This is a genomic window from Streptomyces sp. NPDC021356 (genome assembly GCF_040641015.1).
Taxonomy (GTDB): domain Bacteria; phylum Actinomycetota; class Actinomycetes; order Streptomycetales; family Streptomycetaceae; genus Streptomyces.
Window position 1 is genome coordinate 1 of sequence record NZ_JBFACU010000051.1, and the last position, 41,215, is coordinate 41,215.

At 72.0% G+C, this 41,215-nt stretch carries 35 protein-coding genes and 2 pseudogenes; 12 read left to right on the plus strand and 25 right to left on the minus strand.

Annotated elements, in window-relative coordinates:
• Positions 1-156 precede the first annotated feature (156 nt).
• Together AB0G56_RS38370 and AB0G56_RS38375 are read right to left on the minus strand one after the other, a co-directional pair.
• A complete protein-coding gene (locus tag AB0G56_RS38370) occupies positions 157-903 on the minus strand; it encodes a glucose 1-dehydrogenase (RefSeq protein WP_360979737.1) in 747 nt (248 codons plus the stop codon).
• The gene (locus AB0G56_RS38375; protein ID WP_360979740.1) at positions 900-2,033 is read right to left on the minus strand and encodes an LLM class flavin-dependent oxidoreductase; all 1,134 of its coding nucleotides are present in this window, start codon (positions 2,031-2,033) and stop codon (positions 900-902) included. Before AB0G56_RS38375 ends, AB0G56_RS38370 begins: the two co-directional genes overlap by 4 nt.
• A 193-nt stretch (positions 2,034-2,226) precedes the next feature.
• Between AB0G56_RS38375 and AB0G56_RS38380 the strand changes: the two genes are divergently transcribed.
• From AB0G56_RS38380 to AB0G56_RS38390, 3 genes are all read left to right on the plus strand, one after another.
• Positions 2,227-2,997 (plus strand): glucose 1-dehydrogenase, encoded by a 771-nt coding sequence (locus AB0G56_RS38380; protein ID WP_360979743.1) that lies wholly within the window; start codon positions 2,227-2,229, stop codon positions 2,995-2,997.
• Positions 2,998-3,287: 290 nt separating this feature from the next.
• Positions 3,288-3,824, plus strand: a complete 537-nt coding sequence (locus AB0G56_RS38385) for an isochorismatase family cysteine hydrolase (RefSeq protein WP_360979746.1) — start codon at positions 3,288-3,290, stop codon at positions 3,822-3,824.
• A gap of 155 nt (positions 3,825-3,979) precedes the next feature.
• A complete protein-coding gene (locus tag AB0G56_RS38390) occupies positions 3,980-4,390 on the plus strand; it encodes an SRPBCC family protein (protein ID WP_360979749.1) in 411 nt (136 codons plus the stop codon).
• A gap of 217 nt (positions 4,391-4,607) precedes the next feature.
• Here AB0G56_RS38390 and AB0G56_RS38395 read toward each other — a convergent pair whose 3' ends face one another.
• The gene (locus AB0G56_RS38395) at positions 4,608-4,982 is read right to left on the minus strand and encodes a helix-turn-helix domain-containing protein (protein ID WP_360979752.1); all 375 of its coding nucleotides are present in this window, start codon (positions 4,980-4,982) and stop codon (positions 4,608-4,610) included.
• Between the two features lie 96 nt (positions 4,983-5,078).
• Here AB0G56_RS38395 and AB0G56_RS38400 point away from each other — a divergent pair, with 96 nt between their 5' ends.
• The gene (locus tag AB0G56_RS38400; RefSeq protein ID WP_360979755.1) at positions 5,079-6,062 is read left to right on the plus strand and encodes an NAD(P)-binding domain-containing protein; all 984 of its coding nucleotides are present in this window, start codon (positions 5,079-5,081) and stop codon (positions 6,060-6,062) included.
• Between the two features lie 189 nt (positions 6,063-6,251).
• Positions 6,252-6,596: a helix-turn-helix domain-containing protein gene (locus AB0G56_RS38405; protein WP_360979835.1), complete on the plus strand. Its 345-nt coding sequence runs from the start codon at positions 6,252-6,254 to the stop codon at positions 6,594-6,596.
• Between the two features lie 177 nt (positions 6,597-6,773).
• Here AB0G56_RS38405 and AB0G56_RS38410 read toward each other — a convergent pair whose 3' ends face one another.
• From AB0G56_RS38410 to AB0G56_RS38455, 10 genes are all read right to left on the minus strand, one after another.
• A complete protein-coding gene (locus tag AB0G56_RS38410; protein ID WP_360979758.1) occupies positions 6,774-7,811 on the minus strand; it encodes a DMT family transporter in 1,038 nt (345 codons plus the stop codon).
• Between the two features lie 384 nt (positions 7,812-8,195).
• A complete protein-coding gene (locus AB0G56_RS38415) occupies positions 8,196-9,680 on the minus strand; it encodes a pyridoxal-dependent decarboxylase (protein ID WP_360979761.1) in 1,485 nt (494 codons plus the stop codon).
• Positions 9,681-9,713: 33 nt separating this feature from the next.
• Positions 9,714-11,519, minus strand: coding sequence for an FAD-dependent oxidoreductase (locus AB0G56_RS38420; RefSeq protein WP_360979764.1), 1,806 nt, complete (start codon positions 11,517-11,519; stop codon positions 9,714-9,716).
• A 163-nt stretch (positions 11,520-11,682) separates the two neighbouring features.
• Complete coding sequence (locus tag AB0G56_RS38425; RefSeq protein ID WP_360979767.1) at positions 11,683-12,405, minus strand: GNAT family N-acetyltransferase; 723 nt, start codon at positions 12,403-12,405, stop codon at positions 11,683-11,685.
• Entirely contained in the window at positions 12,402-13,127 is a 726-nt protein-coding gene (locus AB0G56_RS38430) for a gamma-glutamyl-gamma-aminobutyrate hydrolase family protein (protein ID WP_360979770.1), read from the minus strand. The genes AB0G56_RS38425 and AB0G56_RS38430 overlap by 4 nt, the downstream gene beginning before the upstream one ends.
• A 682-nt stretch (positions 13,128-13,809) precedes the next feature.
• On the minus strand, positions 13,810-14,388 hold the full coding sequence (locus AB0G56_RS38435) for a rhodanese-like domain-containing protein (RefSeq protein WP_360979773.1): 579 nt from the start codon (positions 14,386-14,388) through the stop codon (positions 13,810-13,812).
• A 228-nt stretch (positions 14,389-14,616) separates the two neighbouring features.
• The gene (locus tag AB0G56_RS38440; protein WP_360979776.1) at positions 14,617-15,360 is read right to left on the minus strand and encodes a sulfite exporter TauE/SafE family protein; all 744 of its coding nucleotides are present in this window, start codon (positions 15,358-15,360) and stop codon (positions 14,617-14,619) included.
• Positions 15,357-15,725: a rhodanese-like domain-containing protein gene (locus tag AB0G56_RS38445; protein WP_360979779.1), complete on the minus strand. Its 369-nt coding sequence runs from the start codon at positions 15,723-15,725 to the stop codon at positions 15,357-15,359. The genes AB0G56_RS38440 and AB0G56_RS38445 overlap by 4 nt, the downstream gene beginning before the upstream one ends.
• Before the next feature lie 37 nt (positions 15,726-15,762).
• Positions 15,763-17,121: an MBL fold metallo-hydrolase gene (locus tag AB0G56_RS38450; RefSeq protein ID WP_360979781.1), complete on the minus strand. Its 1,359-nt coding sequence runs from the start codon at positions 17,119-17,121 to the stop codon at positions 15,763-15,765.
• A gap of 1,026 nt (positions 17,122-18,147) precedes the next feature.
• Positions 18,148-18,435, minus strand: a complete 288-nt coding sequence (locus AB0G56_RS38455; RefSeq protein ID WP_360979784.1) for a metal-sensitive transcriptional regulator — start codon at positions 18,433-18,435, stop codon at positions 18,148-18,150.
• Positions 18,436-18,929: 494 nt separating this feature from the next.
• Between AB0G56_RS38455 and AB0G56_RS38460 the strand changes: the two genes are divergently transcribed.
• Both AB0G56_RS38460 and AB0G56_RS38465 read left to right on the plus strand, forming a co-directional pair.
• Positions 18,930-19,070 carry a hypothetical protein gene (locus AB0G56_RS38460; protein ID WP_360979787.1) on the plus strand — a complete coding sequence of 47 codons (141 nt, stop codon included), beginning with the start codon at positions 18,930-18,932 and terminating at the stop codon, positions 19,068-19,070.
• Positions 19,071-19,337: 267 nt separating this feature from the next.
• Positions 19,338-19,931: pseudogene (locus AB0G56_RS38465) on the plus strand (phosphoketolase); the annotation flags it as partial.
• Positions 19,932-19,993: 62 nt separating this feature from the next.
• Here the strand turns inward: AB0G56_RS38465 and AB0G56_RS38470 are convergent.
• Genes AB0G56_RS38470 through AB0G56_RS38495 form a run of 6 tightly spaced genes read right to left on the minus strand, consistent with a single transcriptional unit; the run spans position 19,994 to position 25,846 of the window.
• Positions 19,994-20,941, minus strand: coding sequence for an alpha/beta hydrolase (locus AB0G56_RS38470; protein ID WP_360979790.1), 948 nt, complete (start codon positions 20,939-20,941; stop codon positions 19,994-19,996).
• Complete coding sequence (locus AB0G56_RS38475; RefSeq protein WP_360979793.1) at positions 20,938-22,062, minus strand: branched-chain amino acid ABC transporter permease; 1,125 nt, start codon at positions 22,060-22,062, stop codon at positions 20,938-20,940. Before AB0G56_RS38475 ends, AB0G56_RS38470 begins: the two co-directional genes overlap by 4 nt.
• A complete protein-coding gene (locus AB0G56_RS38480) occupies positions 22,059-22,946 on the minus strand; it encodes a branched-chain amino acid ABC transporter permease (RefSeq protein ID WP_360979796.1) in 888 nt (295 codons plus the stop codon). Before AB0G56_RS38480 ends, AB0G56_RS38475 begins: the two co-directional genes overlap by 4 nt.
• A complete protein-coding gene (locus AB0G56_RS38485) occupies positions 22,946-23,743 on the minus strand; it encodes an ABC transporter ATP-binding protein (RefSeq protein WP_360979838.1) in 798 nt (265 codons plus the stop codon). The genes AB0G56_RS38480 and AB0G56_RS38485 overlap by 1 nt, the downstream gene beginning before the upstream one ends.
• 47 nt (positions 23,744-23,790) lie before the next feature.
• Complete coding sequence (locus tag AB0G56_RS38490; protein ID WP_360979799.1) at positions 23,791-24,609, minus strand: ABC transporter ATP-binding protein; 819 nt, start codon at positions 24,607-24,609, stop codon at positions 23,791-23,793.
• 4 nt (positions 24,610-24,613) lie between these two features.
• Entirely contained in the window at positions 24,614-25,846 is a 1,233-nt protein-coding gene (locus AB0G56_RS38495; protein WP_360979802.1) for a substrate-binding domain-containing protein, read from the minus strand.
• 299 nt (positions 25,847-26,145) lie between these two features.
• Between AB0G56_RS38495 and AB0G56_RS38500 the strand changes: the two genes are divergently transcribed.
• Positions 26,146-26,964, plus strand: coding sequence for a CoA transferase subunit A (locus tag AB0G56_RS38500; protein ID WP_360979805.1), 819 nt, complete (start codon positions 26,146-26,148; stop codon positions 26,962-26,964).
• Positions 26,965-26,966: 2 nt separating this feature from the next.
• On the plus strand, positions 26,967-27,632 hold the full coding sequence (locus AB0G56_RS38505) for a CoA transferase subunit B (protein WP_360979808.1): 666 nt from the start codon (positions 26,967-26,969) through the stop codon (positions 27,630-27,632).
• A 301-nt stretch (positions 27,633-27,933) separates the two neighbouring features.
• Here the strand turns inward: AB0G56_RS38505 and AB0G56_RS38510 are convergent, their stop codons facing one another.
• The 3 genes from AB0G56_RS38510 to AB0G56_RS38520 form a co-directional block, all read right to left on the minus strand.
• Positions 27,934-29,886, minus strand: a complete 1,953-nt coding sequence (locus AB0G56_RS38510) for a GAF domain-containing protein (RefSeq protein ID WP_360979811.1) — start codon at positions 29,884-29,886, stop codon at positions 27,934-27,936.
• A 112-nt stretch (positions 29,887-29,998) separates the two neighbouring features.
• Positions 29,999-31,399, minus strand: coding sequence for an MFS transporter (locus AB0G56_RS38515; RefSeq protein WP_360979814.1), 1,401 nt, complete (start codon positions 31,397-31,399; stop codon positions 29,999-30,001).
• Positions 31,400-31,593: 194 nt separating this feature from the next.
• Positions 31,594-32,421 (minus strand): 3-hydroxybutyrate dehydrogenase, encoded by an 828-nt coding sequence (locus tag AB0G56_RS38520; RefSeq protein WP_360979817.1) that lies wholly within the window; start codon positions 32,419-32,421, stop codon positions 31,594-31,596.
• Between the two features lie 475 nt (positions 32,422-32,896).
• Here AB0G56_RS38520 and AB0G56_RS38525 point away from each other — a divergent pair, with 475 nt between their 5' ends.
• The gene (locus AB0G56_RS38525) at positions 32,897-34,372 is read left to right on the plus strand and encodes a PHB depolymerase family esterase (RefSeq protein WP_360979820.1); all 1,476 of its coding nucleotides are present in this window, start codon (positions 32,897-32,899) and stop codon (positions 34,370-34,372) included.
• 398 nt (positions 34,373-34,770) lie between these two features.
• Here the strand turns inward: AB0G56_RS38525 and AB0G56_RS38530 are convergent, their stop codons facing one another.
• Complete coding sequence (locus tag AB0G56_RS38530) at positions 34,771-35,973, minus strand: hypothetical protein (RefSeq protein WP_360979823.1); 1,203 nt, start codon at positions 35,971-35,973, stop codon at positions 34,771-34,773.
• Between the two features lie 338 nt (positions 35,974-36,311).
• Between AB0G56_RS38530 and AB0G56_RS38535 the strand changes: the two genes are divergently transcribed.
• Positions 36,312-36,710: a hypothetical protein gene (locus tag AB0G56_RS38535; protein WP_360979826.1), complete on the plus strand. Its 399-nt coding sequence runs from the start codon at positions 36,312-36,314 to the stop codon at positions 36,708-36,710.
• A gap of 108 nt (positions 36,711-36,818) precedes the next feature.
• Positions 36,819-38,957, plus strand: a complete 2,139-nt coding sequence (locus AB0G56_RS38540) for a hypothetical protein (RefSeq protein WP_360979829.1) — start codon at positions 36,819-36,821, stop codon at positions 38,955-38,957.
• Between the two features lie 224 nt (positions 38,958-39,181).
• Here AB0G56_RS38540 and AB0G56_RS38545 read toward each other — a convergent pair.
• Positions 39,182-39,628: pseudogene (locus AB0G56_RS38545) on the minus strand (DUF5825 family protein).
• A complete protein-coding gene (locus AB0G56_RS38550) occupies positions 39,616-40,962 on the minus strand; it encodes an alpha/beta fold hydrolase (RefSeq protein ID WP_360979832.1) in 1,347 nt (448 codons plus the stop codon). Before AB0G56_RS38550 ends, AB0G56_RS38545 begins: the two are co-directional and overlap by 13 nt.
• Between the last annotated feature and the right edge of the window lie 253 nt (positions 40,963-41,215).

Genomic DNA, 41,215 nt, shown 5'->3' on the forward strand with positions numbered 1-41,215 from the left:
CCGTCGATCCGGCGGCGGTCCGGGAGGCCTCCCGGACCGCCGCCGGATCGACGGGACCCAGGGCCGGATCGGGGAACCCCGCCGACATGGCGTCGGCGAGTTCCCGGGCACGGGGGGTGAGCGGATCGGTCGCGGCACGGGGGCCGTGGGCATCGCTCATTTCGCCGTCAGCCCGCCGTCGACGGCGAACTCGGCGCCGGTGACGTACGACGAGGCGTCCGAGACCAGGTAGAGCACCAGCTCCGCGACCTCCTCGGGGCGGCCCGCCCGGCCCAGCGGCATGTTCGGCCACGCGCGCTGCCCGACGTCCGCACCGAGAGCGCCCGCGATCATGGGGGTGTCGACCATGCCGGGATGGACTGAATTGACCCGGATGCGGTGCGGGGCCAGGTCCAGCGCGGCGGACTTGGTCAGCCCGCGCAGAGCGAACTTCGTGGCCCCGTAGGAGGCGTGGCCCTCGATGCCGACCAGGCCGGCGGTGGAGGAGATGTTCACGATCGATCCGCCGTCGCCGGTCTCACGCATCGCCGGGACGACGGCCCGGATGCCCAGGAACGGCCCGACGAGGTTCACGTCCAGCAGGCGCCGCAGGTTGTCCTCGGTGTCCTCCTCGACCGGGGCGGTGCGCCACAGTGCCGCGTTGTTGACCAGGGCGTCGATCCGCCCGAAGGCGTCGAGAGCCGCCCCGGTGAGACGGCGCCAGCCGGCCGCGTCGGTCACGTCGTGGGCGACGAACAGTGCCTGGTCGCCCAGCTCCTCCGCGACCGAACGGCCCTCCTCCTCCCGTACGTCCGTGACCACGACCCGCGCGCCTTCCCGCGCGAACAGCCGTGCCTCCGCGGCTCCCTGACCACGCCCCGCGCCCGTGACGAGGACGGTCCTGCCCTCCAGCCGCCCCGTCATGCCGCCGTACCCTTCTCCAGGGCACGGAAGTGCGGGATGACCTTCTCACCCCACTGGCGGACGGTCTCCAGGCACGCCTCCTGGGGCACGGTGCCCATCTGGACCAGGCACATGACCTCGTCCACGCCGATCTGGCGCAGCTGGTCGACGTAGGCGATGGCGGTCTCCGCGGTGCCGTACGCGTGCTTGGCGTTGAACTGGCCCGTGTCGGCCGGGCGGACGGGGACGTTCGCCTCGTGCAGCTTGGCGACCAGGACCTCGCGGTCCCGCTCCATGGCGGCCACGTGGTCCTCGCCCTCGTCGTACCCGGTGGGCGCGGGGCCGTTGCCGTACCAGTGGGCGATGGACTCGGCGAAGAACCGCTGCCCGCGGGTGCCGATCCGGTACGCCCGCTCTGCGTCGTCCAGCACGATGGTCGGGCACAGTGCGGAGAAGTGGTTGTTGACCTCGGTGGAGACCAGCCGGTCCCCGCCGCGGGTGGCGACGGCCTCGTCGTAGATCTTGCGCATCTCGCGGATGTCGTCGGCCCCGGCGAAGCCCAGCACCAGCGCGCCGATGCCCAGTTCGGCGGCGAGCTTGAGGGTGTCGTGCTTGCTGCAGGCCATGAACAGCGGCGGGTGCGGGGCCTGCACGGGGCGGGGCAGGATCGCCCCCGGGCCGATGTCGATCGACCCGTGCCACTCGAACCGCTCCTCGCGCCAGGCGCTGCTGAAGATCCGCAGCGCCTCCTCCATCTGCGGGTAGGTGTCCTCGGGCCGCACCCCGTACATGGACATCTCCTGCTTCGTGGCACCGCGGCCGGCGCCGATGTCGACCCGCCCGCCCGACAGGACGTCCAGCATCGCGGCGCGTTCGGCGACCCGCACCGGGTGCTGGTAACCGAAGGGCATGGTGACCACGCCGTGGCCGATGCGGATGCGGGACGTCTTCGCCGCGACCCAGGTGAGGAACACCTCGGACGCGCTCATGTGCGCGTACTGCGTCAGCGCGTGGTGCTCGACCGCCCAGATCCGGTCGAAGCCCATCTCCTCGGCCAGGACGGCCTGTTCGACGCAGTCGTGAAGGACCTGGCGCTCCCGCTCGGGGGTCGGGTCCGCGATCTGCGCCTCGAAGATCATCGAGAACTTCACGGCGACTCCTCCCTGCTATTTCTGTTCGGCATATGCCTAGCAGTAATACAAGGGGAGGGGGAGGGGTGCACAGCGTCCGCTCCCGCTCAGCGGGAGGACCGGGTTCCCTCGCCTGGCAGGGGGACGTACGGTCGGTCCTTGCGCCATGGACGTGGGCACAGGCCGGGCAGCGGCCGGACAGGGGAGCGGCGTGATGACGGACCTCCGGGGCAGAACGGTGATCATCACCGGCGGAGCGCGCGGACTGGGTGCCGAGGCCGCCCGCGCGGCCGTCCGGGCCGGTGCCCGCGTCGTGCTCACCGACGTGCTGGGGGACGAGGGCCGCGACACCGCCGCCGGACTCGGCGACGCCGCCCGGTTCGTCCCGCACGACGTCACCTCCGAGGCGGACTGGCGGCAGGTGGCGCAGTACACGGTCGCCGAGTTCGGCACGGTCGACGGGCTCGTCAACAACGCGGGGATCTCCGGCGGTTCGCAACTGCTCGAAGAGCAGTCGGTCGACGACTTCCGCCGGGTCCTGGACATCGATCTCACCGGCGTCTTCATCGGCATGCGTACGGTGATCCCGCTGATGAAGGAACAGGGCGCGGGCGGCTCGATCGTGAACATCTCCTCGGCGGCGGGCCTGATGGGCCTGGCCATGACCGCCGGCTACGGAGCCGCCAAATGGGGGGTGCGCGGCCTGACCAAGGTCGCCGCCGTCGAACTGGCCGCTGCGCGGATCCGCGTCAATTCCGTCCACCCCGGGATGACCTACACGCCGATGACCGCCCACGTCGGCATCGAGCAGGGTGAAGGGAAGTACCCGCACACCCCCATGGGCCGGGTCGGCGAACCCCCGGAGATCGCGGCGGCCGTCACCTTCCTGCTCTCGGACGCCGCCTCGTACGTCACCGGCGCCGAACTGGCCGTCGACGGGGGATGGACCACAGGGCCGACGCCGCGGCCGCCTGCCGGAGGGTGAGGGGAAACGGGCGGCCGTGCGTTGATCGTCCGGAGCTCCGGACGGTCGGCGACGAGGACACGGGCCGGCTGTCCCTGCCCCGTCGGCATCCGGGGTGGCGGGCGTGGGAGGAGGCCGCGTTGCTCAGCCGAAAAGGGCGCTGGCCGGCACGACGGCGGTGGCGATGGCGTACAGGCGCCTCCCGGCGTAGCGGTGGGCCCTCCGCCCGCCGGGCGAATGCATCGGCGATGTCACGGTCGATCCACCGCGTCGCGCGACCACCCGCCGCACACCGGTGCGAACCTGAAGGCATGAGCAAGTCCGCACTGATCGTCATCGACATGATCAACACATACGACCACAAGGACGCCGACCTCCTGCTCCCCTCCGCGCGTTCCGTGGTGCCGGCCGTGGCCGGCCTGCTGCACCGGGCGCGCCGCGCGGACGCGCCCGTGATCTACGTCAACGACAACTTCGGCGAATGGCGCTCGCACCACGGCGAACTCCTCGACCACGCCCTCGCCGGACCCCACGCCGACCTCGTCGAACCGCTGCGGCCCGACGCATCGTCCCTGTTCGTCCTCAAGGCCCGCCACTCGGTCTTCTACGACACCCCGCTGGCCTATCTGCTGCGCCAGCAGGGGGTCGACCGGCTGGTCCTGTGCGGGCAGGTGACGGAGCAGTGCGTGCTGTACTCGGCCCTGGACGCTCACATCCGCCATTTCGACGTGGTCGTCCCGCGCGACGCGGTCGCCCACATCCACACCGACCTCGCGGACGCGGCCCTGCGCATGATGGAACGCAACATGAGCGCCCATGTGTGCGACAGCGCCGAACTGTGGCCGTAGGGGTGCGGCGGCGAAACACGACCCGAACCCCTGCTCGCCTCTGCCTCGTGGAGCCGCAGACACCCACCACAGCGGTCACGAAGGGCTCGTCCGGTGATCACGCACGTCTGATTCGTTCAAGAAGAGGGTGGTGGCGGGCCGCTACCCTCGCTGCCATGAACAGCACCGGCAGGGAATCACGCCATCTCAGTGTCCACATCGACCGCCCCGTCGAGGACGTCTACGCCTATGCGTCGAACCCGGCCAACCTGCCTGCGTGGGCACACGGCCTGGGAGGGTCCATCGAGGAGATCGACGGCCGATGGGTCGCGGAGTCCTCTCCGATGGGCCGGGTGGAGGTCGTCTTCACGCCACGCAACGAGTTGGGTGTGCTCGATCACGACGTCACGTTGCCCTCCGGCAAGACCGTCCACAACCCGGTCCGTGTGATCGCCGACGGCAGGGGGAGCGAGGTGGTGTTCACCCTCCGGCGACAGCCGGAGATGAGCGGCGCCGACTTCGAGCGTGACGCCGGCATGGTCGCCGCCGACCTGGGCCGGCTCAAGCAGGTGATGGAGTCCGCTTGATTTCCTGTTCGGCGGATCACGGGAGAACCCGGAAACGGATCGTTGCCGCGGTGGCTGCGTCGGTGACCGTGCCGTGGAAGAAGGAGGTCCGCCTGCCGTAACCGGTTGCGACAGTGCGGGAGTGGTCGGGCCGGGGCCGCTCGATACGACGAACTCACCGTCCGCCATGAAACGACAGCTGGTCGCGGTCCTCGACGTGGGGGTGCGACCGGAACGTTCACACCGGACCCTGGCCTGCCTTCTCCCCCCGGTCTCGAGCGGCCGGCCGCTCGCGGCCCCAGGCGGCCAGCGGCTGGAGGGCGTCGTTGAGGCGCATGCCGTCCTCGGTCAGTGAGTACTCGACGCGGGGTGGCACCTCGCCGTAGGAGACGCGGTGCACGACGCCGTCCGCTTCCAGCTCACGCAGATGAGAGGCCAGCACCTTCTCGGTGACCCCCGGGAGCAGCCGACGCAGTTCGCCGAAGCGGCGGCAGGGGTGCTCGTGGAGCGCCCAGAGGATCAGCACCTTCCACTTGCCGCCGATCACCTCCATCGCGGTGTCGATCCCGCAGACGTGTCCGTCCGGTGTGCCCGGCCGGTTCAGCGTCGTCATGCCCCACCCCTTCGACCTGCTCGCTCACCCCGGGGTAACCACCCACTCCCGAGTACGTACTTGATCGCCTCCGGGCTTGGGGACAGCCTAACCGCCATGACACAGAACACTGTTGAGAAGACCCCCGTCACGATTCTGGGCCTCGGCGCCATGGGCACCGCGCTGGCCCGCACCTGGCTTGCCGCCGGTCACCCTCTCACCGTCTGGAACCGGACCCCGGCCCGAGCAGCGGGACTCGCAGCCGAGGGGGCGAGGGTCGCGGACACCGCCGCCGAGGCGGTCGCAGCGAACACCCTGATCGTCGTCTGTCTCCTGGACGACACCTCGGTCGAGGAGGTACTGACCGGCACCGGCCTGGCCGACCGGGACCTGGTCAACCTGACCACCAGCACGCCCGCCCAGGCCCGCGCCCGCGCCGAGTGGGCCCGCGAGCGCGGCGCCCGCTACCTGGACGGCGGGATCATGGCCGTCCCCCCGATGATCGGCGCCCCCGAAACCGGCGGCTACGTCTTCTACAGCGGCTCACGGGAACTGCTCCAACAGCACCAGGAGACCCTGAGCGTCCCGGCCGGCACCACCTACGTCGGCGAGGACGCCGGCTTCGCGGCCCTGCACGACGTGGCCCTGCTCAGCGCCATGTACGGGATGTTCGCCGGCGCCGCGCACGCCTTCGCCCTGATCCGCAAGGAGGACATCGACCCCACGGCGCTCGCACCGCTGCTCGCCGACTGGCTGGTCGCGATGGCCCCGGCAGTTCACCGGACCGCCGACCAGCTGCGCAGCGGCGACTACACCAGGGGCGTCGTCTCCAACCTCGCCATGCAGGTGGCCGGCACGCCGGCCTTCCTGAGCACCGCCGAGCAGCAGGGCGTCAGTCCGGAACTGCTCAGCCCCTACTTCCAGCTGATGCGCCGCCGCCTGGCCGAGGGCAGGGGCGAGGAGGACCTGACGGGCGTGATCGACCTGCTGTGCACTGACCAGCCGCTTGCCGCCCCAGAAGCGGCCGCGCCGGTCGCGGTCCTCAACGCTCCGCCGCGACCGGCACCTTTCACGTCGCCGGGGGTCACTGGAAGGCGGTGATGTTGCGTGTCACCCACTGGGCGAAGGCACGGGGCGGGCGGCCCCGTTCAGCGTCTCTGATACACGGCGAAGCTACTGTCGGCAGGCCAGTAGGTACCTAGAGGAAAGTAACGGGTGAAAGGGGTCGATGGGACGGAGACCACAGCTCAGGAGGCCCGGGTCGAGGTCTCGCCCAGCAACGCCTGCCCGATCGCTCCCGTCGTCGACATCGTCTTCAGTCGCTGGACCACCCCGATCCTGTGGGCGCTCAACGAGTACGGACAGCAGCGATTCGTGGAGCTGGAACGCCGGATCGCCACCATCACTCCCAAGGTGCTGACCCAGCGGCTGCGGCAGTTGGAGCGCGATGGACTCGTCCTGCGCACTTACCACCCCGAAGTCCCACCGAGGGTGGAGTACGAGATCAGCGAACTCGGCCGCAGTCTGGCACCGTTGTTCGCGGCGCTGGCCGAGTGGTCGCCCAACCTCGACCACGTCGAACAAGCCCGCCGGGCCTACGACGCCAAGGAACGGACCGGTGGCCGCTCCGCCTGACGACGCTGGAGCGCTGCTCAACCGCATCCGTCGGATCAGTGGATCTCTTCCGGCTCGGCCGCAGGCGTCAGCCGGCGTTCTCGCGACCGACGGGAGGACGAGGCGCCGAAACCGTGCGGCAGGCGAGAGGCGTCCCGTCCACCGCGCAGCGCACCGTGCGGCCCTGACGCCTTCGGCTCACGGCTGCCGCGGATCCCGCCGCGGGCCGCCGGTTCCCTGCCGGGTGGTGAGTGCATCCGGCCGCCGGGCAGCCGGCCTGTCGGGCTGCGGCCGTCCCGGACCGGCCCGGTGGAAGAGTGCGGAGCCCAGCAGGACGCCGGCAACCACCAGCAGGCCGCCCCACAGTTCGTGGGAGGTGGGGGAACGGTGCTGCCACAGGAGGTTGAAGGCCGCGCCGAAGACGGCCTCCATGGCGATGACCGGTCCCATGACGGTGGCCGGCAGGCGCCGGGAGGCGATGTTCCAGAACCAGGTGGCGCACCAGGAGCCCAGAATGGCGATCGCCACGCACCACAACAGGAACGGCACGAGCGTGGCGGTGCCCGAGAACGGTGAGACACCGCGGACGGAGCGTGCCACGGGCACCAGGAGCAGCGAACCGGCGAACGCCCCGAGGCCGATGCAGGCCGTCCACAGGCTGTTGCCGACCGGGCGCGGACTTCGCCGCAGCAGGCGGTGGTTGACGACGACGAAGTACGACCACGCCGCGCTGGCGAGGAAACCGAGGAGCACTCCGGCGGCCAGCCCGTGCCCCGTCGCGGTCCGGCCCGGGGCGCCACCGCTGTTGACCAGCAGCAGTCCCGCGGAGGTCAGGGTGATGGGCAGGACGAGCCTGCGCCAGGGCAGCACCTTCTCCATGGCGTTGGACACCACCGCCACCAGCAGCGGGATCAGGCCGGTCAGTGTGGCGGCCAGAACACTGCCCGCGCTCTTGGAGGACAGCGACAACAGCAGGTAGAAGCCGATGTAGCCGACGATCCCCAGGTGCAGCGCGGCAAGCACCTGCCGTGTACCCAGGGCCCGCAGCCTGCGGCGGTGCACCAGGAGCACGGTCAGCGACACCATGCCGAAGACCGTGTAGCGTCCCACCACGAGGGCGTAGACGTTCACCGGAGCCACCGCGGCCGGTCCCAGGAAAGTGAAACCCCACAGGGCCGTTGCCGCCAGCGCGGCCGCCAGTCCGGTGGTCAGCGTGCGTGCCGGCGTACTCGTCATCCGTGCACTCTTCCCCACGTCCTTCCGCGAACACCGTATTGACCAGGACACACGTCACCGAGCAGGGCACCCTCGCGCCGCAGTGGTCACCGTGGCACGGACGGCACGCCCAGTGTGGTGAGCGGCGCCCGGCCCCGTCCACCCGCCACCGCGGAGCCGGACGCCCCCGGACCTGGACACGATGCACACGGGACGGGACCGGCCCGAGCCGCTGCCTCGGTCAGGAGCGGGCCCACTCGCCCGGCCGGTCCTCGGCCTCCCCGAGCGGCAGGAGCGCGGGGCGCAGACGGCACCACCCCCAGACCTGGCCGTTGCGCCCTACGGTCAGTCCGGACAGACGGGGGCTCGGCCCCGAAGACGGCGTAGGTCTCCCCGAAGACCACGTCAGCGGCCCCGGTGCAGCGCGGGGCCGCCGACCTGGTCGCGCACCGTGCGGTCGCCCAGGCGGAGCACCTGGGCGACCAGGAAGTCGAAGTCGGCGGCGTGCGTCCGGTGGTTGTTGTTGGCCACGCGCAGCACGAACGCCCCGTCGAGCACCGTGTGCGAGGGCATCGCCAGGCCCTGGGTCTGAAGCAGCTCCAGGACGGTCCGGTTGACCTGGTCGAGCGCTTCGGGGGTGGCCTCCGGCCACACGTAGCGGAAGCAGACCACGTTGAGGTCGCTACGTGCGACCAGCTCCAGGTGCTCGTTCGACTCGATCAGCCGCACCAGGTGCGCGACCTGGGCGATGTTGCCGGCGATCGCCTCGGTGAAGGCGTCCACCCCGTGCGTCTTGAGCGCGAACCACACCTTCAGCGCCCGGAACCGCCGCGACTGCTCGACACCGCGGTCGGAGAAGGCCAGGGTGTAGGACGCCGGCCCGTGGGCGGTCCGGCTGATGTAGTCGGCGCTGGAGCTGAACGCCGCCTCCAGCGCGCGTGGCTCCCGGGTCAGCACACAGCTGACGTCGAACGGGAGGTACAGCCACTTGTGCAGGTCGAAGACGAGCGAGTCGGCGCCGGTCAGACCGGTGAGCAGCGGGCGGTGAGAGGGAACCAGCTGCGCGAACGCGCCGAAGGCGCCGTCCACGTGGAACCACAGGTCCTCCTGCCGGGCGAGCGTGAGCAGCTCGTGGAGCGGGTCGATCGCGCCGGTGTTGACCGTACCGGCGTTGCCCACCACGCACAGCGGGCGCAACCCGGCCTCCCGGTCGGCGCGGATCGCGCGACGCAGGGCGCCGACGTCGACGCGGTGGTGCCGGTCCACCGGGACGCGCCGGAAGAACCGCCGCCCGATGCCGAGCAGTTCCACCGCCTTCTCCAGGGAGTGGTGGGTCTCGGTGGAGCCGTACACGGTGTACTGGACCCCGCTGCTCACCGCCCCGTCGGCGCGGAAGTCGACGGCAGCGCCGTCGGCCTCGCGCGCGGCGGCCAGCGCGGTGACCTGTCCCATGGAGGCGCCGCTGGTGAGCAGTCCGGAGCCCTTGGCGGGCCACTCCATGGCCTGTTTCAGCCACTCCACGACCTGCTGCTCGACCATCATGGCGGCGTTCTCACCCGAGCCGAGCGTGCAGTTGATCAGCGAGGCCAGCAGATCACCCAGGGCGGCCACGGGCAGCCCCGAGCCGTTGGCCCAGCCCCAGAACCGGGGATGGATGTTGCCTCGGGGGAAGGGCAGGACCGTCTCCCGGAACTCCTGGTACGCCTCGGCCATCGGCTTGCCCGCGGTGGGCAGGGGGGTGTCGAAGGAGGCACGGACCGCTTCGGGTACCGGCTGCCACACGGGGTGTTCCCGGATCCCGGAGAGGTGATCCGCCATGTCGTCGATGATGCGCTTGCCCAGGGCGCGGAACTCGTCCCAGTCCGGGTCAAGAGCGGGGTCGGGATGCATGTCGTCCTCGTCTCGCGCGCGCCGCGTCGGCTGTCAGTGGTGGGTGGCCAGAGGGAGAGCGGCACTCGCCTCGGACGCCTGCGCCCGGGGTGCGAAGGCGGAGAAGCGCTCGGGGTGGTAGAGCCGGTGCATTGGGTGCGGCTCGTGGTGCAGTGACGCCAGCACCGCGCGGGCGACGGCAGGGGACTGGGCGAACCCTCCGGTGTTGTGACCGCCGGTGATGATGAACAGTCCGCCGCCGAGGATCGGTTCCGTGTGGTAGAGCCCGAGGGAGGTCGCTGTCCATGGGCGTACGCAGTACTTGAACGTGTAGTCGTCGTGGGACCGGGAGGAGGGGCCCGGCTCGTCGCACCCGGGGAAGATCCGCTCGACGGTGTCGAGGATGCCGTGCCGCATGGCGCGCAGTTGCCGCTCGTCGGGCCGGCCGCCGGCCCCGGTGTAGCCGTAGCCGGAGCCGACGATCAGGATCTGCCGCCCGTCGCCGTCGACGGCCACCGTCACGTTGGCGTCCTCGGTGATGTGCCCGCGCCGGGCCACCTTGAGCGAGTGGCGCAGCCGCGTGGCGTGGTTGCCGACCCTGATCCAGCCGCCCAGGACACCGTGGATCATTCCCGCGCACGGCGTGCCGGCCAGCAGCGCGTCGCCGGGCACGCCCGGTGAGACGACGACGTGTGCGTCGGGCGGTGCCTGCACCGCGCAGTCGAGCCCGGTCACCGTGCCGAAGGCGTCCCGCCGGACGCCCGTCACGGGAGTGTTCCAGTGGAACCGCGCACCGCGATCGGCCAGCCAGGCGACGGTCCGCCGGACGAACTTGTGCACGTTCAGGGTGAATCCCGGCACCAGGAAGCCGCCCGCGAGCGTGCCGTCGCCCAGCGGACCGGCCAGCCCGGGGAAGTCGTGGGCCAGCCGGCCTGCTGAGGGCTCGCTCAGCACGGCCCCGACGGCCCGGTGCCGGGCGAGGGAGGCCTCGCGGTGGTCCGGGTCGGCGTAGAGCCGCAGGATCCCGTCGGCCAGGACGACCCCGTCGAACAGCTCGGGCACTTGGCCGCGCAGCCGGGCCCACTCCCCGGCGGCCTCGGCGCTCAGGGCGAAGACGTCGTCGTTGTAGGTGCGCGCCAGCCAGGACGGCACCCGTTCGAACTCCTCGATCCAGGCGTGTTCGTGGGCGGACAGGGACCAGAACTCCCGGGCCAGCCAGCCGTGCTCCTCGACGGTGCGCCGGAAGACACCGGGCGCGCTCCCGTGGAAGTCCTGGTTGTTGTAGCTGTCCATCTCCGTGAAGGTGAACATCCGCGCGTCGTCCCCGGCATGGGTGCAGCCGTAGGCCTGCCAGCCGGTGCTGCCGGGAGCCGGGGACCGGTCCAGGACGGTCACCCGGTGGCCCTCCAGGACCAGGCTCACCGCTGTGACCAGGTTGACGATCCCGGCACCGATGAGGACCACCTCCCTCAAGCGCGGGCTGCCGCCTCCGCCGCCCGGGTCCGGCAGGGGGCGGTCGAGCGTGAAGCGGCGTTCGCAGCGGGCCAGGGCGCTGGCGAGCGCCTCCACACCGGCGAGGTCACAGCGGTGCTCGGTGATCCCACCCGGCCGCGACGACGACGGCGAACCGGTCTCGTACGCCAGGAACTTGACGTCCGGCACATGGCTCTCCCAGCGGCCGAGAAGCCGCTCGTCGGGCCGGCGCGAGGTGATCAGGCCGGTGGCGCCGTGCCGCAGCAGGGCGTCGAGGAGCCGCTCGCCGGGAGCGGCGTCCAGCCCGGGTGCGTGGACGATGTTGCCGGCGCGCATGAAGTCCGTCGTCTCAGCGTCGGTGTGCGGGCAGGTGAGCAGAATCTTCATCGTGCTGCGGTTCCTGTTCTGACGGTCGGGATGCGGGGGAGCAGGCCGGGTCCTCCGGTGGACGGCGTGCGGGCGCGGGAGAGGAGCAGCCCGGCGGGCCGGAAGGGGGGGGCGGAGCGGTGCGCCGTCCTGACCGCGCCGGGGCCAGGACGGGCCGGCGGGGTCAGCGCCGGACGGGGGCGAACGGCAGTGGCCGGTGCCGCATGAGCAGCCGGGCGTGTCCACCGCGTGGATCCACGAGCATGCCGGAATCGGTCCACCCCTCGGCGAAGGCGGCCTCCAGTTCCGCGGTGGCCGTGAGGTCGACGGCCTTCTCCGGCCCTTCACCCGCTGGGCCGACCGGGTCCAGGGGGTCGTCGATCCGGGTGGGGGTACCGGGCTGCACGGTCCGGTGAAGCAGGAACCGCAGCTTGCCGCCGAACTTGCGGACCAGGCAGATCGGCCGGAACCCGGCCTCCATGAGCGTACGCACCCCGTGGGGGTTGGCCGGTGAGCTGGTGGCGAAGAGATGGCGTACGTCCGTGTCCGCCAGGTCGGCCAGGGCCCGGGCGTTCATCAGCCGGGCCAGGGCGTGCCCGCGCCATCCGGGCAGCACGGCGACGGTGTCCCAGTGGGCGACGCGGTGGTACTCGGCGGGATCCAGCGTGGTGTCCTTGGCCAGGTTGAAGTCACGGTCACGGGGGAAGTAGACGATGCGGTAGGCGACCGTCTCCCGCTCGTGCAGCACGCCGTAGCAACGCCCGCCCCCGGCAAGGCAGTAGGCGATGAAGTCGGGCGTACTGGTCTGGAAGACCGAGGTGTCGTCCAGGGCGGACCGGATCCGCTGCTGGAGATCGAGCAGCAGGGGCAGGTCGCCGGGGCCGAGCCGGCGGACGCCGAAGGTCACCCCGCTGCCGCTGCCGCTGCCGACGCTGCCACGAACGACGCGATCAGCGGGTCGGTCCCCGGACGGCTCTCCTCGGCTGGAAGCTCCGGATGCCACAGCACCCCTACCGTCCATCGGTCCCCCTCCGCTTCGACGGCCTCGGGGAGCAGGTCGTCGGCCGTGGCGGTCACCCGCCAGCGCACGTCTCCCGGCGTCTGCTCACCCAGGCCCTGATGGTGGTACGAGGTCACTTTCACCGTGCTCTGCCCGTACGCCGCGAGAACTCTGCTTTCCCCGGCGAGGGTGACGGAATGCGGTACCGGCTCCGTGACGGAGGCGCGGTGCGCGACCAGACCGCCATTGACGTCGGGAATATGTGGAATCAGTGAATTCCCGGTGGCGGCATAGAGAACCTGAGTTCCTCTGCAGATCCCGAGGACCGGGATTCCCCGGTCGAGCGCACGGCGGGTGAGTCGCATCTCGAACGCGTCGCGCCGTGGGTGGTAGGTGTAATCCGGCTGCCTCGCCGTGCCGGTGCAGTAGAGTGGATCAATGTCCTCGCCGCCTGTGAGCAACAGGCCATCACAAGTGGACAGATAAGCGTCGCTGAGTTCCGGGTCGATGCAGGGAATCATCAGTGGCAGCCCGCCCGCGCACGCCACATGATCCGCGTATCCCTGGTGCAGGCTGTGGCTCATGATTTTCCGGCGGAAACGCGAGGTGATTCCGATGCGAGGGATCATGAAGGGTTCCCGGGCCGGTCGCGGGCGGCCGTCGGCTCGGTGGAATCGGCGCAATGACCTTTTCTTGCGGTGTCCATGCGTATGCCTCCCCCTGAAGGCGCGGTGCGTGGTGCCCCGGTGTCCCGACGGGTGGTCCTGCCCGTCACGGAAACGGATTCTGCTCCAGCGACCGGCACGCTAACCGACTTCAACGGCCGTGCGCAAGCGGACTGTTCACGGCGCCGGGATCATTCACCTCGGCCCATGTGCGGCCGATTGTCCACTCACTTGGGAGATCTCTCTCCGCCGTGCCGCGATCAATGGATGGCTGCTCAAGGCTTCCTCTTCCGCGCCTGTTGACGAAACGCGGAAGTCACCGCCACATGACCCGGGGTCGTATAAGGGAGGTTCAACGCGTCCGAGTGTGGCCGGAACACGACCGCCGCCTCCCGCCAAACGCCGTCCTGAGTCCTCGGGGCCGGTGATCCTCCCGACGAGGACGCCCTGCCGGACACCGGCGGGTTCTCGCCACCGCGCACGGGAACAATTTCGCCCTCGCCGCCGCCGGCGGCGTGGCCGGGCGGACGGCCTCGCCGCCTCCGGGCCGGGGGCGGGGAGGAGGGGAGAACCGCGGCATTCGGCCTGGGCGGAGGCAGAGGCCCCGCGCGCCTCAGGGGCACACGGGGCGTTCGGTGAACCGTGCTCAGCTGCTACGCAGGCGGGCCAGTGCCACGTTCAGGTCTGCCTGGCGGGGTCGGTTGTGGGGGAGCCTGGCCAGCATGGCCGCCATACCGCAGGTGTCGGTGACGGCGGAGAAGAGAAGGCCGCCGGCGATGCCCGCGGACAGCAGCCGGAAGGCGGGGTGGGCGAACTCGCCGAGGGCGAGGCCGAGCAGGATGACCGAGCCGGCGGTGAGCCGGACCTGGCGTTCCATGCCCCAGACCGGCTTCGTGCTCTCCTGGGGGCGTTCCAGGTCGTAGCCCCGCGCCGCCCAGGCGCCGGTGCCGCCCGTGAGGGTGGCGGCGTCGACACCGCCGGCGGCGAGTGTCCGGCAGGCGTTCTCGGAGCGGGCGCCGGAGGCGCAGACGACGAGGACCCCGCCGCGCCCGGCGGCGCTTCGGATGTCCGGCAGGGCGCGCTCGATCTGGTCGAGGGGGATGTTGAGGGCGCCGGGGACGTGGCCGCCGGCGTACTCACCGGGGGTGCGCACGTCGATGACGGTCAGCTCGTGCAGGCAGGAGCGGGCCTGGTCGGGGGTGAGTGCCGTGGGGGCGGTGTTCATGGTGAGTGTGATCCTTGCGTGTCGACGGCGGGCCGCCGGGGAACGTGCGTCCCCCGCGGAGTGCCGGTGGGGAATGCTCGTGGGTCTTGTTCTGTCGGTGCGCGGACCGTGTTGAACCGCCGCGGGCCCCACGGCGGCTCGCCGAGGGTGGCGCTCGGCCGCTGACCCGGTGCACGGCCGATCGGGCACCGGTGCGCGGCCGTGCGGACGTTCGGCTTGCCGGAGTGGTCACAGGAGTGCGTCGGCCAGCATGAAGACGGTGACCGCGAGCAGCACGCAGGCGAAGACGCGCTGGAGTGTTGCGCCTTTGAGCTTGTACGACAGACGTTTGCCGTCCCAGGCGCCCAGGACCGCCGCCGCGGTGAACGGCGCGATGACGGCCCAGTCCAGATGTGTCCCGCTGCCGGCCCGGGCGCCGAGTGCGGCCACCGAGTTGGCCGTGATCACCAGCAGGCTGGTGCCGACGGCCCGGCGCATGGGCAGCCCCAGGACACCGACCAGCGTCGGCACGGCGAGGAAACCGCCGCCCACGCCGAGGAACCCGGTCACCGCGCCGAGGCCGGCCCCGGCGTCGCCGGCCTTGCCGGGGTGCGCCGTGCCGGTGGTCCTGGCGGGTGAGGGCCGCAGCATGCGCAGGGCCGCCAGTCCCGCGACGAGGGCGAAAGCGATGGTCAGCGCCGCCTGGGGCAGGTGGCCCGCGGCGGCCCCCGTGAGCATCGCGGGCACGATGCCTGCGGCTGCGAACAGCAGTCCCGTACGCCAGGCCACGTGGCCGTCCCGGGCGTGCCCGACGAGCACCGGGATCGACGTCAGGGTGACGATGATCAAACTGGCGGTGGCCGCTTGCGCAGGGGTGAAACCGAGCAGGTAGATCAGGATGGGTACGGCCAGGACGCTGCCGCCGCCGCCGAGGCCGCCCAGGGCCAGGCCGACGACGGCACCGGCGACGAGCGCGAGAATCAGAGCGGTCATGCTATGAAGCCGTGGTTCCCGTGTCCGTCGGTGACCGGGCGACCTGCGGCGGCCCACGCGTCCACGCCGTCCTTGACATCCACCGCCTCGGCGCCGCGTTCGGCCGGCGGCCCGGCGGCCCGCCGGGAGCGGTGTCCGCCGCGGCGGCCCACCGTCGGCGGCCGGCCCTGGGCCGCGGCGCCTGCCAGGGCGGCGCGCCGCTTCGGGCCGGACAGCGGTGCGCGGGCGGCGCCGGGCGCGTGTCCGGCGCTCCACTCGTCCTGTCCGCGCACGCCTAGGAGGATCGCCGGGGCATCGGCGTCCTGGGCGCGCCGGTCGGCTTCGCCGGTGGTGACGCGGCTCTCGCCGCGACGGTAGGAGAACATCGCACGACCTCGTGACAGTGGTAGGGGGCGGGGCCGTTCAGCCGGTGATGACGGTCAGGCCGGCGTCGTTGGCCGCGTCGAACCCGTCGTCGACGGCGACCACATCGCGGCCGGAGGCGTCGAGCAGGGAGGCGGCGATGGCGGCCCGCATGCCGCCGGCGCAGTGCACCCACACCGTGCCCGCCGGGACCTCGCCGAGCCGCTTGTGCAGCTCGTGGATCGGAATGTGCACGGACCCGGCGATGTGTCCGCCCACCCGCTCGGAGTCACGGCGCACGTCCAGGACCACGATGCCGTCCGTGCCCCGATCGGCCAGGCCGGCGAAGGTGGAGCGGGAGAAGGAGGCGAGCGGGGCGCCTTGGGCCACCCACTCCTCGGGCGTTCCGGTCGCGGCTGCCACGGGCCGGTCGATGCCGACCCGCACGAGTTCGCGCTGGGCCGCGGCCAGTTGCCCGGGCGACTCGGCGAGCAGCGTCACGGGCCTGCCCCACGGGATCATCCACGCCAGGTAGGTGGCGATCTTGCCGTCGGCCTCGAAGTTGAACGATCCGGCGACGTGGCCCTCGGCGAACGCGACCCTGTTGCGCAGGTCCACGACCCATTCACCGGCCGCGAGGCGGGCGGCGATACCGGCGGCGTCCGCCACCGCGGGGGGAGTCAGATCCACCGGGGCGGGGCCGCCGGCGTTGACCGGGCCCATGTGCGCGTAGTAGGCGGGGGTGTCGTCGAGGCCGGCCAGCAGCCGGGCCACGAAGGCGTCGACGTCGGTGGTGAGCGCCGCGTTGACGGCCTTCTCCTTGCCTATCGTGGTGGCACCGCCCTCGGCCTGCGCCGAGGAGCAGAAGCTGCCGAAACCGTGGGTGGGCAGCACGGACGTCTCGTCCGGAAGCTCGGCCGCCAGGCGGTGCGCGGAGGCGTGCTGGGCGCGGGCCAGCTGCTCGGTCAGCCGGGGCTCGACCAGGTCCGGGCGGCCCACCGTGCCGATCAGCAGCGAACCGCCGGTGAACGCGGCCACCGGCCTGCCCCGCTCCCGCAGCACGTAGGAGGTGTGATGCGGGGTGTGCCCCGGAGTGGCCACCGCCCGCAGTTCCAGCCCGTCGTCCACGGCGGCGGTGTCGCCGTCGGCCACCGGCACCCGTGCGAACGATACGTCGGCCCCGGCCGGCACCAGGTAGGCGGCGCCCGTCACCCGCGCCAGCTCCAGACCGCCGGTGACGTAGTCGTTGTGGATGTGTGTCTCCACCACATGCGTGATGCGCACACCGCGCCGGCCCGCTGCCGCCAGAACCTGGTCGAAGTCGCGCGGTGGGTCCACCGCCACGGCCGCCCGTGGGCCGCCGGCCAGGTAGTGGCGGTTGCCGAGGCCTTCCAGCTCGATGGTGTCGATGAAGAACACGGAGACGTTCCCTTCTGCTAAGTACCCCCCGGGGTATGTTGCCCACCGTAACAGGTACCCCCGGGGGTATTCGACCGACCCTGTGTTCGCCGTGTTCGTCAGTCAGGTCGCACCCGTGCGCGGGCCGCGGCAGGGGCTGCCGCGGCCCGCGCACGTGAGAAGAGGCGGGCGCCGGGCGTGATCGTGCCCTCGGTCTTGCTCCGCGCGGCCCACCGGGTGCCCTTGCGGGTGCCTGCCGGTCGGGCTCCCCGCACCGGTCGGACGCCGGACGTGTGTCCTGGCCGAGAGAAGGCATGCGGCCGGTCGGGCAGGCAGGTCCTGGCGCCACGGGGGACGACGGTCGCGGCGTGGGACGAGTGGAAACCCGGAGGCTTGTACGGTCGGCGGCGATCGTACGGGCGCGACAACCCGGGGAGCAGCCGGGCCGGCGGACGGCGCGACGAGTCTCGGGACCGGTCGGCGCAGGGCGGACGGTGCGTTGGAGGCTGCTGTCCGCCCTCGCTGTCACAAGTGTGTGCCGGACCCGCCATGGCGATGCGAGGCGGGCCCCCGACGACTGTGCGGCCGACTGGGGAACCGAGGGAGTGCCTGCCTTCCGCACCCCGGGGCAGACGTCAGAGGCCTGGACGGCGAGTCGGGCCGGCCGCGTGGAGGCGGTGCGTCGCCGCGTCAGCGACGGGCCGTCCGGTCCGGTCGGCGTGAGCACGGTGGAGGGGGCGAGGGCCCGGCCGGCGGCACGGTCGTCGCCGGTGCGGACGACGGCATTGCAGGGACGGCAACAGGCCGATGGAGCCCTCCGCAGCGGGTTCGCGGCGGACGGGCGGAGGGCTGCAGAAGCCGAGGACGACGTAGACCTTCACGTCCTGGTCCAGCTGGTCCCTCGCGGCGGCGGTGACGTCGATCTCGGTGAGGACGCCGAAGGCGTGCGGGGACAGGGCCGCACGGAGCGGGCGTCCCCGCCTTTGCAGGCGAACTCGGAACGCCGGGCCACTCGCGAGCCCCCGCAGGAACGGCGCCCCACGGTCTTCACGCCAGGGACAGGAAGAGCCGCTCCAGGCGTGCGCGGATCTGCTCGACGTCCTCGTCGTTCTTCCGGCCTGCTTCGACGCCGGTCACGCACTGCTGCAGACCCGTGGCGATGATGGCGAAACCGGCGCGGTCCAGGGCGCGGGACGCGGCGGCGAGTTGCGTGATGACATCCTCGCAGTCGCGCCCCTCCTCGATCATCCTGATCACGCCGGCGATCTGGCCCTGCGCGCGACGCAGCCGGTTCAGCACGGACTTCAGATCCGCGTCCTGAAGCTCCAGTTCCACGATCACTCCTCGTTCCAAAAGCTCCGGGACGTCGCGTGCCCCGGCCCGTGACGGCGCCGCCCGATCGCCGACGCGTTCAGCCGCGGTCGGCTGCGCCCGGGGCGACCTTGCATCGCACCGGGTCCACGCCTGCTACCTGCACCTGCCGGTCACCTTCAGCAGTACCTGCGGGGCCGGTGCGCGCTGCCGGGCGTGCAGGACCGTCAGGTCGCGGAGGGCCGGACCGCCGCAAGGAGCGAGCTGCGAAACCGATGCACGACACATCCTCTCATATACCCGCCAGGGTATATGCCCCGCCGGTCTGCACCGCTCCGCCGGTTCATCTGTCCTGGACCCGGCAGCGAGTTCGAGGGAGCCGTCGATTCCGGCGCCGACCATGATGTGCCCCCTGCGCCCGCTCCTGGAACCGCTGCACGAACCGCCGTGGTTCGCCTGCGCCACCATGTCCGTCTCCTCCCGCGTCACAGGGCAGCGCTCTCGCTTTCGGTCCACCCGTGCTCGCGTCGCCTGCAGCCGCGATGGCACTCGTCCTCGCCCCGCCCGTGGACGCCGGGCGAGGCAAGCAGCGCCTCACCACCCTCTACGCGGCGGCCGCTGCCCGTGAGCGGCACGTCCTGGTCGACACGCTCGGCTAGCCGCTGGACGTCATGGCCACCGCGGTGGAGACCGGTGACCGCCCCGCCGCCCACGGCGACGACATGCGCGGCTTCGTGGTGCTGCCCGGACGGTGGATCGTCGAGAGCGCCGCGGCCCGGGGCAGGGGACAGTCGGACGGTGCGGCGCCGGACACGCACCGGTCGGCCGGCCGATGGGGCCGACCGGCCCATGCGCGACCCGGCTCGCGCCGCACACGCTGGACACGTCGGGCGAATCCGGCGACAGGACCCGAAGCCGAGAGGGCGCGCACCACCCGCCGCCTGCCCTGGCGCGCTCCCATCGCCTCCCTCGACTACCTGCTGACCTCACACGTGTGGCGTCAGGACCACGACGGCTTCTCCCACCAGGACCCGGGCTTCGTCGACCACATCCTCAACGAGAGCCCGGAGGCGGTCCGGGGCTACTTTCCGCCGGACGCCAACACCCTGATCTCGGTGGCCGACCACGCCCTGCGCAGCCGCGACTACGTCAACGTGATCGTCGCCGGCAAGCAGCCCTGTTTCGACCGGCTGCCCATGGACCAGGCCAAGGTGCACTGCGCCCGTGGAGCCGGCATCTGGGACTGGGCGGGCACCGAGGACGGCACCCGCGAACCCGACGCCGTCCTGGCCTGCGCGGGCGACGTCCCTGCCCAGGAGGTGCTCGCCGCCGCCCAGTTGCTCTGCCGCCATCTGCCCGAGCTGGCCGTGCGCGTGGTCAACGTCGTGGACATCGCCCGGCTGCTGCCCGGCGAGGAACACCCGCACGGCATGAGCGACTTCGAGTACGACGGCCTGTTCACCGCGGACAAGCCGGTGATCTTCGCCTACCACGGCTACCCCTGGCTGATCCACCGCCTGACAGCACGCACCTGACGCCGCGCGGCCGCCCTCCGGGCAGACGACGGGAATTCGACGACAGGCTAGAGCTCCGCGTCCCCCACGCCCGCTTCCGCCAGCAGGTGGCGCGCAATCAGCCGTGCGCCCGCGTCGCCCACGAGGATCGTGTAGTGGTTGACGCCGGGTACGCGTTCCGGCCGGACCAGGCGCGGGTCGAGGCCGGCGGCGGCGAGGCGCTGTTCGTCGTACAGGCCCTGCGGCTCGTCCATCAGGCCGCGTTCGGCCCACAGCAGCACGGTGGGGAGGGGGAGTTGGTGGACCGCACCGAGCACCTGCCCGCCGAGCTGGTCGACGCCGTCGACCCGTACGGCCTCGATCCGGCACGAGGAGCGCAGTTCAGGCTCCTCGCCGACCAGATCGCGCTGGATGTACGCGTCCACCCACGGTGACCACGCCTCGGCGAAGGCCGGGTGACCCTGCCAGAACGCGCGGTAGGCGTCCCGGTCCGGGAAGGTCATCGACAGGCGCCGCATGGCCGGGCCGATGACCGCGGTGATCAGTTCGTCGGGGTCCAGGCCGGTCGGCGCCGGGAAACCCACTCCGCCGTCGACCAGGAGCAGCCCGGACAGCAGGCCGGGGTGGCGTACGGCGGTCAGGGCCGCGGTGAAGGCACCCATGGAGTGGCCGGTCAGCACCACCCGGCCCAGGCCGAGCGTCTCCACCACGGCGGCCATGTCGTCGGCGTGCGCGGAGATGCCGTACGGCCCCGAAAGCGTGCCGCTGCGGCCCCGGCCGCGCAGGTCGGGCGCGACCAGGGTGACCCGGCCGGCCAGGTGGTGGGCGACCCGGGACCAGCTCAGACCGTTGGCTGTGATGCCGTGCAACGCCAGCACGACCGGCGCGCCCGGGGAGGCGGCCGGCCAGCGCAGCACGGCCAGTTCACCGCCGGGAACCGGCACCCGCAGCTCCTCGGGCGAGGCCTCGTCAGCGGCCAGATGCCTCGACACGTCATCGTTCGTCGTGCGTCTCACGGGGCGGTCGCCTCCTTGCGCGATATCGGGGTGCGGGCGGCGCGCAGGCGCGCCGGGAGGCGGGCCAGGCCACCGGGCAGCAGGTATATCACCGCTACGAACAGCGCGCCGAGCAGGAACAGCGGCTGCGAGAGCGGCACCCGCAGCACGGCGGGCAGACCGGCGACGGTGCCGGAGCCCGCGAGGTCGCCGAGCCGGTGGTCGGCCCAGGTGTAGAGGATGCCGCCTGCCATGGGGCCCCAGCGGGTGCCGGATCCGCCGAGGACGACCATCACCAGCAGGGACAGGGTGAAGTCGGAGGTGGTGGTCTGCGGAGTGGCGCCGCCGGTCAGCAGCAGGTAGACGATGCCGCCGAGCGCGGCCAGTGTTCCGGCGAGGACGAAGGCGGTCAGTTTGAAGCCGTAGGGGCGAAGGCCCAGCACCTCCACCCGGCGCTCGTTCTCCTTGATGCCCTCCCAGACGCGGCCGGTGGGCGAGCGGACCGCCCAGTGCACGACGGCCAGTACGACGACGAGGTAGGCCAGGGCGGTCCAGTACAGGCCGGCGGTGTGGTCGATGCCGACGAGCGCGGCGGGCAGCCGTTCGGCGGGGGCGGCGCGGCCCTCCTCGCCGCCGGTGACGCCGCCCGGGTCGCGTTGCACGAGGATCGAGCCGGCCTGGGCGAAGGCGAGGGTCACCATGGAGAAGCCGATGCCGCTGACCCGCAGGCTGACCGCGCCCAGCAGGGCGGACAGCGCCACCCCGCAGAGCAGGCCGAGCAGCGCGGCGACGGCGAAGGGCAGGCCCGCTTCCAGCATGACGGTGTTGGTGACGTAGGTGCCCGCGGCGAAGTACAGGGCGTGGCCGAAGGAGAGCAGGCCGGTGCGGCCCAGCAGCAGGTCGTAGCCGGTGGCCAGGGCGCCGAAGACCAGGCACAGGGCGAGGAGTTGGAGGTTGCCGGGGCTGCCGATCGGACCGTCCAGCAGGCCGGGCAGCGGCAGTGCGCTGTAGGGGGCGGTGAACAGGACCGCCAGCAGCAGCGCCGGCCACCAGCGGGCGGCGCGCCGCAGCGGTCCGGTGTGCGGGCCGAAGGGGTGGTCGGCCGTGCGGGTTTCGCCGCGCGGCTGGGTGGCGGTGGTCATGCGAGTCTCCCGGTGAGCCCTCGCGGCCGGACGAGCAGCAGGGCGGCGAGCAGGACGACGACGGCGAGGTCGCCGAGCCCGGCGGTGGTGTAGTAGTTGGCGAACTGCTGGACGAGGCCGACGGCGACGGAGGCGAGCGCGGCGCCGGTGAGCGAACCCATGCCGCCCATGACGACGACCACGAAGGCGAAGATGAGCAGTGAGGTGCCCTGTGCGGGGTCGACCGAGCCGAAGTAGAGGCCGCCGATCGCGCCGCCGAGGGCCGCGGCGGCGCCGCCGATGGCGAAGACCAGCGTGAAGGCCTTGCGTACGTCGATGCCGAGCGCGGTGACCATGGCCCGGTCCTCGACGCCCGCGCGGACGACCAGTCCGTGCCGGGTGCGGCCGAGGAACAGCTTGAGCGCGACGAGGACCACGAGGGCGGCGGCGATCAGCACCATCCGGTTGAGCGGTACGTCGGCGCCCAGCAGCCGGAAGGTGCCGGTCAGCGCCTCGGGGCCGGGGAAGGGGCGGGCGTCGGCACCCCAGATCGCGGACAGCAGCGCGGGGGCGGCCAGGCCCACGCCGACGGTGGCGAGGATCTGCTCGCGGGGACGGGTGTAGAGGGGACGGATGACGGTGAGTTCGAGCAGGACGGCGGCGAGCGTGCCGACGGCGGTGCCGAAGGCGACCGCGAGGACGAAACCCGCGCCGCCGGGGCCGGCGCCGGGCAGGTGGCCGGACGCGGCCCACCAGGTGCCGTAGGCGCCGACGGACATCAGCGCGCCGTGCGCGAAGTTGAGCACGTCCATCAGCCCGAAGACGAGCGAGAGACCCGAGGCGACCAGGAAGTACAGCGCGCCCAGGCCGAGTCCGGTGAGGGTGAGCAGAACGACGGTGGACATCAGGCGTCCGCCTCCGCGGTCCGGGCGGCGGGGTGCGCCGCGGTGTGTGCTGGAGCGGCGGGGGACGGGGTGCGGGCGTCCGTGTCCCCCAGGCCCGCGCGGCTCCCGTGCCCGCCGTGGCCGACGCCGAGGAGGCGGCGGGTCGCGTCCGGGTCCGCGAGGAGTTCGGCCGCGGGGCCGCGGTGGGCGGTGCGGCCGTCGGCGAGGACGGCGCAGTGCCGGGCGAGGCGGCGCACCATGGCGAGGTTCTGCTCCACCAGGAGCACGGGCACGGCCTCGGCGACGCGTTCCAGCACGTGGGTGACCTCGGTGACGACCTTGGGCGCGAGCCCCTTGGTGGGTTCGTCGGCGATGACCAGACGGTTGCCGTTGAGCAGGGTGCGTGCGATGGCGACCATCTGCTGCTGGCCGCCGGACAGGGTGCCGGCCGCCTGCCGGGCGCGTTGCTTCAGCTCCGGGAAGAGTTCGTGGACGAGGCCGTACGCCGGTTCGCCCGCGCAGGGCCGTTCGGCCAGGCGCAGGTTCTCGGCGACGGTGAGCGCGGCGAACACGCCCCTGTCCTCGGGCGCGTAACCCACACCTCGGCGGACCAGGGCGTGGGTGGCCAGGCGTACCGTCTCCTCGCCGCCCAGCCGGACGCTGCCGGTGCGCGGGACGAGGCCGAGGATGCCGCGCACGGTGGTGGTCTTGCCGGCGCCGTTGCGGCCGAGCAGGGCGGTGGTGCCGGTGGCGGCCACCTCCAGGTCGACGCCGTGCAGGATGTGCCGGCCGCCGATGACGACGCGCAGGTCGCGCACGGTGAGCAGGGGCGGCGCGGCTCTCCCGGAGGCCGGTGCGGGGGCGGTCACAGGGCCTCCCCGAGGTAGGCCTGTTGCACGGTCGGGTCGGCCATCACGGCCTTGGGCGTGTCCAGGGCCAGCAGCGTGCCGTGGTGCATCACGGCGAGGCGGTCGGCCAGGCCGAGCAGGACGTCCATGTGGTGTTCGACCATGAGGACGGTGCGGCCCTCCTCGCGGTGCAACGAGCGGATCAGCTCGGTCAGCGCCGGTACCTCCTCGGCGCTCACCCCGGCCATCGGCTCGTCCAGCAGCATCAGCCGGGGCTCGCCGACGAGCAGCACTGCGAGTTCCAGCTTGCGTTTCTCGCCGTGCGAGAGGGAGTCGGCGCAGGTGTCGGCACGGTGGGTCAGCTCGGTGCGCGCCAGCACCCCGGTGACCTGCTCGGCGTAGGTGTCGGCGCGCCGCCACACCCGGTACGAGCCGCCACCGGCCGCCTGTGCGGCCAGTCGCACATGGTCGGCGACCGTCATGCCCGGCCACAGGCTGGAGGTCTGGAAGGTGCGGCCGAGGCCGCGTCTGGCCCGGGCGTAGGCGGCCTCCGCGGTGATGTCGGCGCCGTCCAGCTCGACCGTGCCACGGGTGGCCGGGTTGATGCCGCTGATCAGGTTGAACAGTGAGGACTTTCCGGCGCCGTTGGGGCCGATGAAGGCGAGGAACTCGCCTTGGCGGACGTCGAAGGTGACGGCGTCGACGATGGTGGCGCCGCCGACCGTCCAGCCGACGTCGCGCAGGGCGAGCACGGGCGCGGGCGCCGCGGAGGTGGGGACCCCACCGGCGGCCGGGGCCCCGTCGGCGCTTCGCGGCGCCGTGTTCGGGGAGGTCATCGGCTCAGCCCACCGTCTTCTTCACCGGAGGCGCGACGGCCGCCGCGGGAACGCCGGCGACCAGCTGGGGCTCGGCGGCGGCGCCGGTACCCTTCAGCCTGGCCGTGAACATGGGCTGCAGCAGGGCGTGGTCGGCGGCGCGGATCTGCTCCTTGCCCTTCGGGCCGTCGAAGCTCCAGCCCTCCAGCGCCTTGACCATGGCGGTGGTGTCGGTCGCGCTGCCGGACTCGATGGCGTGCACGATCATCTGGGCTGCGGTGAAGCCGTCGGGGCTGAAAAGGTCGGGGGTGCCGCCGCCCTGGGTGATGCCGTCGAGCATCGCCTTCTCCACCGGGTTGCCGCCACCGGCGCCCGGGAAGTAGTGGGCCAGGAAGGACACCTTGGCGCCCGCCGCGCCGAAGACCGGGTACGAGGCGGTGCCCGCGAGACCGGTGACCACCTTGCCGGCGTCCAGCACACCCTGCTGGTCCAGCGCGGTCCACAGCGAGGGGGCGGTGGCGCCCGCCCAGGCGACGAACACCAGATCCGGCTTGCCCGCCTTGGCCTGACGGGCGAACGGCGTGAGGTCGGTGGCGCCGGGCGGGGCCAGCACGGAGCCGACCTTCGCGCCCTCGGCACCGAGGACGGCCTTCACAGCGGCCACGTTGGCCTGCCCGAACGCGGAGTTCTGGGCGAGCACGGTGACCTTCTTGCCCTTCGCGTCGCCGAGCAGCGAGCCCGCGGTCAGGGTGTCCTGGTAGGACTGCCGGCCGGAACGGAAAGTGTAGGTGTTGACGCCGGTGACCGCGTCGGTGGCGGCGGGGCCGCTGACGTAGAGCACCTTGTTCTGCGCGGCCAGCGGCGCCATCTGAAGGGCCACACCGGAGTCGGTGGTCCCGGCGATGATCTTGTAGCCCTTGCCGACGAGGGTCTTGGCGGCGGCCACGGCCTTGGCCGGGTCGCCCGCGTCGTCCTGCTCGGTGACCTCGACCGGGTGACCGCCGGCCTTGTTCGTTCCGTGGGTGGCGTAGGCCAGGCCCGCCTTGAAGCCCTCCTCGTACTGCTTTCCGTAGGCGGCGAGCAGCCCGCTGCGGGAGTAGACCAGGCCGACCTTGACCGGATCCGAGGCCTTGTCGCCGGCGGACGCGGTGCCGGCGGTGCCGGCCGAGGAGCAGCCCGCGGCCAGGGCGCCGGCGGCGAGCAGGGTGAGGATCGATACGGATCTGTTTCTGAGGGTTTCCGTGGCTCTGGAACGCATGGTGACCGGCTCCTGGGACGGGCCCCGCACGCCGCCGACAGGCGCCGTCTCCTTCGGGGAGACGGCCTCCCGCAGCCCGCGGCGGTGGGATCGCAGTGGGTGGATGGCCGGAACGATAGAAGCGGAGCGCACCACACGGCATGGTGCCGACCACCGCTCCTGGAGGTGCAGACATGGCGATGGCACACATGGCCGGGGACGGCGAGTGCCGCGAAGGTGAAGGCCACCGGTCGCCGTCGGCAACCCGGCGGTGGCCCGGCCGACCAACGGAACACATCCCCTGCGGGGAAGGAAACAGCATGGACAAGGTGGTGGACTCGGCCGCGCAGGCGGTGGCGGACGTCCCCGACGGCGCGGTGCTCGCTGTGGGCGGCTTCGGCCTGTGCGGCATCCCGTCGACTCTGATCGGCGCGCTCGCCGAGGCCGGTACGTCCGGTCTGCGGGTGGTGTCCAACAACTGCGGGGTGGACGACTGGGGGCTGGGCCTGCTGCTGAGAGCCGGCCGGATCGCCCGGATGACCTCCTCCTACGTGGGAGAGAACAAGGAGTTCGCCCGCCAGTACCTCGCCGGCGAGCTGGAGGTGGAGCTCACGCCGCAGGGCACACTCGCCGAGCGGCTGCGGGCCGGCGGCGCGGGCATCCCGGGTTTCTACACACCGGCCGGTGTGGGCACCCAGGTCGAGACGGGCGGCCTGCCCTGGCGCTACGCCCCCGACGGCAGCATCGCGGTGGCCTCGCCCCCCAAGGAGGTACGGGAGTTCGGCGACCGCCGCCATCTCCTGGAGGAGGCCATCACCGCCGACTTCGGGCTGGTCCGGGCCGAGGTCGCCGACCGGCACGGCAACTGCGTCTTCCACGCGGCGGCGCGCAACTTCAACCCCCTGTGCGCGATGGCCGGCCGGATCACCGTGGTCGAGGCCGAACGGATCGTCGAGGCAGGCGAGTTGCCGCCGGACACCGTCCATCTCCCGGGCGTGTACGTGGACCGGGTGGTAGCCGTCGACGCGTCTTTGGAGAAACGTATAGAACGCCGCACCGCACGCCCCCGCCCGGAGCGGACCGGCCCCCCTCGCACCCGTACGAGTACGACCGCCACCACCGTCCCCGGGGAGAACTGACGATGCCGCTCGACCGGGAACAGCTCGCCGCCCGTGCCGCGCGGGAACTGCGCGACGGCCAGTACGTCAACCTGGGCATCGGCCTGCCCACGCTCATCCCCGACCACCTGCCCGAGGGCGTGCACGTGGTGCTGCACTCGGAGAACGGCATCCTGGGCGTCGGCCCCTACCCTTACGAGGGGGAGGAGCACCCCGATCTGATCAACGCCGGGAAGGAGACGGTGACCACCGTCGCGGGCACGTCCTACTTCGATTCGGCGTTCTCCTTCGGCATGATCCGGGCCGGCCGGATCGACGTGTCCGTGCTCGGCGGCATGCAGGTGTCGGCCCGGGGCGACCTGGCCAACTGGATGATCCCGGGGAAGATGGTCAAGGGGATGGGCGGGGCGATGGACCTGGTCCACGGCGCCCGCCGACTGATCGTGGTCATGGAACACACCGCGAAGGACGGGTCGCCGAAGATCGTCGAGGAGCTGACGCTGCCCGCCACGGGCCGCCGCGTCGTCCACCGGATCATCACCGACCTGGCCGTCATCGACGTCACGCCGCAGGGGTTGCGGCTGGTCGAAACCGCTCCCGGCGTCACGGCGGAAGAGGCTGTCGCCGCCACCGGCGCACCTCTCCTGACCCAAGGCCTCGTAGGCGAGGATCAACCGGTGAGTGCGTAGGCGGCGGCCCCGGCCAGTCCCCGCCGGTGACGCCGACAGGCGGACGACGTCTCCGCGAGCGTCCCCCGGCCTCGGCCACTGCGCTCATGAGGGCGACGCCGAGGCCGAGGGTGAGCGCGAGCCGGCAGCGGCGGTGCCGGGATCGCTGGTGTCCTCTTCTGGGGTTCCCGTCGCGGGGGCGTCGTGGTGCCGTACGGAGGAGGCGGGTCTGGTTGCGGGCGGTCGCGCCCGCTCGTCGCGGTGTGCGGTGGGATCGTGCACGGTGACGTGTTTGAGGGTGCTGCCGCCAACAGGCGACCTGTCAGGCACCCTGCAACAGGTGGAGCCGCAGAGCGAGCTGGAGTTCCAGGGCCTGCTCGGGACTGCTCCAGTCCGGTCCCAGCAGCGCCTGGATACGGTCCAGTCGCTGCACCACGGTATTGACGTGCACGTGCAGTTCCTCCTTCGCCCGGGTCAGGCTTCCGCCGCAGCCGAAGTAGGCGTTCAGGGTGCCGACCAGTTGGGTGCCGCGCCGGGCGTCGTACTCCAGCAGCGGTCCGAGAGTGGCGTCGACGAAACTGTCGACGTCGTGGTCCTTCCCCAACAGAACACCGAGGAAGCCGAGTTCTGAGGCGCACGCACCGGTGCCATGGCGGCCGAGCACCCGCAGCGCGCGTAGACAGCGCACGGCTTCGGTGTACGCGTCCGCGATCGCCCCCGGCCCGGCGGCGGGCCCGGCGCCGGCCACCGTCACCGGCGCGCCGACCAGCTGGGTGAGCTGCCCGGCGGCGGCGCGGGCGGCCTGGCCCGGTCCGGCGTCGTAGGGCAGCAGCAACACCGAGGCGCCAGCGTGTTCAGCGCCGGCACTGCCGCTGCCGAACAGGTATTGCACGGCGGCGGCGGCGAGCCGCTCCCGGACGGCGGCGTCGGCCTGGGCGACCAGCAGGAGATGGGGCCGGTTCAGGTCGATGCCCAGACGACGGCCGCGGTCCACGAGGCCGACGGGGTCCCGGTCGGGAGCGGTGAGCAGATCGGTCATCAGGTCACCGCGGACCCGGTTCTCGGTCTCGGCGACCGAGCGTCGAAGCAGGAGCAGCAGTGCGGTGACGACACTGCTGCGCTCGAAGAGCCGGCGGTCGGGGCCGTCGAGATCCGGCCGCCCGTGCAGCACCAGGCTGCCCAGCAGGTCCTGTCCGGCCAGTACGGCGCAAACCCAGCGCCCGTCCCGGAACACCGCGTGGGCGGTGGCGCGCGACTGCTCGGCAGCGGCCACGAGCGCGGCGGCGTCGGTGCCGGTGGTGCTCCCCTGACCTGTGGGATTCGGGCCCCGGCCGCTGTCACGGACGATCGAGGTGAGCGGCCATCCCGCGCTGTCGTGCACGGTCACCTCCCCTTCGAGGAGACCGGCGACGGCTGCGGCCACCTCCGGTACGTCGCCGCCCCGCAGGACGAGGTCGGTGAGCCGGTCGTGGGACTCCTCGGCGCGCTGCATGGCGGCGGAGTGCTCCCGGATCACGGCGTTGGCCTCGGCCAGTTCGGCCAGCGCGGCCCGGGCGTCGGCCATCGCCCTGGCGGTGTCGATGGCGATGGCGGCGTGGTCGGCCAGCGAGCACAGCAGGGCGACCTCTTCGGGAGAGAACGTCCGGGGAGCGCGGTCGGCGGCGAAGAGCGCGCCGATGACCTTGCCGCCGCTGCCGGATCCCAGGAGCAGCGGCACGCCCAGGATGGCGACCAGACCCTCGTCCAGGACACCGGCGTCAATGCTGCCGGTGTGGTGGAAGCGCTCGTCGGTGCGGTAGTCCGGGGAGGCATACGGGCGCGCGGTCTGCGCGACCAGGCCGCCGAGCCCCTCCCCGAGCTGGAGCCGCAGGTTCTGGAACAGCTCGGACACCGAGCCGTCGGTGACCCGCATGTAGGTGTCCCCGGCTGCCTCGTCGGACAGGGTGAGGTAAGCGGTGTCGGTGCCGAGCAGCATCCTGGCGCGGCGGACGATGGAGCGCAGGACGGCGTCGAGGTCGCGCAGCGCCGCCAGGTCCCCGGCAGTGTCGAAGAGGGCGGCCAGTTCCGCCTCACGGCGCCGGTGCTGGCGCAGGGTGCCGCGGACACGTAGCGCCGTGGCGACGGCCTGTTCGACCTCGGCGATGTCCCGGGGGTCGGCGCCCCCACGCCGCGCCTCGGCGGCGACGGCGCCGATGTCCTCGGAAGGTGCGTCGGAGGCGAGGAGGTCGAGCAGGCGGCGCAGGAGCGATGCTGTGGACGTGGTCTTGTCGGGCATGGGCGGACCGTAGTCGCAAGAGGGCGGGTCGGGGGAGGGGGAGGCAGCGGAGGGCGTCCTGGCACCTGACGGGCGAGACGCATCGCCCGGTCAGGCATCCGGCCTCGGGATGTCACGCGGAGGGAAAAGTCTGCCGTTCTGCGGCGGCCCGCGCGGGGGTGGTTCCGTCGGGTTCGACGGCGGCCAGGTCGCTGCCGCGGGTCTCGCGGGAGGCGATCACGGCGATGACGGTGATCAGTGCGGCCAGGCCGACGTACACCGAGATCGGGGTGGAGGTGCCGTAGGAGCCGAGCAGCGCGGTCGCGATCAGCGGGGCCGGGGCGCCGGCGGCCACCGAGGAGAGCTGGGCACCGATGGAGGCGCCGGTGTACCGCATCCGGGTGGCGAACAGCTCGGAGAAGAACGCGGCCTGAGGGGCGTACATGGCGCTGTGGAAGATGAGGCCGACGGTGACGGCGACGACGAGCGCGGGGAAGGACCTGGTGTCCAGCAGGCCGAAGAAGGCCCAGGACCACAGGCCGACACCGACCGCGCCCACCAGGTACACCGGCTTGCGGCCGACCTTGTCGGACAGGGCGCCGAACAGCGGGATCAGACAGAACTGCACGGCCGAGCCGATCAGCACCGCATTCAGCGCCGTCTGCTTGCCGAGCCCGAGGTGTTCCACGCAGTAGGTGAGGACGAAGGCGGTGATCACGTAGTACGAGATGTTCTCGGCCATCCGGGCACCCATCGCGACCAGGACGTCGCGCCAGTGGTTGCGCATGACCTCGACGAAGGGCAGTTGTTCGGCCTGCTGCCGGGCCTTGCGCCGCTCGGCCTTGGCCAGAGCCTCCTTGAACAGCGGCGACTCGTCGACGGACAGCCGGATCCACAGGCCGATCATGACCAGCACGGCGGAGAGCAGGAACGGCACGCGCCAGCCCCAGGAGTCGAACGCGTCGTCGCTGAGCGTCCCGGTCATCAGGGAGAGGACCCCGACGGCGACCAGGTTGCCGGCGGGCGCGCCGCCCTGCGGCCACGACGCCCAGAACCCCCGCCTGCGGGAGTCGCCGTGCTCGGACACCAGCAGGACGGCCCCGCCCCACTCGCCGCCGAGCGCGAAACCCTGCACCAGCCGCAGTGTGGTGAGCAGCAGGGGAGCGGCGATGCCGATGGTGTCGTAGCCGGGAACGCAGCCGATCAGGGCGGTGGAGCCACCCATCATCAGCAGACTGATCACCAGCAGCTTCTTGCGGCCGAGGCGGTCACCGTAGTGCCCGAAGACCACGGCACCGATCGGCCGGGCGGCGAAGCCGATGGCGTAGGTGAGGAAGGAGAGCAGGGTGCCGGTCAGCGGGTCGGAGCCGGGAAAGAACACCCGCCCGAAGACCAGGGCGGCGGCGGAACCGTAGAGGAAGTAGTCGTACCACTCGATGGTGGTCCCGATGAGACTGGCCACGACGATCCTGGGCAGGCCACCCGGTGTACGGGGAGCCCCTGATTCGTTCACGACGTTGTGAGCGCTGGACATCATGTCACCGTTTCGAAGTGAGTTTCGGAGTGGGTTTCGGCGTGAGGGGAGGAGCGGATCGGTCGACTCGAATCGAGCAGACCGTGCGGGTGTGCGGCATGGTGACGGATCGCAGGACCGGTGCTGTCCTGGTGATCGGCCCACCGAGTCGGATCGGAGCGCGAGCGCCCGAGTGGCGGCCCCGGTGAGGCCCGTCAGTGCGCTGTCCAGCCACCGTCCAGGGGAAGGGAGGTGCCCGTGATGTATCCGCTCCGCTCGGTGCACAGCCACAGAGCGGCCGCGGCCACCTCGGCCGGATCGATCAGCCGTTTGATCGCGGTGCGTTCCAGGAACACCTGGTTCATCACGTCCGCCGGCGATATGCCGTGAGCTGCCGCCTGGTCGGCGATCTGGTCCTCCACCAGCGGGGTGCGCACATAACCGGGATTGATGCAGTTGCTGGTCACACCGTGCGCGGCGCCCTCCAGAGCCACCACTTTGCTCAGCCCCTCCAGCGCGTGCTTCGCCGTGACGTACGCCGACTTGTAGGCACTCGCCCGCAAGCCGTGGACCGAGGAGATGTTGACCACCCGCCCCCACCCCCGCGCATACATGTGCGGCAGGGTGCGACGCAGGATACGGAACGGCGCCTCCACCATCACCCGCTGAATCAGCGCGAATCGCTCGGGCGGGAATTCGTGAACGGGAGCCACATGCTGCAGACCGGCATTGTTGACCACGATGTCGGCGTCGTCCGGCAGCGTCTCCACGGCATCGGGGGCGGAGAGGTCGACCACCACCGTAGTGCCGCCGATCACCGCCGCCACCTCTTTCGCGGCAGCCTCGGCCCGGTCCACGACGTAGACCTCCGCACCGGCCGAGGCGAAACCCTCGGCGCAGGCCCGGCCGATTCCACTGGCAGCGCCTGTGACCAAGACCTTGCGGCCGACGAGGAATGGGGTGCTGACCAGCCCGGACGCGGTGTCGGCGACGGGCTCGGCGCACTGGTGCGAACTCTCGGCAGAGCTCCTGCTGCTTTCCATGAGGGACCACGGTAAGGAGGAACGCATTGCCGAGACATGTGGGTCGCTGACATATTTCAGAGACTCGACATGGCTGTCAACGCCATGCTTCAGCGGGTTCCCGACGGGGCCCCGGCGGGTCCCGGTGGGTCTCGGTGGCTACGGAGGACAGCGACCGCCTCGATCACCTGAAACGGGCGGACTGTCATGGAGGTCGACGGGCCCGTTCCCCTGCCACAGCAGCATCGCGGCCGCCATGTGCATACGCGCTACACACGCCGTTCCTCTGCTGGGGACCCCTCACATGTCGCGGGTCGGCCGGCCGGTCGTACGGTCCGCTGTCAGCAAGCCGCCATCTCAGTTTGCCCGGGCATCAGCGCACCGCTCCGGCAGGCGAAGGACGGGCCCGGTCGCCCGCACCCCGTGCCGCGGCACGGCACCGGCACCGTGCGCACCGCCCCCGACTCCCCCTCTCCACGTTCACATGGAGTTGCCCATGCGCTTCCCCACCCTGCGCCGAAAGCTCATGCGCGCCGCGCTGGCCGCTGCGCTCGGCACCATCGCATCCGGCCTCACCCTCCTCACCCCGCTTGCCCCCACTGCTGCGGCCGCCGGCACCCTCCAGCAGGTCACCGACTTCGGTTCGAACCCCGGCAACCTGACCATGTACGAGTACGCGCCGGCCGGCCTGCCGGCCAACGCGCCGCTGGTCGTCGCCCTGCACGGCTGTACCCAGTCGGCGAGCGACTACCACTCTCACAGCGGCTGGCAGAAGTTCGCCGACCAGTGGGGCTTCGCCGTGGTCTACCCGCAGACCACCTCGGCCGACAACAGCCTGTCCTGCTTCAGCTGGTTCGACTCGGCCAAGGACACACGGGGCAAGGGCGAGGCCGCCTCGATCAAGCAGATGGTCGACACCGCCGTGGCGCAGTACGGGTCCGACCGCGGCCGCGTCTTCGTCACCGGCCTGTCCGCAGGCGGCGGCATGACCGCCGATCTGCTCGCGGACTACCCGGACGTGTTCGCCGGCGGCGCCGTGGACTCCGGGCTTCCCGCACGGTGTGCCACCACTCAGGCCGCCGCCTCCAGTTGCCAGTACGGCAACCAGAACCTCACCCCGAAGCAGTGGGGCGACAAGGTCCGCAACTCCTACCCCGGCCACACCGGACCATGGCCGCGCGTCGCGATCTGGCAGGGCTCCTCCGACACCACCGTCGCCCCCGTCAACGGTACCGAACTGCGCGACCAGTGGACCGACGTCTGGGGCATCGGCCAAACTCCGTCCACGACCCAGGCCCTGGCCGGCAACACCACCGAGACCACCTACGACGACACCACCGGCAAACCCGCCGTCACCCTCTTCTCGGTCTCCGGCATGACCCACGGTCTCGCCGTCGACCCCGGCTCCGGCGCCGACCAGTGCGGCACCACCGGCACCTACTACCTCAACACCATCTGCTCCAGCTACCACACCGCCAAGTTCTGGGGCCTGGACAGCCCCGACGGCAACTCAGGGGGCAACGGCTCTCTGCCGGCTCCCCAGGGAGTGAAGGTCACCTCGACCACCGACACGGGCGCGTCACTGTCCTGGAACGCCGTCAGCGGCGCTGCCTCCTACAACGTCTACCGCAACGGAACCAAGGTCGCCTCCCCGGCCGGAACCTCCTTCGCCGACACCGGTCTGTCCGCGGGCACCTCCTACAGCTACACCGTGGCCGCCGTCGACTCCACCGGAGCGATCGGCACCGCATCCGCCCCGGTCACCGCGACGACCAGCGGCACCACCCCCACCCCCAGGTGCTACACCGACAACAACTACAACCAGGTCAAGGCCGGCCGCGCCCACCAGAGCCTCGGCTACGTATACGCCAACGGCTCGGACCAGAACATGGGCCTGTACACCTTGCTCACCACGCACACCTTGAAGGAAACCGCGCCTGGATACTTCGTCCTCGCCGACTCCGGCTGCTGAACCCGAAGCCGGTCGCCCCTCGCTCGCAGGTCCTGCGCCCGGCCAGTCCCCCTGAAGGAAACTTCACCGACTACGTCTGCGTACGAGGCCGCTGCCCGCCACCGAAGCACGCTCGGTGACGGGCGGCGATCGTCGAGAGCAAGCCGGACGCGCATGAGGCCGGCACCTGCTCGCAGGCTGCCGGTGCTGCTGCTTCCGCACGCTGCCGCCGCTGCCGCGGCGGCAGCGTGCGGAAGAGCGCTGCCCCGCGGCGCAGGGGCGCCGGGGCGCCGGGGCCCGGGCGGCGAGCGCTGCTCGCCGCCCACCGGCTCACCGTGGTGTGGGCCGAGGTGCGGCAGGCGATCGCTCCACCGTGCCCCGGCCGAGGAACACGATCCGCGGATGCGGTGAGAACGGACTCAGCGCTGTGGTGTGGTGCCGGGCCGGAAGGTCACGTTCGGTGTGTAATAGAAACCTCCGCCGCTGACCCGATTGCCGGTGACCGCGACGTCGCTCACCGGCGAGACGAACCCGACCGTGTCCGCGCTCACGCGGACCGCGTTGCGCGAGGCCCCCGAAGCTCCTGCCGCCACCGTCACCTGGTTGTCGACGATGTCGACCCCGGAGACGGGATTCGGCCCTACCTGGACCGGCGGTCGGCTGACCGTCCTCGCGGACATGGAACTGACGTAGACCCCACCGACGCTGTTGTTGATGGTGTTGCCGCGGACGATGATGTCGGTGGTGTTCATCGCGCCGACGGCGTCCCACTTGGCGTCGTCCACGACATTGCCCTCGATCAGCACGCGCGCGTGCACCTGGCCGACCTTCTCGCCGCCGGTGTGCGAGCCGACCAGCTTCGCCCAGGACGGCTGGGAGCCGGACGCACCCGCGTAGTTGCGCAGGACCTGAACATCCACCGTCGGGGTGCCATCGCTGGCACCGGCCCATGTGTTGTTGGCCAGGGGCAGGTCGAGTTGGACGGCCTCACCCTGCCACAGGCCCCACGTCGGATTCTCGATCCAGCCCTTGAAGAAGCAGTCGCGAACCGTACCCCGGCGCACGGCGTTGAGTTCGACCGCGTGCCACCACTTGACGTTCCAGACCGTCACGCCTTCGACCTCCACGTCCTGGGTGTGGGTGAAGGTCAGCACGTTCATCGGCGGAGCCTTGTCGGCACGCGCCCACGCCGGCCCGGAGTCCGCCCACACCCACGCCGAAACGGGGTCCCATTCGCCGCCCTTGACCATGATGTTGCCCGGGGCCGAGTAGCCCTTCGTGGCAGAACTGGGAACATGGTTGATCAACATGGTGGCCTTCGCACCGCTGACGGCAGGCGCGCTGAACGTCCCCTGGCTGTCCGTCACGTACTCCGGACTGGGCGAGTGCTGATTGGTCCGGTCCAGCGTGTACTTCCGCATGACGGTGCCGAACTCGGCGACGAACCGCGCACCGGTGCCGTCCAGGACCGTGTTGCCGCCGATGACCAAGGTGTTGAGCAGCGTGTAGGTGGGAACCCCCGCGTACCCGGCCTTCACGATGATCCGGCCCTTGTCGTCGACACCGTCCGGGCCGACGACGCCCGCCGCCGCGTCGTCCAGCGCCTTGCGCAGAGCCCGCACGTGCGCCGCCTCACCCGCAACGGACGGATTGATGCCCGCCGCACCGGCTCTGGCCGCCGACGCCACACCCCCCACGACCGCGACAGCCCCGGCCCCCACGCCCCCACGCAGCAGCCCCCGTCGACTGATCCCTGTCATTCTCCTGCCCCCACCTCTCGGCCACCGGCCGACCTGTTCGAACTTCCGTGCAGTACCTACACACTTCCACGCCGGTCTGGCTTCGTCCCGCCGACGCCGACGCCGACGCCGACGCCGACGCCCTCCCCGTCGTCGTCCGAGGATCTTCCGAGCGATGGCTTTCGGCCATCGAGGGGCGCGGCGCACCGCAGACTGGGGACATGAGCAGATTCGCAGAGGTCATCGTTCTGGCGCGGGACGCCGAGGATGTCATGGAGCCGTTGACCCACCCGGACGCCGGCCGGGAGTGGCATCAGTGCTTCACCCGTGTCGACGACTCCGTCTTCACCGGCGCGGGCACAGGATCGGCCGAGTGCTACCTGTGGGTCATCCAGTTCACCCGGCACAACTGGCGGGGCCTGCTGGCCCACCTGGAGGCGCTGCCCTGGCCCGATCCCCGCTCCGTGCAGGTGCTGGTCCACGACGAGGAGGACGACTGCTTCGGGCTGTGGATGATCTACGACGGCCGACTCACCGAGGTGCCCCTTCCGCGCACCGCCCGTCATCTCAACCCCGAGGTCAGCGTCACCGGCAGGCTGAGCCGGACCGACCGGGACTGACGGGCACCGGGCCCACCCGTCCGGTGGCTGTCGAGCACCTGTACCGACGGCGGTCGCGGGTCTACCGTCGAGCGGGACGACGTAGGCGGAACGGGGGTGCGTTCGCCCATGCGGAGATACGACGCCGACCTGCACGAGAGGCGGTTACGGTCCTGGACGCGCCGGGTCGCGGCGCTGCTCACCGTTCTGGTCGCCCTGACCGGGGCGCCGTCCGGCACCGCAGCCGGGCTCGCACCGGCGGCCTCGGCGGTGACAGCGGCCGGTCCCGGCAGCCCGAGCACACCTCCGTACACGAAGTGGGGGCCGCCGCTCACGGTGCGCGCCATCAACGGCCGCACGACGTACATCGACGCCAACGGCGTTCCGCACGTCGTCGGTTCCCGCGGTGACACGCCAGACGCGGACGCGGCCCTGGCCTTCATGAACCGCCGGCTCGCCCAGCAAGGTCTGGGCTACGACGCCACGACGAAGACCGGATCCGAGTACCTCTTCCAGGACGAGACGAACCGCCTGGAGGAGAAGGGGAGCGTCGGCAAGGGCGTCACCGGGACCACCTCGGACATGATCAAGGTCACCTGGAGCGGCGGGCGGCTCGTCAGCGTCGACTCGGTCGACGCGACCACCACCACCCGCACCGGCACCACCGCCGAGGACCTCTCCTCGATCGGCACGACCATCACCGGCAAACTGCCGGGCGGTCGCAAGAGCCAGACCGCCAACGTGGTGTTCACGGCGGCCACCGACGAACAGGCCAGTGCGGTGGCGGAGCGCTTCAAGGACAACCCGAACGTCCGCGTGATCCGGCCCGGCTCCGGCTTCGACAGCGGGGAGCTGCACACCGGCACCGACGGGCTCGAGGCGGCCGCCGGCTCTGTTTTCACCGCGCCGGGCGACTGCCCCGAGGGCGGGACGCAGAGCGGCTTCGAGCCCGCGGGCACCCGGACGCACGCCCGGTACGCCGGGTTCGCCCGCGTCCGTGCCGTCGGCTGCGGCGGCAGCTCCGGGGTGCCGCGCGCGGGCGGTCTGGCGAAGGGGCTGGCGGCGCCGGAACGGACACCCGGCGGGATCGACTTCTCCCGGCTGGAGCTGCGGTATCTCGCGGATCCCGGGCCAGGCGCCGGCGGTCTGCGCTACGCCTTCCGGGCGCCGTCGGCCACGTCGGGCGGCAGCACCGCGCTGACGGGGCTGGGGCACGCCACGCAGGCGTCCGACTCCTTCTTCACCTGGCTGGAGCTGGATCCCTCGACGTTCTGGGTCAACCTCAACCCGAACGAGCCCGACCGCATCGTCGACGCACGGCTCGGCCGGACCGACGCGGGACGGGTGCTGCTCCAGGCGGACCTGGCGTTGAAGAAGACGACAGGCAAGCTGATCCATCCGGACACGCCTCTCGGGACGGAGTTCTGGCGGTCGCTGTCCGGGGACTGCATGTCGTTCCGCACCTGGATCGTGCCGGCCCCGGCGACCGTGTACACCAAGGGGGACGAGCTCTACATCCTCAAGTCGCCGCTGAACGTGCAGATGGAGACGCAGTACCTGAAGCAGCACGGCGGCTCGTCCGCGGTCTCGTGCCCGCGGCAGTCCCAGACCGTGCAGGACCACAACGAGGCGCTGTTCCGGCGGCTGATCCTGCCCAGGGTGGTGGAGGCGGTGAACACCGCTCCCGAGTACGCCGATCTGCGGCGCGTGTATCTCAGCCGGGTGGCCGCCGAGTGGTACCGAGGTCTCAGTCTGCGCACACGCACGACGTACTCCGGGTTGATCGGCAAGGGCGACATCGGCGCGTACGCGACCCACGAGGACTGGAAGCCGGTCGACACCTTCAACGCCTACGTACGCTCGTACACCAAGGGCGAGTTCAAAGTCACGCACCGCACCCGTGAGGGCGACACCGTCTACACCAGGACGTACGTCTACGGGGGTGTCGACTTCTCCCGTGTGCCCGTCACCTCCGTGTCCGACGCCCAGCTCAAGGCGTCGTCACCCTCCCTGACCCGGGATGTGAGCCGGTCGATCGAGGCGCCGGCCACAGACACCGGGAAGGGCCAGGTCTGGCTTGGCGGTGGCGGTGGCGGCGTGCCGACGACGGACCCCGGCCACGTACCGGGCGCGCCGGGCGCTGTGGTGACGTCCGCCCCGGGCTCCGGGGCCGGCGTCGCACCATGGCTCGTGGGGGCGGCAGGCGCGCTCGCCGCCCTGGTGGTGCTGCGCTCGGCGCTGCGGCTGCGACGGGCGCGACGGCGATAGGCGACGATGTGATCGGCGACCAGGTGCGGATCTGGCGTGCCGACGACGGCAGCGGCGTCGGCGGGACCAGCAACACGGCCGGCACCGTCAGCCACGTCGTCAACTCCATGGGCGGGCGACCGGGTCCGACGCGTCGACCGACGTGTCGAACCCGGTCGCCCGCCCGTGAACACCGGTGACCTCCCGGACCGCCGCCCGGGAGGTCACCGGCTCGCCGACGGCCGTCAGATGGTCATCGACTCCCGGAGCCAGCGACTGATCCGGTACGGCAGCCACCAGGCGAGCGGCCCGACGTCCAGGACGAGCCGCTCACCGCGGAAGTCGTCGAGCACGGCGGTCGGCATGGAGTCGGCCGGCGCCCCCTACGCCAGCCGCTCGATGGTGTGCTCGTACTCCGGTTCGTCGGCGGTGAAGCGGCGCAGCTCGCCCCAGCGGCGGTCGCGGATCTGCACGAACCCGGGGCCCTTGCGCCACAGGCACTTGCACAGGTAGTGGCCCCGCCGCCAGGCTCGCAGCGCCTCGACGGACCCGGCCGGCCCCTCGACGCGCCGCGGCGGCTGGAGGTGGCTGAGCACCTGCCAGGCGTCGGCCGCCTGCGGCGCGAGGCACAGGTCCCACTCCACGAGGACGGCCCGCGCGGTCAGGTCCCGCACCAGGCTCAGCGCGGCCACCGCCTCGGCGGCCCGCCCCGCGTCCGGGTCGCCATGGGGGAGCTGCGCGCGTAGCGCTCGGGGACCTGCGCGGGGGTGCCGCCGAAGAGCCGTTCGTCCAGGGCGCGCAGCGCGGGCGTAGTGGTGCGGTGGGCGGCCGCGCAGCCGGCGACCGGTTTGACCGCGACGCCCGCCTGCCACAGACCGGGGCGGGTGCCGAGGGCCAGCAGGACGAGGTAGCCGCCCCAGGAGGTGCCCCACAACCCCACGGCGTCCGCGCGGACGAGCCGCCGTGCCACGAGGTCGGCGCGCACGGACGCCAGGTCCTCGACCTGGGTGAGGCCGACTCCCGCGCCGAAGGCACGCCGCCAGCGCGGACCGTACCCGGTGGAGCCGCGGTAGTTGACGCGGGCCACGGCGAAACCGGAGGCGACCAGGGAGTGCACGACGCCGTCGTAGGCGTCCCGGTCGTGGTCGGCGGGGCCACCGTGCACCAGGAAGACCGCCGGGACCGGGCCGCGCGCGTCGTCGGGCAGGCTGAGCAGGGTGTGCACGGGCCCGTCGGCTCCGGGCGTCCACACGTCCCGGTGGGTGCCGGGCACCCGGTCGGCGGCCGTGGGCAGCACGGGCAGCGGGGTGTTCCGGGTGGAACACAGCCGGGGCGGCCGGCCGGTGGACGTCCAGAGGCAGTGGAGGTCGCCGCCGGGCCGGGTGGCCGCGTCCAGCAGGGTGCCCGGCGGGGTGGGGGCAGGGGTGAGGGTGCGCGCGGTGAGGTCGGCGCGGTGCAGGGCGGAGCGGCCGTGGCAGTCCTGGCGTACCAGCACGGACCAGCCGTCCGGCTCCCGGCCGGCGGTGATATCGGTGTCGAAGGAGCACCAGTCGTGCACGGCAGGACCGGTCGCCGGCCGCCAGGTCACCAGGACGTACCGGTCCTCGCACTCGCGGACGAGGAGCAGCTCGTCGCCGTCCTCGCCGGGCGCGAAGCCCAGCGACCACAGCCGGCCCGCGCCGCCGCCGGGCAGCACCGCCGCCGCGGCGCCCTCGCCGGTGAGGACGGAGACGGCGTCCGGTCCGGCCAGGGCGAGCAGCCCGCCCGTGGGGGTGATGCCGGGGAGCGTGGCATGGCCGTCGATCCGGGCGACCGTGCGGGCCGTGCCAACGCGCGGGCCGGTGTGGACGGTGGTGGCCCGGCCGTCCCCGCCGAGCGCGACGGCGACGGTGCCCCGGTCGCTCACCGCCAGGCCCCTGGCCGGCCCCGCCGGCACGTCCGTCAGTCCCGGCCGGTCGGGTCCGCCGGCGAACGGCTGGAACCGCCGCCGTCCCGACCCGCGGGCGTCCTCGTCGAACCACCACACGTGCGCGTCCCGGTCGATCGCCCCGTGCAATGTGCCCCGGGGGCGCCGGGTGACCTGCCGTGCGCGGCGGGCGACGGCGTCCCAGGTTGTTGCCCAGATGAGAACCCCGGCCCGATTACGGCGGGCCGGGGTTTCACGTCATGCGCCTGGTGGTGGAGCCCCGGCCCGATTACGGCGGGCCGGGGTTCTCCGTCCTGCGGCGTGGTGCGTGTGGTGCGGTGGTGGGGCTGTTTTCAGAAGTCGCCCTTGTCGC

Excerpts from the sequence above, each read along its gene's own strand:
- AB0G56_RS38370 (WP_360979737.1), bottom strand. The coding sequence starts at position 903 with ATGACGGGGCGGCTGGAGGGCAGGACCGTCCTCGTCACGGGCGCGGGG.
- AB0G56_RS38380 (WP_360979743.1), top strand. The coding sequence starts at position 2,227 with ATGACGGACCTCCGGGGCAGAACGGTGATCATCACCGGCGGAGCGCGC.
- AB0G56_RS38385 (WP_360979746.1), top strand. The coding sequence starts at position 3,288 with ATGAGCAAGTCCGCACTGATCGTCATCGACATGATCAACACATACGAC.
- AB0G56_RS38390 (WP_360979749.1), top strand. The coding sequence starts at position 3,980 with ATGAACAGCACCGGCAGGGAATCACGCCATCTCAGTGTCCACATCGAC.
- AB0G56_RS38395 (WP_360979752.1), bottom strand. The coding sequence starts at position 4,982 with ATGACGACGCTGAACCGGCCGGGCACACCGGACGGACACGTCTGCGGG.
- AB0G56_RS38400 (WP_360979755.1), top strand. The coding sequence starts at position 5,079 with ATGACACAGAACACTGTTGAGAAGACCCCCGTCACGATTCTGGGCCTC.
- AB0G56_RS38410 (WP_360979758.1), bottom strand. The coding sequence starts at position 7,811 with ATGACGAGTACGCCGGCACGCACGCTGACCACCGGACTGGCGGCCGCG.
- AB0G56_RS38415 (WP_360979761.1), bottom strand. The coding sequence starts at position 9,680 with ATGCATCCCGACCCCGCTCTTGACCCGGACTGGGACGAGTTCCGCGCC.
- AB0G56_RS38420 (WP_360979764.1), bottom strand. The coding sequence starts at position 11,519 with ATGAAGATTCTGCTCACCTGCCCGCACACCGACGCTGAGACGACGGAC.
- AB0G56_RS38430 (WP_360979770.1), bottom strand. The coding sequence starts at position 13,127 with ATGATCCCTCGCATCGGAATCACCTCGCGTTTCCGCCGGAAAATCATG.
- AB0G56_RS38435 (WP_360979773.1), bottom strand. The coding sequence starts at position 14,388 with ATGAACACCGCCCCCACGGCACTCACCCCCGACCAGGCCCGCTCCTGC.
- AB0G56_RS38440 (WP_360979776.1), bottom strand. The coding sequence starts at position 15,360 with ATGACCGCTCTGATTCTCGCGCTCGTCGCCGGTGCCGTCGTCGGCCTG.
- AB0G56_RS38445 (WP_360979779.1), bottom strand. The coding sequence starts at position 15,725 with ATGTTCTCCTACCGTCGCGGCGAGAGCCGCGTCACCACCGGCGAAGCC.
- AB0G56_RS38475 (WP_360979793.1), bottom strand. The coding sequence starts at position 22,062 with ATGACCACCGCCACCCAGCCGCGCGGCGAAACCCGCACGGCCGACCAC.
- AB0G56_RS38480 (WP_360979796.1), bottom strand. The coding sequence starts at position 22,946 with ATGTCCACCGTCGTTCTGCTCACCCTCACCGGACTCGGCCTGGGCGCG.
- AB0G56_RS38490 (WP_360979799.1), bottom strand. The coding sequence starts at position 24,609 with ATGACCTCCCCGAACACGGCGCCGCGAAGCGCCGACGGGGCCCCGGCC.
- AB0G56_RS38495 (WP_360979802.1), bottom strand. The coding sequence starts at position 25,846 with ATGCGTTCCAGAGCCACGGAAACCCTCAGAAACAGATCCGTATCGATC.
- AB0G56_RS38500 (WP_360979805.1), top strand. The coding sequence starts at position 26,146 with ATGGACAAGGTGGTGGACTCGGCCGCGCAGGCGGTGGCGGACGTCCCC.
- AB0G56_RS38505 (WP_360979808.1), top strand. The coding sequence starts at position 26,967 with ATGCCGCTCGACCGGGAACAGCTCGCCGCCCGTGCCGCGCGGGAACTG.
- AB0G56_RS38510 (WP_360979811.1), bottom strand. The coding sequence starts at position 29,886 with ATGCCCGACAAGACCACGTCCACAGCATCGCTCCTGCGCCGCCTGCTC.
- AB0G56_RS38515 (WP_360979814.1), bottom strand. The coding sequence starts at position 31,399 with ATGTCCAGCGCTCACAACGTCGTGAACGAATCAGGGGCTCCCCGTACA.
- AB0G56_RS38520 (WP_360979817.1), bottom strand. The coding sequence starts at position 32,421 with ATGGAAAGCAGCAGGAGCTCTGCCGAGAGTTCGCACCAGTGCGCCGAG.
- AB0G56_RS38525 (WP_360979820.1), top strand. The coding sequence starts at position 32,897 with ATGCGCTTCCCCACCCTGCGCCGAAAGCTCATGCGCGCCGCGCTGGCC.
- AB0G56_RS38535 (WP_360979826.1), top strand. The coding sequence starts at position 36,312 with ATGAGCAGATTCGCAGAGGTCATCGTTCTGGCGCGGGACGCCGAGGAT.
- AB0G56_RS38540 (WP_360979829.1), top strand. The coding sequence starts at position 36,819 with ATGCGGAGATACGACGCCGACCTGCACGAGAGGCGGTTACGGTCCTGG.